The 57,671-nt window shown below is 45.7% G+C and carries 56 protein-coding genes and 1 pseudogene (1 of these 57 only partly in view); 25 read left to right on the top strand and 32 right to left on the bottom strand.

The features are described 5' to 3' along the window. The 7 genes from QUB33_RS00495 to QUB33_RS00465 all read right to left on the bottom strand — a co-directional run. Positions 1-781, bottom strand: partial view of a segregation/condensation protein A gene (locus QUB33_RS00495; RefSeq protein ID WP_333345863.1) — the 5' portion only. Its footprint begins 35 nt before the window's first position; 781 of the gene's 816 nt are visible here — the first part of the coding sequence; its start codon is at positions 779-781; its stop codon lies off the left edge, out of view. Positions 782-840: 59 nt separating this feature from the next. Beyond that, complete coding sequence (locus QUB33_RS00490) at positions 841-1,230, bottom strand: LapA family protein (protein ID WP_333345860.1); 390 nt, start codon at positions 1,228-1,230, stop codon at positions 841-843. Positions 1,231-1,431: 201 nt separating this feature from the next. Further along, a complete protein-coding gene (locus tag QUB33_RS00485) occupies positions 1,432-2,256 on the bottom strand; it encodes a DUF3153 domain-containing protein (RefSeq protein ID WP_333345857.1) in 825 nt (274 codons plus the stop codon). A gap of 241 nt (positions 2,257-2,497) precedes the next feature. After that, positions 2,498-3,802 (bottom strand): metallopeptidase TldD-related protein, encoded by a 1,305-nt coding sequence (locus QUB33_RS00480; RefSeq protein ID WP_333345853.1) that lies wholly within the window; start codon positions 3,800-3,802, stop codon positions 2,498-2,500. Positions 3,803-3,873: 71 nt separating this feature from the next. Continuing rightward, complete coding sequence (locus tag QUB33_RS00475; protein WP_333345851.1) at positions 3,874-4,545, bottom strand: hypothetical protein; 672 nt, start codon at positions 4,543-4,545, stop codon at positions 3,874-3,876. A 77-nt stretch (positions 4,546-4,622) separates the two neighbouring features. After that, on the bottom strand, positions 4,623-5,144 hold the full coding sequence (locus QUB33_RS00470) for a tetratricopeptide repeat protein (protein WP_333345848.1): 522 nt from the start codon (positions 5,142-5,144) through the stop codon (positions 4,623-4,625). A 47-nt stretch (positions 5,145-5,191) separates the two neighbouring features. Further along, positions 5,192-5,551 (bottom strand): single-stranded DNA-binding protein, encoded by a 360-nt coding sequence (locus QUB33_RS00465; RefSeq protein ID WP_190663675.1) that lies wholly within the window; start codon positions 5,549-5,551, stop codon positions 5,192-5,194. Positions 5,552-5,881: 330 nt separating this feature from the next. Between QUB33_RS00465 and QUB33_RS00460 the strand changes: the two genes are divergently transcribed. The 3 genes from QUB33_RS00460 (at position 5,882) to mreD (ending at position 8,346) form a co-directional block, all read left to right on the top strand. Next, positions 5,882-6,889, top strand: coding sequence for a rod shape-determining protein (locus QUB33_RS00460; protein ID WP_006632285.1), 1,008 nt, complete (start codon positions 5,882-5,884; stop codon positions 6,887-6,889). Positions 6,890-6,976: 87 nt separating this feature from the next. Continuing rightward, positions 6,977-7,783, top strand: a complete 807-nt coding sequence (gene mreC, locus QUB33_RS00455) for a rod shape-determining protein MreC (protein WP_333345846.1) — start codon at positions 6,977-6,979, stop codon at positions 7,781-7,783. Beyond that, positions 7,780-8,346: a rod shape-determining protein MreD gene (gene mreD / locus QUB33_RS00450; protein ID WP_333345844.1), complete on the top strand. Its 567-nt coding sequence runs from the start codon at positions 7,780-7,782 to the stop codon at positions 8,344-8,346. Before mreC ends, mreD begins: the two co-directional genes overlap by 4 nt. Positions 8,347-8,430: 84 nt before the next feature. Here mreD and QUB33_RS00445 read toward each other — a convergent pair whose 3' ends face one another. Beyond that, a complete protein-coding gene (locus QUB33_RS00445) occupies positions 8,431-9,222 on the bottom strand; it encodes an HAD family hydrolase (RefSeq protein ID WP_333345842.1) in 792 nt (263 codons plus the stop codon). Between the two features lie 246 nt (positions 9,223-9,468). Here QUB33_RS00445 and argB point away from each other — a divergent pair, with 246 nt between their 5' ends. Together argB and QUB33_RS00435 are read left to right on the top strand one after the other, a co-directional pair. Continuing rightward, the gene (gene argB, locus QUB33_RS00440; RefSeq protein WP_333345839.1) at positions 9,469-10,380 is read left to right on the top strand and encodes an acetylglutamate kinase; all 912 of its coding nucleotides are present in this window, start codon (positions 9,469-9,471) and stop codon (positions 10,378-10,380) included. Between the two features lie 184 nt (positions 10,381-10,564). Beyond that, positions 10,565-10,807, top strand: coding sequence for a DUF4926 domain-containing protein (locus tag QUB33_RS00435; RefSeq protein ID WP_333345836.1), 243 nt, complete (start codon positions 10,565-10,567; stop codon positions 10,805-10,807). A gap of 128 nt (positions 10,808-10,935) precedes the next feature. Here the strand turns inward: QUB33_RS00435 and QUB33_RS00430 are convergent, their stop codons facing one another. Both QUB33_RS00430 and QUB33_RS00425 read right to left on the bottom strand, forming a co-directional pair. Continuing rightward, complete coding sequence (locus QUB33_RS00430; RefSeq protein WP_333345833.1) at positions 10,936-11,304, bottom strand: DUF5615 family PIN-like protein; 369 nt, start codon at positions 11,302-11,304, stop codon at positions 10,936-10,938. Continuing rightward, the gene (locus tag QUB33_RS00425) at positions 11,304-11,528 is read right to left on the bottom strand and encodes a DUF433 domain-containing protein (protein ID WP_333345830.1); all 225 of its coding nucleotides are present in this window, start codon (positions 11,526-11,528) and stop codon (positions 11,304-11,306) included. Before QUB33_RS00425 ends, QUB33_RS00430 begins: the two co-directional genes overlap by 1 nt. A 67-nt stretch (positions 11,529-11,595) precedes the next feature. On the opposite strand from QUB33_RS00425, the gene QUB33_RS00420 reads away from it, so the two are divergent. Beyond that, on the top strand, positions 11,596-11,766 hold the full coding sequence (locus tag QUB33_RS00420) for a hypothetical protein (RefSeq protein WP_333345827.1): 171 nt from the start codon (positions 11,596-11,598) through the stop codon (positions 11,764-11,766). 177 nt (positions 11,767-11,943) lie between these two features. On the opposite strand, the gene QUB33_RS00415 is transcribed toward QUB33_RS00420, so the two are convergent. Further along, on the bottom strand, positions 11,944-13,815 hold the full coding sequence (locus tag QUB33_RS00415) for a C39 family peptidase (RefSeq protein ID WP_333345824.1): 1,872 nt from the start codon (positions 13,813-13,815) through the stop codon (positions 11,944-11,946). Between the two features lie 415 nt (positions 13,816-14,230). Between QUB33_RS00415 and QUB33_RS00410 the strand changes: the two genes are divergently transcribed. Beyond that, the gene (locus QUB33_RS00410) at positions 14,231-14,731 is read left to right on the top strand and encodes a DNA-binding response regulator (RefSeq protein ID WP_333345821.1); all 501 of its coding nucleotides are present in this window, start codon (positions 14,231-14,233) and stop codon (positions 14,729-14,731) included. On the opposite strand, the gene QUB33_RS00405 is transcribed toward QUB33_RS00410, so the two are convergent. Further along, a complete protein-coding gene (locus tag QUB33_RS00405; RefSeq protein WP_333345818.1) occupies positions 14,728-14,898 on the bottom strand; it encodes a hypothetical protein in 171 nt (56 codons plus the stop codon). The genes QUB33_RS00410 and QUB33_RS00405 overlap by 4 nt on opposite strands. Before the next feature lie 4 nt (positions 14,899-14,902). Here QUB33_RS00405 and QUB33_RS00400 point away from each other — a divergent pair, with 4 nt between their 5' ends. Beyond that, a complete protein-coding gene (locus QUB33_RS00400; protein ID WP_333345815.1) occupies positions 14,903-16,690 on the top strand; it encodes a cellulose-binding protein in 1,788 nt (595 codons plus the stop codon). A gap of 17 nt (positions 16,691-16,707) precedes the next feature. On the opposite strand, the gene QUB33_RS00395 is transcribed toward QUB33_RS00400, so the two are convergent. The 4 genes from QUB33_RS00395 to msrA all read right to left on the bottom strand — a co-directional run bounded on the left by QUB33_RS00395 (position 16,708) and on the right by msrA (position 18,925). Then, on the bottom strand, positions 16,708-17,289 hold the full coding sequence (locus QUB33_RS00395; RefSeq protein ID WP_333218567.1) for a DUF948 domain-containing protein: 582 nt from the start codon (positions 17,287-17,289) through the stop codon (positions 16,708-16,710). A 37-nt stretch (positions 17,290-17,326) separates the two neighbouring features. Next, positions 17,327-17,668, bottom strand: a complete 342-nt coding sequence (locus tag QUB33_RS00390; RefSeq protein WP_333345812.1) for a YtxH domain-containing protein — start codon at positions 17,666-17,668, stop codon at positions 17,327-17,329. 121 nt (positions 17,669-17,789) lie between these two features. Then, a complete protein-coding gene (locus QUB33_RS00385; protein WP_333345809.1) occupies positions 17,790-18,095 on the bottom strand; it encodes a hypothetical protein in 306 nt (101 codons plus the stop codon). Positions 18,096-18,271: 176 nt separating this feature from the next. Then, positions 18,272-18,925: a peptide-methionine (S)-S-oxide reductase MsrA gene (gene msrA, locus QUB33_RS00380; RefSeq protein WP_333059920.1), complete on the bottom strand. Its 654-nt coding sequence runs from the start codon at positions 18,923-18,925 to the stop codon at positions 18,272-18,274. Positions 18,926-19,242: 317 nt separating this feature from the next. Here msrA and QUB33_RS00375 point away from each other — a divergent pair, with 317 nt between their 5' ends. Continuing rightward, entirely contained in the window at positions 19,243-19,380 is a 138-nt protein-coding gene (locus tag QUB33_RS00375) for a hypothetical protein (protein WP_333345806.1), read from the top strand. Positions 19,381-19,503: 123 nt separating this feature from the next. On the opposite strand, the gene QUB33_RS29590 is transcribed toward QUB33_RS00375, so the two are convergent. Together QUB33_RS29590 and QUB33_RS00370 are read right to left on the bottom strand one after the other, a co-directional pair. After that, complete coding sequence (locus QUB33_RS29590) at positions 19,504-19,692, bottom strand: DUF6999 family protein (protein ID WP_445299491.1); 189 nt, start codon at positions 19,690-19,692, stop codon at positions 19,504-19,506. After that, positions 19,638-19,931: a hypothetical protein gene (locus QUB33_RS00370; protein WP_333345803.1), complete on the bottom strand. Its 294-nt coding sequence runs from the start codon at positions 19,929-19,931 to the stop codon at positions 19,638-19,640. Before QUB33_RS00370 ends, QUB33_RS29590 begins: the two co-directional genes overlap by 55 nt. A gap of 324 nt (positions 19,932-20,255) precedes the next feature. On the opposite strand from QUB33_RS00370, the gene QUB33_RS00365 reads away from it, so the two are divergent. After that, positions 20,256-21,272, top strand: coding sequence for a hypothetical protein (locus QUB33_RS00365; protein ID WP_333345800.1), 1,017 nt, complete (start codon positions 20,256-20,258; stop codon positions 21,270-21,272). 41 nt (positions 21,273-21,313) lie between these two features. On the opposite strand, the gene serS is transcribed toward QUB33_RS00365, so the two are convergent. From serS to QUB33_RS00340, 5 genes are all read right to left on the bottom strand, one after another. After that, a complete protein-coding gene (gene serS / locus QUB33_RS00360) occupies positions 21,314-22,594 on the bottom strand; it encodes a serine--tRNA ligase (protein WP_333345797.1) in 1,281 nt (426 codons plus the stop codon). A gap of 368 nt (positions 22,595-22,962) precedes the next feature. Beyond that, positions 22,963-24,597 (bottom strand): iron uptake porin, encoded by a 1,635-nt coding sequence (locus tag QUB33_RS00355; protein WP_333345793.1) that lies wholly within the window; start codon positions 24,595-24,597, stop codon positions 22,963-22,965. Between the two features lie 48 nt (positions 24,598-24,645). After that, positions 24,646-25,650 carry an ABC transporter permease subunit gene (locus QUB33_RS00350; RefSeq protein WP_333345790.1) on the bottom strand — a complete coding sequence of 335 codons (1,005 nt, stop codon included), beginning with the start codon at positions 25,648-25,650 and terminating at the stop codon, positions 24,646-24,648. Further along, the gene (locus tag QUB33_RS00345) at positions 25,647-27,191 is read right to left on the bottom strand and encodes a sugar ABC transporter ATP-binding protein (protein ID WP_333345787.1); all 1,545 of its coding nucleotides are present in this window, start codon (positions 27,189-27,191) and stop codon (positions 25,647-25,649) included. The genes QUB33_RS00350 and QUB33_RS00345 overlap by 4 nt, the downstream gene beginning before the upstream one ends. A 176-nt stretch (positions 27,192-27,367) precedes the next feature. Then, the gene (locus tag QUB33_RS00340; RefSeq protein WP_333345784.1) at positions 27,368-28,414 is read right to left on the bottom strand and encodes an ABC transporter substrate-binding protein; all 1,047 of its coding nucleotides are present in this window, start codon (positions 28,412-28,414) and stop codon (positions 27,368-27,370) included. A gap of 846 nt (positions 28,415-29,260) precedes the next feature. On the opposite strand from QUB33_RS00340, the gene QUB33_RS00335 reads away from it, so the two are divergent. Together QUB33_RS00335 and QUB33_RS00330 are read left to right on the top strand one after the other, a co-directional pair. Continuing rightward, positions 29,261-30,415, top strand: a complete 1,155-nt coding sequence (locus tag QUB33_RS00335) for a glycosyltransferase family 4 protein (RefSeq protein WP_333345781.1) — start codon at positions 29,261-29,263, stop codon at positions 30,413-30,415. A 118-nt stretch (positions 30,416-30,533) separates the two neighbouring features. After that, positions 30,534-30,914: a hypothetical protein gene (locus QUB33_RS00330; RefSeq protein WP_333345778.1), complete on the top strand. Its 381-nt coding sequence runs from the start codon at positions 30,534-30,536 to the stop codon at positions 30,912-30,914. A 138-nt stretch (positions 30,915-31,052) separates the two neighbouring features. On the opposite strand, the gene QUB33_RS00325 is transcribed toward QUB33_RS00330, so the two are convergent. Further along, complete coding sequence (locus QUB33_RS00325; protein ID WP_333345775.1) at positions 31,053-31,301, bottom strand: chlororespiratory reduction protein 7; 249 nt, start codon at positions 31,299-31,301, stop codon at positions 31,053-31,055. A gap of 297 nt (positions 31,302-31,598) precedes the next feature. On the opposite strand from QUB33_RS00325, the gene sir reads away from it, so the two are divergent. The 5 genes from sir to QUB33_RS00300 all read left to right on the top strand — a co-directional run bounded on the left by sir (position 31,599) and on the right by QUB33_RS00300 (position 37,432). After that, on the top strand, positions 31,599-33,590 hold the full coding sequence (gene sir, locus QUB33_RS00320; RefSeq protein WP_333345772.1) for a sulfite reductase, ferredoxin dependent: 1,992 nt from the start codon (positions 31,599-31,601) through the stop codon (positions 33,588-33,590). Between the two features lie 261 nt (positions 33,591-33,851). Beyond that, positions 33,852-34,628, top strand: a complete 777-nt coding sequence (locus QUB33_RS00315) for a 16S rRNA (uracil(1498)-N(3))-methyltransferase (protein ID WP_333345769.1) — start codon at positions 33,852-33,854, stop codon at positions 34,626-34,628. 47 nt (positions 34,629-34,675) lie between these two features. After that, the gene (locus QUB33_RS00310; protein ID WP_333345766.1) at positions 34,676-35,086 is read left to right on the top strand and encodes a lysozyme inhibitor LprI family protein; all 411 of its coding nucleotides are present in this window, start codon (positions 34,676-34,678) and stop codon (positions 35,084-35,086) included. A 241-nt stretch (positions 35,087-35,327) separates the two neighbouring features. Beyond that, a complete protein-coding gene (locus tag QUB33_RS00305) occupies positions 35,328-35,792 on the top strand; it encodes a hypothetical protein (protein ID WP_333345764.1) in 465 nt (154 codons plus the stop codon). A gap of 482 nt (positions 35,793-36,274) precedes the next feature. Beyond that, entirely contained in the window at positions 36,275-37,432 is a 1,158-nt protein-coding gene (locus tag QUB33_RS00300; protein WP_333345761.1) for a tetratricopeptide repeat protein, read from the top strand. Positions 37,433-37,536: 104 nt separating this feature from the next. Here the strand turns inward: QUB33_RS00300 and QUB33_RS00295 are convergent, their stop codons facing one another. Beyond that, positions 37,537-37,998, bottom strand: coding sequence for a hypothetical protein (locus QUB33_RS00295; RefSeq protein WP_333345758.1), 462 nt, complete (start codon positions 37,996-37,998; stop codon positions 37,537-37,539). Positions 37,999-38,316: 318 nt separating this feature from the next. Here QUB33_RS00295 and QUB33_RS00290 point away from each other — a divergent pair, with 318 nt between their 5' ends. Then, positions 38,317-38,934, top strand: coding sequence for a triacylglycerol lipase (locus tag QUB33_RS00290; protein ID WP_333345755.1), 618 nt, complete (start codon positions 38,317-38,319; stop codon positions 38,932-38,934). Between the two features lie 2 nt (positions 38,935-38,936). Further along, positions 38,937-39,548 (top strand): alpha/beta fold hydrolase, encoded by a 612-nt coding sequence (locus QUB33_RS00285; protein WP_333345752.1) that lies wholly within the window; start codon positions 38,937-38,939, stop codon positions 39,546-39,548. A 189-nt stretch (positions 39,549-39,737) separates the two neighbouring features. On the opposite strand, the gene QUB33_RS00280 is transcribed toward QUB33_RS00285, so the two are convergent. Then, positions 39,738-40,169: a VOC family protein gene (locus tag QUB33_RS00280; RefSeq protein ID WP_190738001.1), complete on the bottom strand. Its 432-nt coding sequence runs from the start codon at positions 40,167-40,169 to the stop codon at positions 39,738-39,740. Positions 40,170-40,180: 11 nt separating this feature from the next. Between QUB33_RS00280 and QUB33_RS00275 the strand changes: the two genes are divergently transcribed. Next, positions 40,181-40,993, top strand: a complete 813-nt coding sequence (locus QUB33_RS00275) for a TIGR00297 family protein (RefSeq protein ID WP_333345747.1) — start codon at positions 40,181-40,183, stop codon at positions 40,991-40,993. Positions 40,994-41,168: 175 nt separating this feature from the next. On the opposite strand, the gene hetR is transcribed toward QUB33_RS00275, so the two are convergent. The 4 genes from hetR to QUB33_RS00255 all read right to left on the bottom strand — a co-directional run bounded on the left by hetR (position 41,169) and on the right by QUB33_RS00255 (position 45,796). Then, positions 41,169-42,074, bottom strand: a complete 906-nt coding sequence (hetR, locus tag QUB33_RS00270; protein WP_333210583.1) for a heterocyst differentiation master regulator HetR — start codon at positions 42,072-42,074, stop codon at positions 41,169-41,171. A gap of 766 nt (positions 42,075-42,840) precedes the next feature. Beyond that, a complete protein-coding gene (locus QUB33_RS00265; protein WP_333345744.1) occupies positions 42,841-43,068 on the bottom strand; it encodes a hypothetical protein in 228 nt (75 codons plus the stop codon). 599 nt (positions 43,069-43,667) lie between these two features. Then, a complete protein-coding gene (gene patX, locus QUB33_RS00260; RefSeq protein ID WP_333345741.1) occupies positions 43,668-43,895 on the bottom strand; it encodes a heterocyst-inhibiting protein PatX in 228 nt (75 codons plus the stop codon). 98 nt (positions 43,896-43,993) lie between these two features. After that, on the bottom strand, positions 43,994-45,796 hold the full coding sequence (locus tag QUB33_RS00255) for an FAD-dependent oxidoreductase (protein ID WP_333345738.1): 1,803 nt from the start codon (positions 45,794-45,796) through the stop codon (positions 43,994-43,996). A gap of 306 nt (positions 45,797-46,102) precedes the next feature. Between QUB33_RS00255 and cysC the strand changes: the two genes are divergently transcribed. The 5 genes from cysC (at position 46,103) to QUB33_RS00230 (ending at position 54,437) form a co-directional block, all read left to right on the top strand. After that, on the top strand, positions 46,103-46,627 hold the full coding sequence (gene cysC / locus QUB33_RS00250) for an adenylyl-sulfate kinase (RefSeq protein ID WP_333345735.1): 525 nt from the start codon (positions 46,103-46,105) through the stop codon (positions 46,625-46,627). A 37-nt stretch (positions 46,628-46,664) separates the two neighbouring features. Next, positions 46,665-48,263 (top strand): SLBB domain-containing protein, encoded by a 1,599-nt coding sequence (locus QUB33_RS00245; RefSeq protein WP_333345732.1) that lies wholly within the window; start codon positions 46,665-46,667, stop codon positions 48,261-48,263. A gap of 143 nt (positions 48,264-48,406) precedes the next feature. Beyond that, positions 48,407-50,731: a polysaccharide biosynthesis tyrosine autokinase gene (locus QUB33_RS00240; protein ID WP_333345728.1), complete on the top strand. Its 2,325-nt coding sequence runs from the start codon at positions 48,407-48,409 to the stop codon at positions 50,729-50,731. A 557-nt stretch (positions 50,732-51,288) separates the two neighbouring features. Continuing rightward, positions 51,289-52,656 (top strand): NAD-dependent succinate-semialdehyde dehydrogenase, encoded by a 1,368-nt coding sequence (locus QUB33_RS00235; RefSeq protein WP_333345725.1) that lies wholly within the window; start codon positions 51,289-51,291, stop codon positions 52,654-52,656. Between the two features lie 143 nt (positions 52,657-52,799). After that, positions 52,800-54,437 carry an acetolactate synthase large subunit gene (locus QUB33_RS00230; protein ID WP_333345722.1) on the top strand — a complete coding sequence of 546 codons (1,638 nt, stop codon included), beginning with the start codon at positions 52,800-52,802 and terminating at the stop codon, positions 54,435-54,437. A 458-nt stretch (positions 54,438-54,895) separates the two neighbouring features. On the opposite strand, the gene QUB33_RS00225 is transcribed toward QUB33_RS00230, so the two are convergent. Both QUB33_RS00225 and QUB33_RS00220 read right to left on the bottom strand, forming a co-directional pair. Continuing rightward, positions 54,896-55,771, bottom strand: a complete 876-nt coding sequence (locus QUB33_RS00225) for a DMT family transporter (RefSeq protein WP_333345720.1) — start codon at positions 55,769-55,771, stop codon at positions 54,896-54,898. A gap of 253 nt (positions 55,772-56,024) precedes the next feature. Continuing rightward, positions 56,025-57,671 (bottom strand): annotated as a pseudogene (locus QUB33_RS00220) (hypothetical protein); the annotation flags it as partial.

The raw sequence follows: 57,671 nt of genomic DNA, 5'->3' as shown, positions 1-57,671 counted from the left end.
CCTCTTGAAGCAACTCTACTTTAGACTGAGCCGATAGCAGCAACAAGGCCCAAAAAATACCCACGCGGTCATGATTTGGCAAGTGAACTTCCTCAGTCGATACCGGGGATTCTGGGTTTACAGGAGAGTGCAAATCGTTATGGTGCCAGAGCTCTAGCAATTTGTCCAAGTCCAGCCAACCCTCGTCAATTTCCGAACCCCGCTGAGCCAGAAACCGTTCGAGTTCACTAGCAGTTTCTACGAGATTTTCTTGGTGAGCTAGCTCAAAGATAGCCTGGGCCGCTTGCGATCGCATTTTTGAGGTAGGGCGGCGCCGGGGGGTCACAGTCTGCTCCATTGCTGCTTTCATTAGCTGCAACTGCTCAATCAGTTCTGGGAGAGTCACCGGGCGTTTTTGCGGTAGTTGAGCTACACCGCGACGGCGCAATTGCCGCTCTAAATGCTGCGGCAAGTGTCGCCCGCCTGAGCGCTCTGCGTCTTCTAGCGTCGCCTCCTCGGCAGAGTCGGGATTAGGGGGGGGTTCGGAGAGGACGATACTTTCTGCTTTGAGCAACACCAGCATTGAAGCGTACAAAAACGCTTGGCCGGAGTGGGACAAATCGGAGAAATCCTTACTCTGATCTGCATCGGAGGCGTTCGTAAGCTTGCTCAGACATCGATCGAACACTTCAATTACCTTAACGTCCCAAGGATCAATTTCTCCCCGTTCCGCTAGGTCAATTAAAATTGCGATCCCCTCTGAAATCGTTTCTAAGCCATCTTGGTCTCGGGAAACGGCCATTCGATTTTAGATTTTAGATTTTAGATTTTGCCTCTGAGAAAACGAGAGAGCATATCAAATTAATTGGCGGTTATTTCAGCAGTTGTGTCCTCAATGGCTGCTATTTCTAAACTTATCGGTTCTGCACTTTCTAACAAAGGTTGTTTGACTTCTACTTCGGCTTTATAGCGTTCAAGATTTTGTTCTAATTCCTGAATCCGCTGCTCTTTTTCGCGAACTTGGCGGAGTTGTTGGCGCGACGCGAGGGTTCGCTGCAGTCTCGACCACAGACTGAACAGCCAAGCTAGTGTTGCCCCTAATCCGGTCGCTACAATTAGTTCTACGCACAGCGGAGCTTTAACTTGGACGCCTTCGATAACTTGAATCGCGACGGGCTGTGTATTTTCGATACTGAAAAATACTAGAGCCAAGCAAATCAGAAAGATGAAGAAGAAATTTAGCGCTCGCATTTTCTCTGTTCCTAATTCTCAATTCAGGTTAAGTAAATTCTTGACCCTTTGTCAACTGTTTTTTGACAGATGTTATCATTTTTTTTTGATAATCTCAAATCTGGTCAATTAACCATAATATCCGGGGATGGGCGGGTTTATTGGAACTGTGAGACTTGATTGAAGAGATTGGTTAACCCGCCACTGCAGGACATATCCTCTTTAGGTTTGACCGATGTTTTGGGGTTTCTTGCCGATTAAGAGTGCTGGCAATATTTGATATTTCAAAGCAATGCCCGCAGCTACAAATAAGGCAATAATCAGGGCCCCAATTCCTACGGGACTGGGAATCCAGAATATCGCCTCCAAATAGTTAACTTCTCCGGGTTTGAGCTTCCAAACTAACTGTTTTCCCTGCTGATAGCTTTCGGGAACCAGCGCACCGGCGACTGTTTCAATACTTTTTGCGCCCCAAGGCGTGTTCAAGCTAAAGTCTAGTTCCAAAAGTCCCCCCGGACTCAGCAGCAGACTGCCATTAGAAGAAAGCAGTGAAAGAGAGCGCAAATCCAATTCCAAACTCAACCGATTTCGCAGCACCAATAACAAATTATTCTGCTTGACATTCAGGTGAGATTCAAACTTAGGCAAATCGGTTTCTAGCGGACTTGCGACCCGAGATTTTGCGGTTTGTGCGATCGGATTGTAAAATTGGTTGAACTTGTCTTGCAACTCGGCTCCATTATTAAAAGGAATCCTCACTAGAACTTCTGTGGGGGAAACCCGTTTAGTTTTTCCGTCCAGCAACCTCACCCGGCGTTCTACGCTTTTCAACCATTCTGCAACAGTTTCGCCGCTGAAGCTCGTCAACCTTTCCCCCAGTTTAATGTGCTGCACAATTTCGCCGCGAGTTTGACTCTCAAAGTTAACCCCGACATCGTACTGAACGCATCCAGTCACTAGATTTAAAAGGCAAAAAACCAAAGGTAAAAGAAAGAAAAAGTGCTTTTTCTTCTTCCCAGTTCCATCCTTGACATTTGGCTCTTTCATTATAAATTTTTCCCTGTTTTTACCTATTTGCATGAATTAGCAAACCGTTGAATTGCCGACACGGTTTCTATGTTTGTTTTGCACGTCGAGACTTACGAACCGCTTACCAAAAACCCGGTTTCTGGGCGGTCGAAGGGCGATTTCATAGAGGATTTGTGGCAGAAACCGGGTTTTTTTGAGGTGAGTGCTAACATTTTGCGGGTAGCAGTGTCGGCCTTACCTGGAATTAACCGCACTGAACTTATTGCCTCGAAGCTACACCCAACTGTTGAAACAGCATACTCGGCAAATAGGCTGCACCGCCTACCCATTCGGCTTCGCTACTCAAATCTGCCAAATTTTTAAAGGCTTCAAAAATGCTGCCTGCCACCATTGTATTCTTGACGCGACCCACAATTTTGCCTTTTTCTACTTTATAGCCTAAGTCCAAATTGACAGAAAATTCGCCAGCTAACTGATTGGACTGACCGGCACCTAAAACCTGCTCTACTATTAGACCTTCGTCCATGCTAGCAATCAAGTCTTGAGTGGCGGTATTTCCTGGGGAAATGCAAAAGTTAGTCAAATCAGGGCCTGGGCGAGACAATCCGCCACGAAAACCGTTGCCGGTTGATTGTACACCAGCGCGAGCTGCCCACCTGCGATCCCAATAAAATCCGGTGACAGTACCTTTGTCTATCAAGATTTTGCGGGTGGTGGGTGTACCTTCGTCGTCAAAGGGACAAGCAGAAGGGCCTAAAGTGGGGTCTTCAAAAAAGGTAAAGCGTTCGTCAAATAAGGTTTCGCCGATTTTGTCGGCTAGGGGAGAGGCTTTTTGAACTACTGCTTGACCTGAAAGGATGGTATCAAAGAGGCCCCCGAGGGTGCTAGCAGCGGCATTGGGGGTAAATAATACTGGGTAGGAACCGCTGGTGATGGTGGCTGAATGTTCGGCGAGGCGGTATTTTTCGAGGAGTGATTCGAGGATGCTGTTGGTGTCGAGGGGACGATCGCGCGCTACGTCGTAACTGTATGCTTGCATAAAGTCTTCTCCCTGTACCAAATTTCCCGAGATCGAGCCGCTGATTATTTGGCTGCTTCTTTCGGCATACAGGTCTTGCGTAGTGGCAATTTTCACGCGGCCGCTGCGGACGTGAAAGCCGACATCTACCATAATATCGGGATTGTAGGCGTGAACTTGCTCGATCAGGTTTTTGCCGTTTTCGACTAATTCTTGAGTTGTGGGCGGAGTATAGGTGGTTTCCGGGCCTTTGAGGTGGAAGTTGGAGGCGAGTTCAAATTCTGCGGGGTCGCCGATTTCGGCTGTTTGAATCGCTGCATCTACTAAATCGTCTATCCGCGTTAAATCCGTGGAACTAGCAAAACCTATTTTGCCTTGGTAAATCAGCCGGAGTGCTACGCCTTGCAGTGCTTTGGTTTGCAGGGATTTGAGGCGATTGTTTTCAAATTCGATGGGCGTGTCTTGACTCGACAGGTAGTATACCTCAGCCGCATCGGCGCGCTGAGAGGCCAATTTCAAAATCTGGTCTACGGTTGAATCGCTCACAATAATCGCCTTTCTGGTTTGGTCTTTTTTTTATTTTAGCAATTATCGCTATTCAACATCTGACTCCTGCCTCATGCTCGATAATTAATCCGTGTATCCGTGTCTAAATCAGTGTCGTTCCCTACTTGTTCCTTCTCCTCTAATTGTAATTCACACTGTTTAAAAACATAGTTAACGGCTGCAAACAGTCGCTCTAAGTCCTGAATTGTATAGAAAAATTTATTTTGAGTAAACATTTCTAATTTGAGCTTGCCAAACTGCCACATTGCCCCATTAGAAACAATACCAAAGATAGTTTGTTCGGGTTCATTATTAAGTCGCTGCACGGCGATCATTTCTGCCAAACACTGGCCCCATCCTTCATCAAATGCGCTCTCTTTCTTGGCTTCCACTAATATGAAATAGGGCTTGTCAAAAACTACTGTGCCGAGGGGGGAGCGCTTCGCCAATATATAATCTGGAATTACGCACAGATTCTCATTATAGACTAAGGTTTGGTGACTCCAGAGGAGAAAATTACTTCGATAATTTTTCCAAACTTCTTTTAATACAGGATAAATGATATTTTCACAAATGGCGATTTCCGAGTTGTCAAATACTCCCTCATTGAAAATCAATTCTAATTCATTCCGAAAAACGTCGCTGACTGCAAATTCTGTTTCGACAATGAAATTATCCCGTAGGTAATTAATTTGGAATTCTTTGGCGACCGCGCTGATACTTTTATAATTGCTAAAAGGCATTGCTTAACTTCTCTCAGTAGGGGTAACGTGCGCCGAGGCGCACCCTAGAGATAGAGTTTGTGCGAATGAAAAAATGATTAATAACTAAGAAATAATCCGCCTAAAATTAGCCCGATCGCAATTAACGCCACCCAGATAAACCTATTATCTTTCGTATTAACCTGACTCAAATCTACAGGCTCTGGTACGACTGGCTTGGGTTTAGCGTACTTGATATCAGCGTTCGGATTGGCTTGAAAACTGATTGATTGATTTTCATCTAAAGCTGCCAAATCAGGGATTTTCACCATCCATTCAGGAGGGATAGTGAGTTTGGGAGCTTCGAGAATGAACAGCAAGCGCTTTGCTTGCTGGCGGGTTTCTTGGCGGGGATGGCGGGTGAGCTTGCGGCAAAGCTCGATCGCCTTTTCTGTATTGCCAGAGGCTTCGTAGGCTGTCACAAGCCACATCTGCACCTCACCGCCCAACCGGGAATTTCGATCGACTAAACCGGTAGCTGTTTCTAAACTCTGCACAGCTTGAGCATACCGGCCACTCTCAAAAGCTACTTGCCCAGCTTGGTACTCAGTTTGAACAATTTCTAACTTTTCTGAAGTCACGAGCACCCACCCAATTCACAAATATTAATTCCCAAATTCCCCAAACGCTAGAATTCGCTGTTGTGTTGCGACATACCCGACTCGTTGTCGCGTTTGGAACCCAGCAAGTCTAAATGGTCTACTTTAATTACCGGCTTCGAGCGATTTGAACCGGTATTGCGGTCTTGCCAGCGATCGAACTTCAAAGAGCCTGTTACGCCAATTAGAGAGCCTTTGCGAACGTAGTCAGCAGCAATCTGCGCTGTTTTGCCCCAGATTTCCAGATTGAACCAGTCTGGTTGATCGCTGTTCTTGGTTCTGCGATTCACTGCCAGCGTCAAACTACACTTAACTGTACCCGACTCAAAATACTTAACGTCCGGGTCGCCGCCGACGCGGCCTACTAAAGTCACAACATTAAGACTCATAAACTTTTTTGGGAATGTGGTCGATCGGTGATGTAGTTAAACAGTCCACACGCGCATTAGCCTCCAAACTGAACTTGGAACAACGCTTGTGAGGCTTCATCCTGATTGTACACCCAGTTAGCAGAACATATTGATAGTGGATGATTGGCGAGTCTGCGCTCAACCTGAGCTCGACAATGTACATTTCTGACTAGACTCAGGATGAAAAACGTAATAGAATCCACCTCGGTTACACTTTTGTAACAACATTATTGCACACAATAGTATTTTAGTTTTTGGGGGGGGTACGAATCAGTGGGTCTTCTCAATCGATTTTCGTTATCTAGAGATATGGGTATCGACCTCGGTACTGCTAACACGCTCGTTTATGTATCGGGCAAAGGTATTGTTCTGCAGGAACCTTCTGTAGTGGCGATCGACCAAGATTTAAAAATACCGCTGGCTGTTGGAGAAGAAGCTAAGAAAATGCTCGGGCGCACGCCAGGGAATGTCATAGCACTGCGCCCGCTTCGCGACGGGGTAATTGCAGACTTCGATACGGCGGAATTGATGCTCAAGACTTTTATCCGCAGAGTTCACGAAGGCCGAAGCTTAGTTTCGCCGCGGATAATTATTGGCATCCCCAGCGGTGTCACCGGAGTCGAGAGGCGTGCTGTCATTGAGGCGGCGACTCAGGCCGGTGCTAGAGAAGTACGGTTAATTGATGAACCCATCGCTGCGGCGATCGGGGCTGGACTGCCTGTTGCTGAGGCGACTGGCAATATGATTATAGATATAGGCGGAGGTACGACAGAAGTTGCGGTTTTGAGTTTGCAAGGTACGGTGATCAGTGAGTCTGTGCGGGTAGCCGGCGACGAACTCAATGAGGCGATCGTCCAATACATGAAAAAAGTTCACAATTTGGTTATCGGCGAACGCACTGCTGAAGAAATTAAGATTCAGGTTGGTTCTGCATATCCAACTCCAGAGGATGACGACGTAATGATGGAAGTGCGGGGCTTGCACTTACTGTCTGGTTTGCCGCGAACTGTTACTATCAAAGGCCCAGAAATTCGCGAAAGTATGTCGGAACCGCTTTCAGTAATTGTGGAAGCTGTCAAGCGTACTTTGGAACGCACCCCGCCGGAATTAGCAGCAGATATTATTGACAGGGGAATTATGCTGGCTGGTGGTGGCGCGCTGATGAAAGGTTTAGATACTCTGATCAGTCACGAAACAGGAATTGTCACTCACGTGGCAGCCGATCCACTGTGCTGCGTGGTTTTGGGAACTGGTAGAGTATTGGAAAACAAACAGTTGGAACGGGTTTTCAGCGGGCAGTCGTCGCGTAATATGTAGTTAAAAAATTTGGGATTGTGGATTTAGAAATACGGCTGCAATCTCAAATCTAAAATCCTGACTTAACAATTTTAGATTAGTGAAATTATGCTAAAAAATACATTCCGAAAGTGGTGGGATCTGCGGCTGCAAATTGCTCTTTTAGGTTTAGCTGTAACTGCCGCTTGGGGAGTTCGACAAACACAAGGTGCGGCAGTATTTGAAGTTTACAATTGGGTGACTCGTCCGTTTCACGCCAACGGCTCTGGCCAAGAGGAGCTCATCTCGGCGCGAACTCAAGAATTGCAAGCGCAGCTATTAGAATTAGAAAATCAAAATCAGAAGCTAAAAGAGCTTTTAGGTTACGTTTCGGCTAAGAAACCAGCAGGGATTGTAGCTCCTATTGTCGGTCGCAGCGCGGACCACTGGTGGCAGCAAGTAACCTTGGGGCGCGGCAGTAACGATGGCATCAAAACAGATTTTACTGTGATGGGTCCCGGCGGTTTAGTAGGCAGAGTTGTCAGCGTTACTCCTAATACTAGCTTGGTGCTGTTAGTCAGCGACGCTACGAGTCAATTGGGTGTGGGAATTACCCGCAGTCGCCACATGGGTTTTATGCGCGGGAAAGGCGGAAATAAGGCTGTGATGGAGTTTTTTGAGAATGTTCCCAATGTCAAGCCTGGGGATGTGGTTTCAACTTCTTCTTACAGTCAGTTGTTCCCTGCTGGTTTGCCAGTGGGAAAAGTGGTTTCGGTGGATATGAATAAAACTCCGGCTCCAGAAGCTGTTGTTGAGTTCTCTGCACCGATGAATTCTCTGGAGTGGGCGGTGGTTTACCCCCACTCTAAGCAGGCCGAACCAAAGGATTCGCAGAGTCAATCTTCAGCAGCATCTGAGGGAGCACAGCAACAATGAAAGCTTTATCTCGGATGTCTTCGCGATCGCGCCCATTTCTCAACTTCGCAGTTACATTTCTATCTGTGATGCTGTGCATACTGATATTGCCCACTCGGATGCCGGGAATGGAATTGCTGGGAATTGGACCGAACTGGCTGTTAATTTGGTTGGTAGCTTGGAGTATTAAGCGGAAACGTACAGTTTGGGGAGCTGCTAGCATGGGCTTGGTTTTGGGGTTTCTTCAAGATGCGATGACGGCTCCTCATCCCAGCCACGCTGTGAGTCTAGTTGTTGTAGGAGTCCTAACAGTTGTTTTGCAGAAAACCTGGTCGATTCCGGTAGATATTGTTGAGAGAGATCCGATTCCGATCGCGTTAATTGTGTTTGGGATGGCGGTGGTAGCGGAAACGGTGATGGGGCTGCAATTTTTTACTATGGGCGATCGGGCTTTACTGGAAATTTGGAGCTATCACCAGCGAGTGGCTTTGTGTTCTGCTATTCTCAGCAGTCTTTGGGCTCCGGTGATTTATTTTCCGCTCAATCGCTTGTGGGAAATGACCCGGAATGTAGAAAAGCCTTAGTCAGTGATTAGTGAGCAGTCATGAGTTCTTAGTCAACAGTTAACCGTCAACAGTTAACTGTTAACTAATGACTGTTAACTTTACTCATTCTACTATTACTTGGTGGCCGGAACCTAATAAATGATTAACGGCAATAATCAAGTTGCTGAGAATGAAATTAGGCTGGTGCTTTTGGAGTTGATAGCGGCTGCGAATTCCGCAGGTAACGGCAATTGTAGGTATTCCCAATGCTTTTCCTGCGAGGATGTCTGCTTCTGTATCTCCGATCATCCAAGCCGAACCCAGCGATGATTCAAATTCTTCTGCAACTTCAGCCAACAATTCAGTTTTTAAGGCTGTATAGTTGTGATAGGCGGCATCCGCCATCTGAGTTCCGCGAATGCTGGTAAACAGTCGGGCTAAACCGTAATTTTGTAACAGTTGAACCGCTTGATTTCTCGGCCGCAGGGTGACTAAAATCAGCCGCACGCCGCGGGAGTGCAGAAGTCCGATCGCCCATTGCACTCCCGGCTGGATGCGATCTAAGTGCAACAAGTCTGGCTGATTGACAATCTGACTGACGCATCCGAGAAAAACGTGAATTTCTTCTCCCGACAAGCCGGAACTTTTGGCTATTTCAGCATCGGGCACTCGGTTTTGTTTCATTTGCCAAAACTGCTGTTTGCTAAGGATTTGAAGGTTGAGGTTGATTCCCCTAGCAAGATAAGCTGCTTGAGTATCGGCTAATCCCTGTTGATAGGTGGCATAGTAGCGATCGGACACATCGACTATGGGCCCGTCTAAATCGCAAAATACCGTCATCCGGGGGGATGAGTCAGCCTGTGATGGTAGCTTGTACTGAAGGTTTTCGGAGTTTTGGGCGACAGCAGTTAACATAAAACGTTAAGTAAATAAAGGGAGTTATACATTTCTTGACTTTAGCAAAAAATGTATAAGGTATAATACATTATTTTAAATAAGGTTATTAAAAAAACCTATTAAATTTTTGAGGATTGGGCTCAATAAGGGCGATCGAGCCTGTGCGTCCATAACTTCAAGGGAAAAAGTGATTTTTGTGGCTGTTAATATGTGCTTTAGCCATTAAAGTTTAGAATTAAGTTTTTAGTCTTTTGTAATTTACCCATGCTCAAACAAAGCGATTTTGTTAGGAATTCGGACACTAATCGAGTAGAGGTGCTGTCCGAAGCACTGCCTTACATTCAACACTTTGCCGGTCGCACCATAGTCGTCAAATATGGCGGTGCGGCGATGAAAGATAGCAATCTCAAAGACAAGGTGGTTCGGGATATTGTGCTGCTAGCTTGCGTGGGGATGCGTCCGGTTGTGGTTCACGGCGGTGGCCCGGAAATTAATATTTGGCTGGAAAAATTGGGAATTGAGCCGCAATTCAAGGATGGTTTGCGGGTGACTGATGCGGCGACAATGGAAGTTGTAGAAATGGTTTTGGTGGGGAAGGTAAATAAAGAAATTGTTTCGTTAATCAACCAAGCTGGCGGCAAAGCAGTGGGATTGTGCGGCAAGGATGCCAATCTGATTCAAGCTCGTCCAGATGGCCGGGAAGGAATTGGATTTGTTGGTGAAGTCAGTGGCGTGAAAATCCAGATTTTGGAGTCTTTGGTGAACAGCGGTTATATTCCGGTGGTTTCGAGCGTGGCGGCGGATGAAAAAGGTCAATCTTACAACATTAATGCTGACACCGTGGCGGGGGAAATTGCTGCTGGTTTGGGAGCGGAAAAGTTGATTTTGATGACTGATACGGCGGGAATTTTGGAGGATTATCACAAGCCAGAGACTCTGATTGCTAAGTTAGATATTCAGGAAGCGAGACAGTTGGTTGAGTCGGGAGTTGTGTCTGGGGGGATGATTCCGAAAGTTAATTGTTGTGTGCGGAGTTTGGCTCAGGGTGTGAATGGTGCTCACATTATTGACGGTAGAATTCCTCATGCTTTGCTGCAAGAAATATTTACGGATGCGGGAATTGGGTCGATGATTGTGGCTTCTGAGTTTAGCAGCGCGAACTTAAGGCCTAAATAAGGGGTAAATCCTAGCGTGGGGAGGGCGGGTGCGTGAAAGGGGTAAACTCGCTGCGATCGTTTATATCCTAACTAAACCTGCCCCTATAAACCTAGAGAAGGTAGTTCTGGAAAATTACTTCAACTAATTCTAACCGTTGTTGGATTTCAGCTTTTGTTAAACTACGATCAAAAACTTTAGACTTTTGGATTCTGTTGCGATTCTCAAGCCGATTTCAAATACGCGATTAGTGCTAGTGGAACCAGAATACGCCTCTATTTCTAGTTTGCCAGTTGGACTTGTGGGAACTATTGTTGAAGTGTATGATACGGGAAAGGAATGTCAGTATTTAGTGGAATTTGCTGATAGTCAAGGGAGTGAATATGCTATGGCTATGTTAAAAGCCGATGAAATTTTAGTTCTGCAATATGAACTTGCAGGTGCTTAGTAATGTGAGAGGAATAGAAGTTAGATAAGGGCGATTCCCTACGGGATAGCTTCGCTTCACGCACTTTCGGACAATAAGGGTGATCGCTCTTTTTGTTGTTTGGGGAAAAGGGCGATCGCTATCAATTTTTATTCTCGAATGCGAATTCTGTAAACTTCTACCAGTAGTAATTTACCTCGATAATGCTCCTCACTATCGTGCAATGATAAGTATTCTGTTAGCCTTGCCATCAACTGAGGAATAATTTCAGGGTGATTTCTCAGTTGAAGAGAAATGATTCCTTGATATGAACTTGGCGGATAAGTCACAATATCTGCGAAGTCTCCATTCAGAGAAACAAGTATGGCATTTAATTCCTGAGCTTTGGCAATGACAATAGTATCTGGAGATTCAATTGGGATGTAATCTTCCAATACAAAAACTTCATGTTCGATATCACGAAGTATTTGAATAATAGACTTAGGAACGCACTGATCGATGAACAATCTTAAACTCATTAGGCAACTGTTTCAAAATCCGACAAATCGCGAGCATAATCAAGACAAGCAGCTATCTGTTCTTTGCTGATATCTGGAAACTCGTCGATGATTTGTTCTACAGTGTTATTTGATGCTAAATATCCTAAAATCAAGCCAACGGGAATTCTAGTCCCTTTGATTCTTGGTTTACCTCGCAGTACATCGGGGGTACTAACGATATGTTCTCTCCAGTTTACAGGCATAACTTGTCCTTTCTGAATCTGATAAGTTATATTATCTAATCTGACAAGTTATATTTTAACTTAAGGAATGGCGATCGCCCTTTGGGATTTGACATGGGAAGGGCGATCGTCCTTTCGGACAAAAAGGCCGATCGCACTTTCGGAAAAAAAGGGCGATCGCCCTCTGAGATTCGACATGGGAAAGGCGATCGCACTTTTTGTCGTAAGGGCGATCGCTCTTTTTAGCAACCGCAGATAAACGGAATGAACGCGGATAGATAAAAACGCGATTTATCTATATTATGACGTAAGCATAGGGCTCAGAAACCGGGTTTTTGCGAAAATACTTCGCCGAAGCCAACAGATTAGGTAAAAACCCGGTTTCTTTGTCGGAGCGCATAAGTCCTGCACTACTTATTCTAGGGCTATAGATGGTTTAACCCAGCCTTAAGTACCAAGTATCGCCAAAGACTTCCGCACAGTATGACCAAGACCAGAAGTTATCGTTTCCAATTCCATTTTCATTTTGACCCTGTTGAGTATTCACAGATCCACGACTTGTTGTATTTTGAGTTCCCGTGTAATTAAATCGTTTGTAATCGTTGAGACTGCTATTTTGTGCTTGTCCGTAAGGATCATCTACCACAATTCCACCACGATTCCAATCGATATCAATAACTTTGACAATATGTCCAGGTTGAGTGGTGTAAACACCAGCCATTATTGTCTTGCCTTGCTGGAGTGCCGATTCCCAGTTATTCCTTACAAAATTTTGGAAGAAAGTAGTATTAGTTGACGAAAACCCTTGCATATATTGCGTTCCAGAGGAAGTAACGCCAATATCTTGTGCAAGTTTAGAAAGATTATCCCAAATGTAGCGGGCATTGAAACCTCCAGAGCTGGGATATCTCGATGGATTGGCTCGTAATCTATCTTCTAGCACATCTTCAAATTGCTTACTTGGATTTGGATTTTTTATACCAAGAGCCGTTAAGCAGCTTGCGAGGCTAGTGACATTGCACATTACGTCACCAATTCTTTGACCACCTTCGATAGAAGCATTATCGCGTTGGTTGAAATAAGGAACTTTGTATTGCAAAGTACGATAAAAACCAGCACGCTCAGATTGGGGTCGTTGAGTAACAAGCCCTCTGTATTCTTGAATTTCATCAATCGTGAGAGATGATTTACTCCCTAGCTGATTGAGCCGATTTGGTGTTGGCGATGAATTAAGTGTAAATGTTCCGCTCCCAGTATTCGACCAGTTAACATAACCCCGCTCAAAATTTTGTCGCCATCCATTAGTAACTTGAAATTCTTCACTGGTAGGCAAACCTAGCTGACTATTTTGACCTCCTAAATTCAGGTAATAATTGCCCAGGCTACCGCGAACAGAGAAAGTACCATTGGCTGAGTGAAAGATTGCACCGTTTTGGAAGTTTTGTCGCCATTTACCAGGTGAAAATTGAAATTCATCACCCGTATCTCTACCCAAAGCCTGAGCTATAGTTGGGTGGCTGTTGTAAAAAGAACCAATGCTACCTGCTGGGTTTAACTGTTTCTCCACTAGATATTTGTGTCCGTCGATCACAACAGTCCCACTATCGTCCTCACTCTTCAACCCCTGAAGCTCACCCTCACTCAACTCCTTCCCCTGAACAACCGCCGCAAAAATCGCGCCCTCATCTCCCGGTGAATCCGTAACATTCAACCGCGAATCAACAGAGTGCCCTATCTCTTCGAGCAACACATCCGCAACCGCCGCCGGATTCGCCGTATTCTGAGTCAAAAATTCCTTCGATAAATAAATCGTATTCGTCGCCGCAGCAAAAGCCCCATTCGCCCCGCCAATCTCAGCAGACGAGACAACCTTCACCGGCGGGATATCACTAAAATCTCCCTGAAACCATCCTTCAGCTAAGGCTTTCGCACCCGCAGCATCCCAGTTTTCCCCAAAAGCGACATTCATCTTAGCCACGAAATCTGGCCCGGCCGCAAACTTACTCAGATCCCCATAAACCTCTGACATCGCCTGACCTGTTAGCAAATCGACAGAGCTATCCGGTAAACTGCTGTTGGAGTCGGCGCTCACTGCACTAGCCATCCGGGTTAGCAAATCGTCAGGCAAGATGATATTGTCATAGGCTTCTGGCGTTAAAGTCGGGATATTAACTTCCTCACCAACACCCCCCGTTAGCACACGGTTAGCATCTAGCTGCGGGATAATAGCCTTACTCGGTTCTAGGCTGGCATTCCAAGGGGCGATCGCACTTTCGTTATTAAATTCAGGCGTGAAAAAATTAGACACGTTATTTCCTCGTGTAGATTAGAGACAAGTACATAGACTTGCCCTGTGTTTGCTTGGATTAAATAAACTGTTTGTTGTAAAAGCCGATCGGCCGATCGCCCTAATGAACCCTTAGCCCCGATGAACCGCAACAGTAGCGGTACTTCTAAAGCTCTATTTATCTATCGGGCTGAGTCCGCAAGTTTTATGCAAAATACTGCTTTTTTGTTACAAAACTTTACTTAACGCCCTCTAACTTTTGCAAATACTAGCTTTGACGTTAGTTGAAGCGATCGCGCCTCCCCGTTGAGCTAAGTATTTACACTTATATCTTTAGTATTAGTATAATACTACACTAGCTACCGATACCAAGCAACTAACAAACGCTAGCAATTTCCGTTATGCTGTCGTTAGCCACATCTCAACACACCCGACAATGGCATCAAAAGAAGACTTATTTGCCGAAGCCGCGAAACACTGGGACTTAGAAAGGCTGTACCCAGCTTTTGCAGAAGCTAAACGGCAAATCTCTCCCCGATCGCGAAGGGGACTAACAGAAACAGAAAAACTCTACCTGCGAGGATTGCTTTCCGGTTGCAGTCCCGCCGAAATCGCCCGCCAACTGTTTCAGAGTTCCAAAAGTGCAGAGGTTTATCTGTGTAAAACTTTATACCAATATGTTAAAAAACTCGCAGATGTACCTAACGAACCTGTAGGAAATTGGCGCAATATTTGCGATCGGCTAGAAGAAGCCGGATATAAAAATCAGTCTTCTGCTGAATTTAAAGTAAATAATTCTGTACCTACAGAAGCATTAGTAAAAATAGTTAATATAGGCTTTAAAGAAAGTACAGTATCAATTGATATTAACATTCGACTAGAATTCCCCTCAACTTCAGAAACTCCTAAAACAGAAGATTTGGCTAAAAACGGTTAGATGGGCGATCGCACTTGGGGACAGAAAGGGATCTCGCCCCTCCACTGAGAGACAAAAATGTTAATAATCTTATAGCTGATAGTTTGAGAAGGAACTTTTTGATAAAATATCAAAATTAAAACTGCCTCAACCGCTTCGATTTTACCTAAAACAATCAAATTAATCAAATTTATGTCTCGATTAAGTATCAGATCGAACAAAAAAGCTCTGGGCTTTGTGCTGGGTTTATTAATTTTTGTCATTTTCATTCCCGGATGTTGGGCTTTAACAACTAATATTGCTCCCACAGCAGCACGGCAAGTAGATAATAAAGTAGCTGTGCGGGCCGATGTACAAAATACATCAAATTCTCGCTCTTCTTTAGGAGTTGGGCTTAATGGTATTGCTGACTACTCCACACAATTACCCTTTTTAGATGCTTTCAAATCTTCTAGACAATGGATAACTCAATGCCTCAGCGGACAACCAAACTGTAAAGGTGAATGGGATACAGAGGAGTATAATCTTTTAAATCTTGATGAAAATGGGTGGGTGAAGTCTCTCCCCTCGCCCGAAGATGCTCCTAAATATACTAGGGTAAGTACCCTATTACTTAGGGAAATCCCCAATCGCTATCCTTCAGGGCAATATATTGTTAGTTATGAGGGTGAAGGTGCGATCGAATATAGCTTTGATGCCAAAAAAGATGAGGCTGCGTCGAAACCCGGGAGGGATATCATTAATGTAGATGCCACACAAGGCGGAGGCATCATGATTATAATTACTGCTACCGATCCCAAGAAAACAGGGAACTATATCCGCAATATTAAAGTTGTTCGCTCCCAAGATGAACAGCTTTATCAAAGCGGTGAAATATTTAATCCGCTGTTTATAGACAAGATTAAAAAATTTAGAGTCTTGCGTTTTATGGACTGGATGGGGACAAATGGTTCAGAACAAAAAGACTGGTCAAACCGACCTAAACCAGAGAGTGCATCCTATTCTTACCGAGGAAATGTTCCCATAGAAGTTATGGTGAATTTATCTAACAAAGTCCAAGCAGATCCCTGGTTTAATATGCCACATCAGGCTACGGATGAATACATGACTAACTTTGCTAAAATGGTCAAAGATAGTTTAGATCCGAAGCTGAAAGTTAATGTAGAGTATTCTAATGAGGTGTGGAATTGGTCATTCCCACAATCTAATTATGCTTTGCAACAAGGTAAAGCGAGGTGGGGAGATAAAGGCGATGCTTTTATGCAATGGCACGGAATGCGTAGTGCTCAAATGTGCGATATCTGGAAAGGCGTCTTTGGGGATCAAAAGAATCGAGTTGTCTGCGTGTTAGGAACTCAAAGAGCCTGGAGAGAGTTAGAAACTTATTCTTTAGAGTGTTCCTATTGGGTGGCTGAGGGCAATAAACCTTGTTATCAACACGGTATTGATGCCCTAGCCATAGCTGGATATTTTAGTGGCAACTTGGGCGGGAAAGAAAGTGTCAGCACAGTAGAGTCTTGGTTGAATGACGCAGATGGCGGGTTTGGCAAAGCTTTTAAGCAATTAAGAGAGGGCGGGTTAATCCCGGAGTCCAATGATAGTTTGCCCGATGTGGAGAAGGACTTTAGGTATTACTTAGATGTAACTCAAAAAAAAGGTCTCAAGTTATTTGTTTACGAGGGCGGCCAACATATTGTAGGTATTGAAGGAGTGGAGAATAACGAAAAACTGACTAAGTTTTTTATGGAATTAAATAGGCGCCCAGAAATGTATGATATCTACATCCAATTACTCAATAGTTGGAAACAAGCTGGAGGCAGTCTTTTCATGCACTTTGTGGACGTGGGTGGATTTAGTAAGTGGGGAAGTTGGGGGGCTTTAGAGTATGTGGAACAAAAGGGTTCGCCTAAGTATGATGCTTTGATGGATTTTATTGATAAGAATCCTTGCTGGTGGGATGGCTGTGCTGTGGAGGGATGATGAGGAATTGGGTGCAATCAAGAATCGTTCGATCGCACTTCCTCAAACTCTTCCGCATCCCCCGGCAAACGCGAACCCTCGCTACTCCTCAACCGGGGCGATTCCCCATTACTCGCACCAGCACCGTAAACCCCAGAATACCTATCCTCCAAACCCGAATCCCTTAGCGAAAGCGCACTTCTTTGACTCGGCGACAATCTATCTGTTGACCGGCGATTTGTCCCAGAAATCGGTGGCTTCCGAGTTAAAGTTTTCCAAGCAGCCTTAATCCCAGTCACCACGCTGCGAGTAGTTACCTGCACGTTTTGCGCCTGCTTTTTGGCGCTACCAATACTTCGATCGACCTGTTTGACAACCTCGCCCGCACTTTGTACTCCCTCGCTGACATCATCGGTCAACTCGCTAATTTCCAGCCCCGTCAACCGAATCGCCTCCAAAGTGGGCGGAAATTCGCGAGAAAGCGTGTCAGCGAGCTTTTCCACGCTGCGGGCCGCCCGGGCGAGCGCTTGCACCGCAGGTATTAAAGTCACTAAAACAGCAGTCAGGCTAACTGCCACTAGCAAAATCGAAAGTCCTAGCCAAAATATGGGATCGCTCACTTGAATCTGGGATTGGGGGTTGAGAATTTCATACCATTTAGCGGATGGGAGGGCGCGACGGGGGACTCACTTCAGCTTCACCTTCCGACAGGGTTTGGCGTTCCCGCTGAGTCGCTTCCAAACCTGCCGCGATCGCCTCTTTGAGTCTAATCAAAGTTTCGTCCCAATTTCGGATTGCAGTTTCAGAAAGTCGATCGGCCTGCAACTGCACGCTAGTCGATAAATCTTCCGCCAACTCCGGCAAAGCATCGGCCGATTTTTTCAATATCTGCCGCGTCTCCTTGCCTGGTCGCGGTGCCATCAGCAAGCCAGTCACGGCCCCGATCGCAGAACCCACAAGCAAACCGCCAATAAATAATCCTGAACGTTTAGTTGACATTTTTATAGCTTCTCTCCATACACCAATTTTAGGCACGTTTGCCCGATCGCGGCCCTTTGCAAAGGTAGAAATATTGTTGACAATCCTACGGAGTCAGCAGAGGCGGCAGTTTTAGGATAGCTTACCTCAAACGTCGATCGCGCCTGGACCAAAGCATCCGTCCGAAACCCAGCAATCCCAAAAGTTGCTGAACCTGTTGCAGTTGCAATTCCAGTTGTTGATAGCGCCGTCGCAGTTGGCGGGCACCTTGCTGCCTTTTACCAAGGAAACCGGGCGACGTGCTGAGGACATTGCTGCTGCGGCGTTCCATTCCTGCGATCCGAATTTCCAAACGTGCGATCGTCCCCCTGATTTTCCACACTTTCGCAGCGATATAAAAACAGACCACAGATATTAGTAGATTGATAATTACAACAGCCTTCAGCATTTATTACTTATTTTCAAATACTACTAACATATTCCGCTTTTTGTGGTGGGCTAGGGGCAACGGCCTACCAGATATATTGTAGGGAGACAACATTGTTGTGTCCTGATGTCTGTTTTAAGGACACAACAATGTTGTCTCCTGAACTATGTGTCCCTCTCCCTAAGCTGGGTCCATTTTTAAGCCTGAGACATAGCAGGCAAACAAACCTTTGTACCGCCCAAACCGCAATAACCGTTCGGCTCTTTAGCAAGATACTGCTGATGATAGCTTTCTGCGTAATAAAACTCAGGAGCATCAATAATTTCAGTGGTAATCTTGCCGTAACCGGCCGCAGTCAAAGCCTGCTGGTAAGCATCGCGCGAAGCTTCAGCTAGCTGCTTTTGGCTGGCTGAATACGTGTAAATTCCCGATCGGTACTGAGTACCCGAATCATTACCCTGACGCATTCCTTGAGTAGGATTGTGACTTTCCCAAAAAACTTTGAGCAGCGTTTCGTAACTAATTACTTTGGGATCGAACACAACCAGAACTACTTCATTATGTCCCGTCATCCCGCTGCAAACTTCGTTGTAAGTAGGATTCGGAGTAATCCCGGCCGCGTAGCCAACAGCCGTCGAAAAAACTCCATTTTGTTGCCAAAATTTGCGTTCTGCTCCCCAAAAACAGCCCAAGCCAAACAAGGCAGTCTCCATGCCGTTTGGAAAGGGAGGTTTGAGCGGATTGCCGTTAACAAAGTGAGTTGCCGGTACCGACATCGACTCTGCCCGTCCCGGCAAGGCCTCTTGGGGAGAGGGCAGGCTCGACTTTTTGCCAAATCCAAATAGCACCATAAGTTTGTGAGGGGATCTCTGATAAACGTCTTTACCTTACTTAATAATATCAGATGTATACTGAAAATAGTGGCCCTCTTAAAGGTAGAAGGTAAAAACCAGAAGGCAGATTTTTTTTACGGAAGGTTTTTGGTGATACTGCTCACTGCCAACGCAGTTTTAAATCACATTAGGCAGTGTTTTATGTCACCAAAACCTACCTAAAATATCACTTATTGTTGAGGTATAAATCACGCGGATTTTAGGCAAAATAGCCGATTATTAAAGGTATGGTGTTGTAGTAGTTATTCAATACCATTTAGTGGGAGTATGTAGAAATGGGCGCTAAACCTTGCAGCCAACCTTTAAAATCTAATCCGTTTATTACTTACCGCGATCCAATTACAGGCAAGTGGATTGTGGTAAATCAGACTTTGCCCAAAACAGCAGAACAACCACAGCTAGCAGCAGCTTGAGTTCTCCTATTAATTCTTGACCTGAAAATTAACCATTCTTTCAAACTTCAGGACTTACGCAAAAAGTTATTGGACGCGCTACTTATATTCGTAAGGTGCTTACGTTGCACCTACCTAAGCACCTTACTTTGAAACATTTCTCATTTCTTTTTGCACTTCCAAATACCGATAGAGATATTCGGCAATTATTCCTTGCAAAAACAAGTCGCGTGCCGCATTAAGCGGGCTGTTGGGCGCTAGCGGATGGCGGTTGACAATTACATGATTCCAGTCGGAATTTCCGGTAATATCGCTGACGTAAGCCAAATCCATACTAACTCCCGCAACAAATAAGCTTGCGGAGAGTTGGGTTGTTCCGGTTTAAAGCTTTCGAGAGTCGAAGATTCGGGAACCTCAAGAAAGTTATAAACTTGAGAAATCATAGGTTTATTGGTATTTTCCACAGCCGTTAACATCATGTATGCCGTTGTAAAGCGACCGCTTTCCGGCACGAAACAAAAGATTTTCTGTCCAGGCTGCAACTTGCCAGAATTTAACAATTCCTCTAACATTCAATAAATCGAGGCGCAGCCTGTATTTCCCCGACTGTACAAGTTGGTAAACCTTTTTTCTTCAGGAATCATGGAGCCTGCTTGTTCCAGAAGTCCTACAATTTGTCCCCGGAAAAAGTGAGACGAATAGTGGCACAGCAGCCAGTCGATTTCCTGCGGACAAACTCTCCCTGCTTTAATCAAATGAGCAAGCAGCTATCTTGTAGAGTCGCCGGAAATCAGGCAAGTTGAGCAACAGCGGCAACAAGTAACCTGAAGCGGGGTGAAGTTTATTGTAATTGAGCCAATATGTAAGTAGAGTTCTTTCACGTCTTGGCAACTACAATGGATTTTGAAGAAATAAATGTTTGGTATGCTCAATCTCAACGACGAACGGCTGTCTCGCTGTTGATGAAACGAGTCGGCGTAACTCGCACTAGGGCTGAATGCTTTATCAGGCTGTGGATTTATTTATTGGTTAAACAGCTTCAGGAAAGCCAGCCCCGTCTCAAACCGCCGCTGGCGAAACTGGAATTGCCCGCAACAGAAGTGCAGTGCACTCACCGGGAAGCCGCCGAACTATTTTACTGCGATTCCGATCGCGGGAGCGATCGCGCTGCCGGAATGATGTTAGATAAATTAGCAGCCCTGGGATTAATTAAAAAACACTTTGACGGTAACACTACCGAAATTGAAATTCAACCTGTTCCAGAAATTTTAAATGTTGCCGAACCTCAAAACCCCGTACAACTCCAATTAGATAATTTTAACCCTCGGTGCGACGCGATTCCCGTTGCAAATTTATTAGCGACCAATTACAACTGGATGAACCGCAACACTAATGCCGTTCCCCACAAAATTGTTAAAATACTCCGGCTTTTGGCTCATCAATACTCAAAAGGAATGCGAGTTTTGCGCCGCTCAGATAATCTCAATCCCGTCGGGTTTTACTTACTTTACCCTACCGCTAGCGAATCAGAAGTAAACTTTTTTAACGCTCCTAGCAAAAGCCTTCATTTAAGTTCTATTTCTGATATCGATCCTTTCAATATGGCGCTACCAGGAGATCTAAATTGCCAGTCAGTATTTGTCCGCAGTTGGATGATCGATCCGCAGTATTTGTCAGAATACCGGATTACTTTTCTGGAAGACACACAGAAAGTTTTAGGCGAAATGCAAACAGATTTTCCGAATCTTTGCGACTTGTACACGCTGATGATTCACCCCATGTACGAAAAACAGTCCCTGGCTTTGGGATTTCAGAAGACTAGCAGTGATAGTCAGTTATCTGTTTATTGGATGTATTTAGCGTTGGATAGATTTTTGGGGCTCGATATCAAGGAAGCATTAGTTAAACTGTAAGATAACTCGGCGGTTTCAATCGCCGAGTGACGACAAACAGCTTACAAAGTCTCGCGACCCAAATAAGATTGCAGCACTTCCGGCACTTTTACTGTCCCGTCTGGCTGCTGGTAATTCTCCAAAATAGCCGCCATTGTGCGGCCTATAGCTAAACCGGAACCGTTCAGCGCGTGAACGAATTGAGTGCCTTTTTTACCCGCTTCTTTAAAGCGAATATTTGCCCGTCGCGCCTGAAAATCTGCGACGTTGGAACAACTGGAAATCTCGCGGTATTTGCCCGCAGATGGCAGCCACACCTCTAAATCGTAGGTTTTGGCGGCCGCGAAACCTAAGTCACCGGTACATAGTGCGATCGCCCGATAAGGCAATTTCAGCGCCTGTAAAACTCCCTCAGCATCCTGCACTAACTTTTCGTGCTCTGCCTCGGAGGTACTCGGATGCACCAGTTTTACCAATTCAACTTTATTAAATTGGTGCAATCGAATTAATCCCCTCGTATCTTTGCCGTAACTGCCAGCTTCGCGACGAAAACAAGGAGTATAAGAACAGTGATAAATTGGCAACTGTTCTGCTGTCAAAATTTCACCTCTGTACAAATTGACAACGGGAACTTCGGAAGTAGGAATCAGCCATAAATCGTCTTGGTCGCACTTGAAACTTTCTTCAGCAAATTTGGGCAGTTGACCAGTAGCAGTGAGGGATTCAGTGTTAACTAAAAGTGGGGGAATCACTTCTACATAACCAGCTTTTGTGTGGCGATCGAGCATAAATTGAATTATCGCTCTTTCGAGGGCTGCACCAGCTCCAATTAAGGTAACAAAGCGGGGCTGAGCGATTTTTACTGCCCGTTCAAAGTTGAGAATTCCTAATTTTTCGCCGATTTCCCAGTGTGGCAAAATATCGGGATTTTGGGGTATGTATTCGTCTCCCCAGCGCCGGATTTCGACGTTTTCATCTTCATTTTTGCCGATCGGCGTTGACGAACCCGGCAAGTTTGGCAGCGGCAGCAATAAAGCTTCTATTTGAGCTTTTAGGTCTTTTTCCTGTGCTTGCAGTTCATTCGACTCGGTGCCGACTGCGTTGCCTTCTGCCTGCAGTTCCTGAATTTCGGGAGATTCGAGGGGTAAACCCGATTTTCTTTTTTGACCGATGAGTTTGGCAATTTCGTTGCTGCGGGCTTGTAGTTGCGATCGCTTGCCTTCCAACTCCCGCTGCTGTTTGTCTAATTGCAAAATCGGCTCGATTTCATAGTTACCTCCGCGCAGGTTGAGGCTTTCTTGCACGGCTTGCGGGTTTTCTCGGATTAATTTGAGGTCTAGCACAGATTTATTCTAAATCTTAAATTTTAGAGCCGCTGGGACAGAACGAGATGATATAAAAGCTTTGTTAATCATTGGCATATTAAATCATAATTTATTCTGACCTAAATTCTTGGTTGGGTGTCACCCATGAAGGGTGACACCCCACAAATGTATGTTATAGTTGCAAATATTAGTAGATGCACCCTGATAATTTTCTACCCCAGCCAGCGATGGTAGGGGTTTTTTGTTGTTTGGCATGGAATTTAAGCCCTGGATGCACTATCAGTCTAAAAAACCCGGTTTCTCGCGATTATCGTCTCAAATGAGGCAATTACGTCAAGAAACTGGGTTTTTGCGTCCAAGACTAGGTTACTAAAATATCTTTCCGCTTAAAAGTTAAAGCCAGTGCGAAGCAACCAAACCCATTGAGTGTCGTTGCGGCTGTCATTCTCAGGATTAACAACGGCCCAAGCAGCAGGGGTGATAGAAATGTTGTCGTTGACCTGAAAGCGATAGAACGCTTCAATGTGATAGGAAGTATCTCGCTCGCGGCGCACATTACTGCTCGTCACGCGACCTGGCAAACCCACCAAAATCCCGGGTAGGTTGCCTTCACCTCCAACATCAGGGAAACTTATCCCGATCGCTGCATACACAATATCGGCGCGATCGCCGCCGTCAACATTTAGCAAAACCACGCCACCTCTACCATCAGAAACGCTGCTAACACCGGAATTTTCTGCATTGGCGCGAGTATAAACGCCCCAACCGTGAACTTGTAAGCGGGGAGCAAGGCGGTAGAATCCTTGTAGGCCAACAGAATCGCTGGATGTAGCAATATTGTTGCCAAACGGTCGCGCAGCCAGAAAACTGCCCGTACCGCCTGTGATATCGGCTTTACCGCTTGGTGCAAAGGTACGAGAATAGGCTACGCCAATGGCTCCGCGATCGCCCCGGTAGGCAAGCTGAACCAGAGCATTGTAGGAACCGTTGAATAAACCGTTACTTTGCTGCGAGAGATTGGGATTTCCGCCTACATAGCCCACAGTCAGGGTGAGGTTTTTGACGATCGTCCAGTTGACAGCAGCACCGCCACCTCCCCGGCGGTAGAGGGGATTGTATTGTCCGAACTTCGAGGGAATTCCCTGACTATCGCTGGCGATCGTTGGAGGAGTCAGCAAATCCGTAATATCGGGATAGCCAACACCTGTGGGGCCGACAGTCAGCGCCAGATTAGAGGTCAGCGGCGTTACATATAATACGTGAGGGACGGTGATTGTGTTATCGACATTGCCATCAAAGTTCAAGGCCGTCATATTTGTACCCGTCTCATCGGCAATCCTCCTGCCCAAGTTGCCGAATTCCAAACGGGTTCTCAGCATATCGCGACCGGTGAAGCTGGTTTCCAAATTTAATCTGCCCCGGTTGGCAACAATAGTGTTGGTGCGATCGCGCGAGTCCCCAACACTGTTACCCGAGGTATCTGTTACCACCACGATAATTTCCGCATTCAGCTTAGTTGTCGTGGAGAACTGATTCGCTTCTAGTTGTGCTGTGCGTGCATCGAGAGCATCGACTCGACCCCGCAACACCGATAATTCAGTTGCAAATTCTGCTTGCAGTTTTTGGACGATCGCTAAATCTTCCCGAGTAATCAGGTTGGTTGTTCCGGCGGCAATTAGTTCGCTGACTCGATCGAGACAGCTATTCAATCCTGCTGCAAATTCGTACCGGGTCATCGCACGGTTTCCTCTGTAGGTGCCGTCGGGATAACCGACTATACAGCCGTAGCGTTCTACTAGAGATTGCAGCGCCTGAAACGCCCAGTCAGTCGGTTTTACATCCGAGAGTTGAGAGACAGAATTCACCTGCGCTAAAGGTTTTTCTGCCAAGGTATTTAACGGTTCAGGAGCAACTAACCTATCAATTGGTGCCGCAAAAATTGGGGATGATGTTAGTAGAAATACACCCGGTGTTCCCAGTATAAAAGCAGTAATCAGGTGAGGAAAATGCTGGATGTGCATAGGACGAAGCTCCGCATAAGGAACCGATCGACCGAATTAGCAATACCTTTACGCTGCGCTTGACCCGGTGCGAACTTTGTCAATCGTCACTGCGATAATTATCACCAGACCTTTCACAACTAACTGCCAGAAGAAAGACACATTCATGAGAGTTAGTCCATTGTTGAGCAGGGCAATAATTAAAGCCCCGAGCAAAGTACCCCAAATAGTGCCAATTCCACCTGTGAAACTCGTTCCTCCCAAAATTACAGCAGCGATCGCATCTAATTCGTAGCCTTGCCCCAACATCCCCGTCGCACTGTAAAGGCGCGACGCGCTCATAATTCCACCTAAACCAGAAAGCAACCCACTAACGCCATAGACAAATAACAGCACCCGACTCACCTTAATACCTGTCAATCGTGCTGCCCGGATGTTGCCTCCCACGGCGTAAATATGCCTCCCGAGAACAGTCCGCCGCAAGACAAACCAACTCGCTAGAACAGCGAGGAAGGCGATAATAACCAACCAAGGAATTGGACCGACATAATTGTTACCTACCCAAGCAAAATTCAGATTTCTATTGATAACGGTAGTGCCGTTAGCGACTAAATAAGCAACTCCCCGCAAAGCTGTGTAAGAACCGAGGGTGACGATGAACGGAGGCAAACCTAAATAGGCAACTAGCGAGCCGTTAAGCAATCCCAAAAAGACTCCGGCTATTAACGCCGCCGGTACAGCAAACCAACCCAGACCTGGAACTAAAGAAACCAGCACCCCGACAACTGCCGTCACGCCCAAAATTGACCCGACAGAAAGGTCAATTCCGCCAGTCAAAATCACAAAAGTCATGCCCGTAGCTAGGACAATATTGATCGATGCTTGCCGAATGACATTGATAAAATTTCCTACGGAAAGAAAGTTGGGCGTTACCAGGGAAAAAATCACACAGATAGCCACCAAAATCGGCAGGATACCGGCAACTTGGACAAAATTTTTCCAAGCTACGACTTTGCTCGCTTTCTGCCGATCGCTCCCTGAACTTCTGCTGGTTTTTGTTTGCGTTTGACTCATGATTTTACTACCTCTTTTGCACCAGTGGCATAAGCCATAATGTTTTCTTGCGTAATCTTTTCCCCAGTCGAGCCGCCTACTTCACCGACGAGGCTTCCTGCTCGCATCACTAAGACGCGATCGCTCATTCCCACAATTTCCGGCAATTCGCTGGAAATCATCAAAATAGCTACACCTTTGGCTGCCAAATCGCTAATAATTCGATAAATTTCGCTTTTTGCGCCAATGTCCACACCCCGCGTCGGTTCATCTAGCAAAAGTACCTTTGGGTTGATAGCCAACCAACGCGCTAGCAGCAACTTCTGCTGATTTCCCCCAGAAAGATCCATTGCCCTGATGCTCGGACTTGCAAGGCGAATCTGCAAATTATTAATAGCCTCATTGACAACTTTCAACAGAAAATTTGAGTTAATAATCCCAGCTTTTGCTTCTCGATCGAGGACATTCATGGTAATATTTTCACCAGAACTTGCCTCCAAGAATAGTCCTAGAGCCTTGCGATCTTCTGGCACGTAAGCAATTCCGGCTGCCATTGCTTCATTGGGTGTCGAGACATTGAGAGGACGATTTTCGAGTTTGATTTCACCGCTTGTCTTTCGATCGGCACCAAAAATTAGGCGGGCAAGTTCTGTTCTGCCAGCGCCAACTAAACCCGCTAAACCCAGAATTTCGCCCGCATAAAGTTGAAAAGTGGCAGGCTTTACTTTGTGGCCGTCGCTTAAATTTGTTACCTCAAGAACAACCGCACCCGGTGTTATTTGATGCTTGTTTTCGTACAAATCCTGTAAAGAACGACCCACCATCATTTCCACCAGGCGTTCGGCCGAAATTTCGTGCTTTTCAAGAGAGCCAATATACCCGCCATCTCGGATGACGCTCACGCGATCGGCAAGGGCATAAATTTCTGCCATTCTGTGGCTGATATAAATAATAGCAATGCCCTCATTCCGCAAACGGCGAACCACTTCAAAAAGCTTATCTGTTTCGCGGTCTGAAAGCGCGGCCGTCGGCTCATCCATCACTAAAATTCGGCTGTTGTGTTTGAGCGCCCTAGCTATTTCCACTTGCTGCTGTTCGGCAATTGAAAGTGTCGAAACCAGGTCTCCAGCTTCAAAATTTGCATCGAGGTTTTTCAAGACCTCAGATGCCTTGCGCCGCATTTCATCTTGGTCTAAAAATGTACCTCCTTTCTTGAGTTCGCTGCCCATAAAAATGTTTTCAGCAACTGTCAGATTGGGGGCAAGATTGAGTTCTTGATAAATAATCGCTATCCCTAAATCTCTGGCTTGAGCGGGGTCTGTCATCTTAACGGCTTTGCCGTCAATTCTGATTTCGCCTGCATCGGCTATGTAGGCTCCCGCCAGAATTTTCATCAGCGTACTTTTGCCCGCGCCGTTTTCCCCCATGAGGGCGTGGACTTCGCCCGGGTAAACGGTGATATTTACATCGTGCAAGGCTACAAAACCGTTAAAGGTTTTTTTAATACCTTGCATTTCGAGGACGGGCTTAGTTTTAATTGAATCTTGAGTGCTATTTACCATCGCAAATACCGTAATTTTATGCGAATTACAAGTCGAGGTTTGCTCCATCAATGTGTGGAATTAATGGCAGATTTATCTGTAGGGTGCGCCGAACCGCACCTTACCCCTAGCAATAGCGGCAGGACTACTAAAACGAAGTATTTTCGCAAACAACTCGATTTCCCGCCAGTTCTGATTTATTCGCTGGTCCAGCCTTTATGTTGATGGACGTTTTCGCGATCAATCAGCGCGACTGGAATCAGAATGTTTGGATTGGCTGGCTTGTTTCCTTTCCGAATTTCGTTCCCGACTTCAACTGCTTTGGCTGCCATGCGAAATGGATCTTGAGCTGCTGTAGCCACAAAGAGACTGTTGTTCTGCTTGAGGGCATCTAAAGCTTCAGGTGCACCATCGACTCCCACAATAAAGAACTCGCTTCTTTGTGCCTGTTTGGCGGCTAATTCTGCACCAATGGCACAGGGGTCATTAATTGCAAAAACAGCATCAATTTTTGGGAAGGAAGTAAGGACATCACTCATCACTCTCAATCCGCCATCGCGGCTGCCTTCTGCGTTCTGATCTTTGGAAAGAACTTTAATATCGGGATATTTGGAGAAGACACTCTGGCACCCCTGAACTCGCTCGACGACTGAAGCGACGGGAGGCCCGTTGATAATTACAACGCTGCCTTTTCCTTTCAAGCGATCGGCTATATATTGACAGCTTACTTCGCCAGCTTGCACGTTATTTGAAGTAACTGTGGCATCAACGCCTCCCTCGGCGGCGGTATCAACTGCAATTATCGGAATTCCGGCTTGCTTGGCTTTTTCGACAGCGGGTGCAATGCCTTTGGTGTCAGCAGCATTGAGTACAATCATGCCGACATTAGAGGCAATAAAGTTTTCGATTTGATTAAATTGTTGATTTAAATCGTCGCCGCTGGAAACGAGAGTTGTCCTCACGTTTGCACCGCCGATTTTCTTGGCTTCGGCCTCAGCACCTTTGCCAACTTGTACGAAAAATGGATTGCCGAGGTCGCGGACTGCTACAGCAACTGATGAGAGTTCGGAGTTGCTTGGTTGTGTGCTGTTTTGAGCGTTCTGGGAAGCTGCGGTGCAACTGGCCAAAGTGCTGCTGAGTAGACTAAAAAGACTGAGTGCGATCGTTACTCGTTTCACCTCAAACTCCAATGAAGGCTGGTTTGGAGAGAGTCGCGCGTAAATATGACGTTGCCAACCTAACATTAGCTTTGTTAGGTTTAAGCTCGAACACCTAATGTTTTAGGTGATCCGCTTTTCTTTGTACATGATTGTACGAGATCGTGTTGATTTTCTGCTCGTAAAACTTTCTCACTCGGCTCGCCCGACTACTTTTTTTAACGAAAAGATATGAATATTTAAACTATCTCCTCGATGCCAAAATAATCAACAATATTGATTTTTTTTAATGCTTTATGAGCATTAATTTTTTTCAATGTGTGAAAAAGTTTTATGAGAATATTTTCGACAAAATCTTTCAGAAATTGCTTTTAAAACCTGGTCGAGTCATATTAAATTTAACTCTCTATGTTGCTGATGATAACAGTTACATACTGGCTCTATATCTATCTTTGGATAGACCATACTTTCACCAAAAACTAAAAATGCGATCACGTCGATCGGCAGCCATCTGCTAATCCTCAGTCTGCTCGGACGAGCCGCGCCAACTCAATAAATCTTAAATTTTACTTGGGGTAGGATATTGTAAAAAATCATGAAGTTTACAGTTAATAACGGTAGATCCTAGTAAACTAAAAGCAAAGCCTCGCGCTCACCCATGCAGCTAGTTAAAAAGCAGAGTGTCGCTCAAAACCAACGGTGAGATTAGGCGAGTCAAATATTTGCCTGTCAAACCTGCCACTACAGCGATCGTGACATGGTTTAAAAGCTCTGGATAATGGCCGCCCGGATTGGCAAAATCACTATAGCAATCCTTGCAGGAGTCGTAAATTTTTTACCCCACCCCAACCCTCCCCTTAGTAAGGGGAGGGAGTAAGAAATTCACAGATGATTTAGGATTGCTATATACTGCAATAATTGTCTGCGGTGTCAATGGGTAAATCTGAGATGCGATCGGCAAATCACCTATTCTGCTTCCTAGAAATATTTGCCAGCGAAGGCGGCATTCAATCCTACGTTAAAGACATTTTCAAAGCTTACCTGTCCATAACCGTAGGGACAAACTCACCGCCACAAGCTGAAGTATTGCTGTTGCGAGATTCGGAAGACTGCAACAATCCTTACGAGTCAAAAAATCTGAAATTTTATTACCTCAAAAGCGAGAATCCCGGGTTTGACCGTCTTAAGTTTGCTACACTATTATTAACTCGCTTGCTGCAAAAACGAACACAGCGGGTTTTTTGCGGTCACATCAAACTGGCACCGCTAATTCAAACTTTATGCCAGCCGCTGGGAATTCCCTACACGATTTTAACTTACGGTAAGGAAGTTTGGGAACCGCTTGCTCCCAAATATCAAACAGCAATGAGGAAAGCTGACAGTATTTGGACTATTAGCAGGTACACGCGCGATCGCACTTGCGAAATTAACCAATTAAATCCCGAAAAATTTCACATAGTGCCTTGTACGGTAGATGAAAATATATTTACGAATGGGCCCAAGCCACAGGATTTATTAGAGCAGTACAATTTGGTTGGTGCTAAAATATTGATGACTGTAGCCAGATTGCGATCGAGCGATATTTACAAAGGCGTCGATGTCACAATTCAAGCTTTGGCACAAATAGCCAAAACTTTTCCGAATGTGAAATACTTAGTTATTGGACGCGGAGACGATCGATCTAGATTAGCCAAACTCGCTGATGATTTGGGAGTGGCCGAAAGAGTAATATTTGCGGGTTTTGTACCGACAGAAAATTTAGCAGCACATTACCAGTTGGCCGATGCTTATGTAATGCCCTCCCAGGAAGGGTTCGGTATAGTTTATTTGGAAGCGCTGGCTTGCGGAGTACCCGTACTCGCGGGGGACACGGACGGGTCTGCCGATCCGCTGCAAGATGGTAAACTGGGATGGCGAGTTCCTCACCGAGATTCAGAAGCAGTAGCGGTTGCTTGTGTGGAAATGCTGCGAGGGGAAGATAAAAGGTGCGATCGCCGCTGGTTGAGGGAACAAACCCTCGCAAGATTTAGTTTTGAATGCCTTTGTCAATCGTTACAAGGAATTTTTCCACCCTCTGACTCTGATTAACTTATAACGTAGAGAGCGGTTTCTCCGTGTACAATAGGAAAATTAACTCGATCGACCGCCTGAATTTCTGAGTAGGATAGAGTTATGCCTACCTGCAAAGACACCCAAGGAGACTACCGTGAACCAAGGCACCCCCAAAATATCTTTCAAGCTACCCCGTATTAGCAATTGGCTGATACTGCTGGGCATCGCGTGTTTGTTGGTGTCAATTGGTTTGGGTTGGATAGTTAAATCAGCGTTGATTTTAGTAGCTTTTTTGTTGCTGACGCCTGTGGTCGCATTTTTTGCGCTTCAGTGGTGGCTGAAACGCAATTTAATTGAGGACAATTGTCCAGTTTGTCAATACGAATTTACAGCTTTAAATCAAACTCAGTTTCAGTGTGTCAACTGCGGCGAACCTCTGCAAATAGAGGAAGGTCATTTTAGTCGCTTGACACCGCCCGGTACGATCGATGTTACCGCCGTTGAAGTATCCTCGGTTCAACAGTTGGAAGATTAACCATTGGGAATTGGGAATTGGGCATAGGGCATAGGGCATGAGTTAGTTGTTGATTATTATTTGTTTGTTGTTATTTGCTATTTGTTACTTGTTGGTTCTAATAACCAATTCTCCATGCCCGATGCCCGATGCCGAAAATTACTTTTCTAGACGCACTGCGTACCACTGCAAAAATTTTCCCGGCCCGACATCTAATTCACAATAAGTATCAATTAAATACTTGGCTTGAGCTTCCACGCCAGATATTTTATGCACGTCCTGCGGCAAATCTTCGTGTTCCTCGGCTAACACGGCTTTCAGCTTTTCTAACAGTTCCGCCACAGTCAAAAACTGCTCTGGCTGGTTTGTTTCTAAGACCACAAACGTGTCTTCGTCATACAGTGACATAGTTTCAAAGGTTGAGGTTAATTATTTCTAAAGTTTCGTACACTTAAGCGAGCGAAAGTATAAACTCTTAATTACAATTTTCCAGCCCCGGCTCGATCGTGTTACAATTAGCACCATCAGAATTCCTAGCGGATTACCGTTATTAACTTACTTGTTAACTGACTTGTTAACCGAGTTGTCAACAGATCCGACACAGCATTTCTGAGGAGATTTGTCAAGTGCAAATTTGTCAAGTGTCAAATTGTCAAGAAATCTTCGATCGGCTGTATCTAATTATAACTGGCACTATACATTCCTATGATCACATCTTCCACTTCAACCCCTGTTGCGCGCAAGCCCTCTAAATCAGAAGGTCTGAAAGAACGCAGCAACTATTTACGAGAACCCGTTGCGACTGAACTGTTACAAGAAACTACCCACTTCACCGAAGACGGGATTCAGATTCTCAAATTTCACGGCTCGTACCAGCAAGACAACCGCGACAATCGAGTTAAAGGACAAGAAAAAGACTATCAGTTCATGCTCCGCACCCGCAATCCCGGCGGGTTCACTCCGCCGCAATTATACTTAGCCTTAGACCAGCTATCTGAAGAATACGGCAACCAGACGATCCGCGTCACAACGCGCCAAGGTTTCCAACTGCACGGCGTGTTGAAAAAAAATCTTAAAGCAGTGTTTTCCTCAATTATTAAAAATATGGGGTCAACCTTGGGAGCTTGCGGCGACTTGAACCGCAACATCATGGCACCGCCAGCACCGTACAAAAATCGTCCAGAATACAAGTATGCGCTGCAATACGCCAGCAATGTCGCCGATTTGCTAACGCCGCAAACCGGTGCTTATTACGAAATTTGGTTGGATGGCGAAAAAGCTGTGTCGGCCGAGGAAGACCCCGCAGTGAAGGCGGCGAGACAGAAAAACGGCAACGGCACAATCTTTAGCGACGACAAAGAAGAACCGATTTACGGCAGCCATTATATGCCGCGCAAGTTCAAGTGCTCCGTTACCGTGCCGGGAGACAATTCAATTGACTTGTACTCTCAGGATTTGAGCTTGGTGGTAATTACCAATGAAGCTGGCGAGTTGCAAGGTTTTGACGTGTTTGCAGGCGGCGGTTTGGGCCGTACTCACAATAAAGAAGAGACTTTTGCGCGGGTTGCTGATGAGATTTGCTATGTTGCCAAGGATGATGTTTACGATTTGGTCAAGGCAATTGTAGCAACCCAAAGAGATTTTGGCGATCGCACAGACAGACGGCACGCGCGGCTGAAGTACCTGATTAACGACAAAGGCGTACAGTGGTTCCGCGAAAAAGTAGCAGAATATTTTGGCAAGCCGCTAGAAGCCTTTAAACCGCTGCCTGAGTGGAAGTATTTTGATTTCTTGGGCTGGCACGAACAAGGAGACGGCAAGCTGTTTGTCGGCATTTCTGTGGATAATGGCCGGATTAAGGATGAAGGTTCATTTCAGCTAAAAACTGCTTTGCGGGAAATTGTGCAGAAGTACAACTTGCCGGTACTGGCGACGCCACACCAAAACGTGCTGATTTACGATATTTCGCCGGATATTAAAGAAGAAATTCAGGGAATACTCGATCGATGTGGCATTCAGCGGGAAACTGCGATCGACCCATTGGTGCGCTATGGGATGGCGTGTCCGGCAATGCCGACTTGCGGGTTAGCGATTACCGAATCTGAGCGCGTGATGCCGAGCATTTTAGAACGGATTCGGGCGCTTTTAACCAAAGTGGGCTTGGAAGACGAGCATTTGGTGGTGCGGATGACTGGTTGCCCAAATGGATGCGCCCGCCCTTATATGGCAGAATTGGGGTTTGTCGGGAGTTCGCCGGAATCCTACCAGATTTGGCTGGGCGGTTCTCCCGAGCAAACGCGGCTGGCAAAACCAATTGAGGAAAAGCTGCACGTCAAGGATTTTGAAGCTTTTCTGGAGCCGATTTTTGTTTATTTCAAGCAAAAACGGCAACTGAGCGAGAGTTTTGGCAATTTTTGCGATCGCGTCGGGTTAGAATCTATCCGTCAATTTGTAACCAACTACCAATCTGCTGACTCGATGACAACTGAGATAAATGAATTAGAAGTTACGTCTAGTAACGATGACGGGAACGACGCTGCCACTGCTACCGGTGGCAAAGTCCGCCGTCGAATTAGCGTCCGCGATGAAATCTACAACGAGCTCAAGGAAGAAGCAGCCCGTCAGGGCAAGCCGATTACACAACTAGCTACAGAGGCGATTTCCACTTATTTAAAGAAGATTAAGGAGGAAGCATAAGCCGATTTTAAATTTGCGCTTTGTGATTTTCGATTGTATTCAATAGACTTCGGGCAACAATAATATAAAGGCAGAGCATTTGCAGAAAAAAACTTGAATTTGTAAGATAATTCCAGTTGTAGATGCTCTGCCTTTATTGTTTTTTTAACTGTTGAAACCCCGCCTGCCTATCTCCTCTCATTCTCTCTTCCTCTGCGTTCTCTGCGTTCTCTGCGGTTAAATAAAAAAATATCTAATAGAAAACGAACAATCCCAAATTCAATGCCTCAATTACAAAGATTAGCAGTTACTGCCGCTCAAATTTGCGATCGCAAAATCGACTTAACTAGAGAACAGCAGCATTATTTAAATAGAGTGCTACGTTTGCAAGCGGGCGATCGATTTATTGCGATGGACGGCCGAGGACATTGGTGGTTAGCAGTCCTAGAAGCCCAGGAAACAGGGTTAATTGCCTCCATAACCGAGGAAATTGCTGTTAACAGGGAGCTACCCGTTGAGGTGACTTTGATGGCGGCATTGCCCAAGGGAAACGGCTTTGACGAGGTTGTGAGGCAGGCGACGGAGTTGGGTGTGGCAAGTATTGTGCCGGTAACGAGCGATCGAACTTTGCTCAAACCAAGCGATCAAAAAGTCGATCGGTGGAGAAGAATTGCTGCAGAGGCAGCGGAACAGTCCGAACGGCAAATTGTGCCGACCATTTTAGAGCCTGTTTCGTTTGAGCTTGCTGTCAAAGATTGCGGTCAAAAATATCGATTTATTTGTGTGGCTCGCGGTGACAATCGGCATTTGTCGGATTGTTTGATTGGTAGTTTCGCTCCCCCCTTTGTAGGGGCGGTGCCCCCGTGCCCGCCCCCGGCTGGGGGAGAATTATCGATTGTGATTGCTGTTGGCCCGGAGGGTGGGTGGACTGAGGGTGAGGTGAAAAGGGCGATCGAATTTGGTTTTGAAGCTGTTTCTTTGGGGAGTAGAATTTTAAGAGCGGTGACAGCTCCGATTGTGGCTTTATCTTTAGTTGGCGCGGCATTTGAGAAGTGCTAATATCAACAAATAACAAACAATTCATCAGATAGGTGGGTTGACGGGGAATGAAAATAGAGTTGAGGAAAGGTCGATCGCTCTTTTGGCCGATCGCGCTTTTGGCAATTTTCGGTACAACATCAGTTTCTGCACAATCTCCGAGCTTTCCCATTGCTCAACAGATTAATTGCGATCGCCCGCAAGGAGATGTGCAAGTCAGAGCTTGTATTCGGTTGAGGTACGAAGCCTCGGACAAACGACTGAACGAGGTTTACAAACAACTGATTTCCCAATTGAGCGGCGAAGAGCGGGGGCTACTTTCCGAAGCACAATTAGGGTGGATTCAGTTAAGAGATAAAACCTGTGAATTTGAAGTTTATAAAAGTCGTGGCGGTACGGGTTATGGAGGTTTCCTCAATGAATGTTTGGATCGCATGACGAAACAGCGCACTGCGGAACTAGAACAGTATTTAAAATAGAGATAAAATCAATACTCCGGACAGTTTTTGGAACGATACTACAAGCTTACGCGGGGCAAGGAGCATAAAAAAGTCGAATTAAATGTAAGTCAGGGGTGGAGGTGACATTGATTTAATTATCCACAGTGGGTCAAAGTCAAGCGAGCATAAGCCATTGGGCCATATAAAAACTGTCCGGACTATTGTAAAATAGGAAGTACAGCGTACAAGACCTGACAACAAGAAATAGAAACAAGTATTTATGAAAAGCAGATCGCCCTTCACCCTCACCCTCACCCTCATCTCAGCAATTGTAACCACAACCGTACCAGCAGTTTTCGCCCAGCGACAGCCATCAGCCAACGAAATCTACATCGATAAAAATTGCCAGCGCAATCAGCAACTACCGCAACTTGAAAGATTCACTATCTTTAGCAGAAACGAGTTTACAGCTAACGGTCAAAACTACTGGTTCTACGCCGCCCGCTATCTAGACGGAGCCGTGCTTTTCTGTACCTCAAAACCCAACTTCAACCAACCTAAACCTCTAACAGCAAAACAAATACAATCCCAATTTATTGACAAAATAGTCCGAGACCCCAACAACAAAACAGCCTTTATCATCGCAGTCAGAAACGGAAATGGCCCTGGTGCAACAACCACAAATTACCGCTTAGATTTGAGCAATGTCGAGCGCCCAAAAGTCACCTCTCTCTCTCCCTCCTAGAGCGCCGAGACACCTTAAAAGAAGGCGAATCCCGCGAACACGCCTTCCAAGGACGGGCTGGTCAACCTATTACGATCGACCTCAAAAGCAGAGCATTCGACCACAACATAGCACTGTTAGACACCAGCGGCAAAAATATTGCCCAAACAACAGGCAACTCCCAGAATCGCCGAGAGTCTCAACTCACCATAAAATTGCCTAGTAACGGTACTTATAAAATAGTTGTTAAAGGAGGCGATCGCACAAGCAAAGGTTCCTACAGCTTAAGCATTAATTCCAATCAACTTTAACTTATATTTTTTTTACATCCACTCAACATCCATCTATACACATCCGCGTTCATCTGCGGTTAAAAAATCCAAATCTTAATTTTTCTCAACAGCCCAAAATCCCAAACTAAAATAAAAGCAAAAGTTGTTAACCAGTGGCGGAACCAACCAAACATCAGCCAAGATAGAAACAACGCCATTCCCGCAACAGCCATGACAGACATCAACCAAATAGCAGCCGCCTTAGAGGGTAAAGACTACAAACAAGCTGCCCAACTCATCAAACAACTACAAAAAGAATCCCCCGAAAATCCGTGGGTGCAATACTACATCGCCCGCTACTACGAACTCACCAACAACCTCGAAAAAGCCCAAACAACCTACAAACAAATACTCCGCGACATCACCAACCCCAAAATCGTCTCCCAGACCCGCCAAGCTATTCAACGGATGGAAACCGCACAACAAAACCTCCGCCAACAAGCCATACAAACCGCCAAAAACGACCCCAGCAACCTCGAACCGGGACTCCTCATTCTCGAACCAGTTAGCCCTGAAAAAAAACCCGCAGCCATTCAAAATATTAGCAGAATCTTTAAAATCGACGCCTACACAACCCGGATGCAAATCCAAAGCCGCGGCTGGAGACTCTACAAAACAGGCCCCATTGCCGAACTCCGAATTTACGGTAAAGAACTCCTCAACGCAGGCATTCCCGTATTTTGGGCAACCCTAAGCGATATTCAAAAAATCCAAATCTTCCGAGTGCAGCACTTCCAGTCTCTCTCTTCCCCAGCCGTTGTTTGCAAAGATAAACTCGATCGACTCGGTGCGATCGAATTTAACTGGTCAGAAGTTACCCAAAGAGTAGAAGGCTTGTTGCCGATGTTCATCGAAGTCATGGACTACTCCCCCAACCGAAGAAAGGAGCAATTTCGCCACAGAGAAATCAGGCAAGATTACGCTCAAATCTGTGACTTACACATTCCCAGCAGAAACTGCATTCTGCGAATTTGCGACCAAAGTTACGAATTTCAACAAGGAGTTGACTTCACCAAAGCTTCTGCTGATATCCCCACTTCAGCGAACCCGAAAAACAAAACATCTAGAGTCAAAAACTCTCAACAGATTCCTCAAAATACTACCCGAATTAACTGGAATAACTTACTGGAAATATTCGATCGCCAGCTTGACGTTACAGTTTGGTCAGAATTTACGCCCTTTGCCGAGACAGTGCTCGATTACACTAATATGTTAAGCAAGATCGAATCTCATATAGAAGTCGAGCGCAAATCCGAAACTCCTTGGGACTCAGCTTTTCAGCTATACAGCGGATTAGCCTTCCTCAGAAACCCAGAAAATAGGGAATAGAACAAAGAGTTAAAATTAAAAATGAGGAATCCCATTTTTAATTTGTTAACGCCAGCATTGGGAATTATCCCATGCCCAATTCCCTATTATAAATTCCCAATTTCCTATTTCGTTTTCACCTGACGGGCCATTTCCCGGAAATTGTTCATGCTGGGGCCAGGGGTGCGACGACTTCCATTTGGTGTCGGCATTAAATTATTAGGAGCAAAAGTCCGATTTGGTTCAGCTTGACTCGGCACTTTCCCGTTAGTTGCTGCCGCTGCAGGTACCTTCGCAGGTTCGGGAGTATTAGCAGGAACGCTAGCGACTGGTTCTTTGTCTTTCTGAGACTTTTTCTCTACCTTAGCCTTCTTAGCCGGTTCAGACTTCTCAGACTTCTCAGACTTAACAGGCTCAACTTTTGCCGGTGCGATCGCAACAGGCTCAGCCTTCGCAGGCGAAACTTTTGCTGGTTCCTTAGCTCCCGATTCGCCCAAATCAAGGAAATATTCAGACTTTTTCAAGCCCAACAGTCTGCCGAAAAAGCCGAAAATACCGCCGAAGAAATTTTTGATAAAACCAAACATTAGACTTACTCCTTTTGTTCTTTTAGAGAAATTTGTACAAGCTTGTCAACAAAGTTAGATTACGAGCTAGGGCAACCTTTGTCTACATTTATTCATCAAAATTTACATTTGCCTATATCTAAGCTACCTCATCAAAGCAAATTTTAGGTATAAATACTCACAGTGCTTTGCACTTATTTACAAAGTATCTCAGAATTTGTTAGGGATTCCCACTCATTGCCGATCGTACCTCGATCCGATTCGCTAGCTGTCCTACTAGGGGTAAAACTCCCTAGGGGAGTGATTTATGCTGTAATTAGCAAGCAATTTTCTTTCCAAATGAACAGTTCGCTCGATCGCAATCCCGTCATCCTCATACACGGCATCTGGGACACAAAGATTATTTTCAACACAATGTCCGCCCGCCTCACCCAACTCGGATGGTCAGTCCACAGCCTCAACCTCACCCCCAACGATGGCAGCCTCGGCCTTGACTTACTCGCCAAGCAACTCGCAGACTACATCTCTGAAACCTTCGCTCCCGAACAGCCTTTAGACATAGTAGGCTACAGCATGGGCGGCATCGTCAGTCGCTACTACGTCCAGCGACTCGGAGGAATCAACCGCGTACAGCGTTTCATCACCCTATCTTCCCCCCACCACGGCACCCTCACCGCTTATTCCCTACGCCTACCAGGATACCTGGATATGCGCCCCGATAGTGGCTTGCTGCGCGATTTGAATCAAGATGTGACAATGCTCAAACGCATAAACTTTACATCAATGTGGACGCCATTTGACATAATGATTGTACCGGCGAACAGCTCCCAAATGCCAGTAGGTAAAGAAGTTAAAGTCAACGTTTTGCTGCACCGCCAAATGGTGACAGAACCCCTAAGTATTAACGCAATAGTTGAAGAACTCAAAGCACCTATTGAAAATAAAATTCCCACTTAAAAATGAATAGCAATTTCAGCCGCAACCCAGTCTTGCTCATTCACGGAATCTTCCGAAAATCGGGAATTTTTTACAAAATGTCGGCCTACCTCACCCAACTGGGATGGTCAGTCTATACCCTCAATCTCTCGCCCCATTGGGGCAACGCCAGCATAGACGAATTAGCCCAACAAATAGCAGATTATATAGACAAAACCTTTGCGCCAGAACAGCATCTAGATATAGTAGGATTGAGCATGGGCGGTTTAGTAACTCGCTACTACCTGCAAAGGTTAGGTGGCATTAACCGAGTGCAGCGCTTTATTGCCATATCTTCTCCTCACAGTGGTACTTGGATGGCTTACACTCTATGGGGAAAAGGCTGCGTTCAAATGCGTCCTGGCAGTGCTTTTCTGGAAGATTTAAATCGAGATGCTGCCTTGTTGGAAAAGCTTAATTTTACTTCGATTTGGACAGATTGGGATTTCATCATCGTACCTGCTTCTAGTTCCCAAATATCTGCTGCCAAAGAAGTAAAATTGTCTGTTTTCGCCCATGCCATGATGGCGAGGCATTCCCGCAGTTTAAAAGCTGTGGCTGAAGCACTGTCAGAACCATTGAAAATTAATAATTAACTTGTAGTGTACGTCAGCAGATACTTTTTATTAAAATAAGCTGTCCCGTATCTAAATTGTATTTTTGGGGCGGGCGGGACGCCCAACCCCTACTCCCCACAAGAATTTCATCACAGTGGAGCCAATTCTTCAATCTAAAATTTAAAATCTAAAATCTAAAATCGACTGACGCACCGTGAGAGGCTACTACTAAACAGTATCGCCAACTTCAGCGTATTCGCTGCGACCAAAAATTGCTTCAGCTTCACAATAATACTTGAACTCAAGTATATTGTGGAAAGGGTCTTCTAAGAAGAAAGTACGGTGTTCTGTAGGCAAACCGACAAATCGCCGTCTCGGTTCTTGATAGAAATTTAAGTTGTTTTGCTGGGCTTTCTCTAACAACGCTTCCCAGTCAGCTTCGGAAGTAAAAATTAACCCAAAATGCCGGGGATAGATGCCTCGCTGAGGCGTCAAAGGTTCGCGGCTGACGTGGGCGACAATTTGATGGCCGCACAAACCCATAATCGCAGAATTTGGTGATTCGCGGCCTAGTTGGCAGCCGAGCCCGTCTACGTAAAACGCTTTGGTTTGGGCAATATCGGTCACGGGGAAGGCAAGATGAAATAAGACTTGGTTCATGGAGGTACTAAATGCAGAATTCAGAATTGTTCTTTAATTATTTATCTTGGTCTAATCCTTGGTTGGTGGCGATCGCCCTAAATACAGTTTTACTCGCGATCGCCACCATTGCTCCTAAAAAATTGCTCACTCCCGCTGGCCAATTTCACGGCTGGGTATTGGGCGTCCTCATCTGGGGCTGTTTGGGATGGCAAGGCTATGCTGTGGTGATGTTTTACTTTCTTGTCGGATCGGGAGTTACCCGCATCGGCAAAGCCCAAAAAGAAGCAGAAGGCATAGCCGAAAAGCGTTCAGGCGCCCGAGGCCCAGAAAATGTCTGGGGTTCGGCTTTAACCGCGACTCTTTGCGCTTTGGGAGTTTTGGCCTTATCTATTTTAGGAGATACAGGCAAAATGTCTGTGCCACAAGATGCTATTTCGCTGTTATTGCTGGGTTACGCGGCGAGTTTTTGCACCAAACTTTCCGATACCTGCGCCAGCGAAATCGGCAAAGCTTACGGAAAGCGCACTTTTTTGATTACCAGCTTGCAGCCTGTACCTAGGGGTACGGAAGGGGCAGTTAGTTTGGAAGGAACGATCGCAGGTATTGTCGGCTCGATTCTGATTGCGCTTTTGAGTTGGGCCGTCGGTTTAATTGACTTGACAGGAATAGTTTTTTGTGTTATTGCAGCTTTTATTGCCACGAACATCGAGAGCGTTATTGGAGCGACGGTGCAATCAAAGTTTGAGTGGCTGACGAACGAGTTGGTAAATTTTTTTAATACACTCATAGGAGCGATCGCAGCGATTATTTTAGCGGCGACCTGGAGAGCTTTTTTAGCTTAGTTAATCTTGGACGCACTAGCGACCCAAGAAACCGGGTTTGTTACGATAATTCAAGGCCTTAACGCAGTATTTTTCCAGAGAAACCCGGTTTCTGCCTCGCCAGCTATTAGCTATTAATCATTAGTCATTAGTCTCAAGCAATCAACTCATGACTAATGATTAATAGTTAATCAAACTAAGCGTCGTCTTGCGGCCCAAAAACCATTTGTAAAATCATCGTCGGTTCGCCCCGCTTGTGATAGCGATCGGCCCAATTGCGAATAATTTCATCTAATTCTTCAAGGGCTTGGTCGAGCCGTTCCGGCGGAATATCCAAAGTCTCCATAATTCGCATCACCTTCGGTTGTTTTTCCGCCCAATCCTTCATCAGCCGGAAATATCTAGCCGTATCCTCCACCATAGTAAATGTTCGCTCTTCCTGCTCTGCGGGAGAGTAAGTAGCGCGGGTGAGGGCATAAAACGGCATTCCCCAAGGAGAATCAATGCGAGTTACTGTCCCAGAATAGATCAAGCGCCGCTTAATGTGTTCTGCTAGAGCTTCGCTCAAAGGCATTCGCCTTTCTGGAGACATATCCTCTTGCGATCGCCTGTGCAGAAACTCGATCAACTCCATAAACTGAAAAGAATTGATCAGTTGAGCGTCAGGCGGATTAGGAGGGATCTTGCTTTCGAGATATTTTTTTTCATCTACAGTCAAATTGTTTCCCGGAATGCGAGGGCGTCCCGGCATCCAACCATACTGTTCCAACCAGACATAAGGAAACTGAATCAAATATCTAGGTTCTTGGGAACCCAACATTTTCAGCAATTTTCCCTGAGTCAGAGCTTCCCGGACTTCCTCAACAATCACCTTCACCCGTTTAGGCTCAATGTGATGCAAGTGTCCGGTCATCCGCAGGTTGTTGTCCTGCTCCATATAAGTCATATAAATGGCACACTTAGCCGCCGTTGCGGCAGCGTCTAGAAACGCCCCGTGCCTGTGCCCACTGGTTCTCATGGCGCTAAACGCCAGATATAGCATGATCTGATCCATTGCACTAGGGCTGAGGCTTTTGACCAGATCCAAAGAGTCATTTTTCATCACTATCCCCGAAATAGCCAAATTAGGAGGCATTTTGTCATCCTCCATTAAATTATTGCGAGAGCGCCGAATCAAGCATAGCCGACTGTCGCCGGAAAGCTTGCCAGCTACCCTAATATTCAGGTTAGTTAATTTCCCTGAGGTAACAGGGGCATGGGCTTAAAGGCTATCCACACCGCATAAGTGGTTCTTATTGGTGGCCAATTTAAGTAGATTGCTGCACCCTCTGCGCTGACAGTTTACCTATATATAAGTTAGTTATCGCAAGTTAATTATAGTGCAGGGGTTGAAAATTAAACCGTACTTTGGGCGGGGAGAAGGTAAATAACTGTTGCGCTCCCAGGAATCTGAGGAACTGTTGCGCTCCCAGGAATCTGAGGCGAGTCTGAGGTGATAATTTTTGAATAGTCATGGATGCCGAAACGCGGTTTGATCAACTACAATAAGGGGTTGAGGGCGACGGATATCGGTTGAAAAACCCGGATGATCCCATGCCGATGGGTAATTCTTGTTTAATTGGAGAGTTTTCAAGACAAAACCGCCACATACTAGAATCTATCTCTAGGTAGATGGCGATTCCAGGTTTATATGCTACCATTTTTTACACAAAAAACAATCTCCTAATAACTGTCAACGAAAATTGCAGTCAACAAAAAGTGCAGTTGTCGCTTAACCTGAATAACTAGAATCCCATAAAATCCGATCGAGCGATCGAATGAACGGCCCGAAGCCACTCAGTTGTGGTCATCACTTGCGTCCAGTGTCATTAGAAATCTTGTAGCGGATGAGTGTAAACAGTAGGCTCAGTAAAATTTCTGCGTATGCGGTCCCTCTTAGCAGGGCGATTGCCCCTTTGTTGAGTTTGGACTGACAACATATATTGGGCGGTGGCAGTTTCGACAATGGGGAGTGGAGATTCCAAAGCTTGAGCGGCGCTGGCACTCAAGGTAATGCCCAACAGGCTCAGTAAAGCAATTGCAGTGTAGGTTTTCATGGGTAGTATTCGTCGTGTCAGTATCTATTTAGAGATACGACATTTACCCAGGTCGATCAGGATGAATTTCCCTGAAATTATCAAACTATAGAATCAGGAATCAGAAGGAAGAAGAAGAAGGAAAAAGGAAGAAGGAATCAGGCTTAAGTTAAGCTATCTCGCATTTAAATTGTCTCCTAAAATCCTTGTATAAAAAGCGGAAAATTATCTTTCCCTCTCCCTTTCTCACCCTCTACCCCTCCCGAAGCAACAGACACTTTAGATGCGTAGCATCTGATCTATGAGAGCAGTCAGAAGTCGATGTAAAAGGGAATAAATAAAATCTCTGGCTTCACTAATAAAAAAATTCCTAATTGCACTACCCAGAAGGTTGCCAGAATATACAAAACCGCCAAATACGAGATTCAATCTCTCGATAGATGGCGGTTTAAGGTTTATATGCTATCATTACTCACATAAAAGAAGAGCCTAATGACTGTAAACAAGAAATGCTGTGCCTTGGGAACCTGAGAAACTAGCCCCCCAGAAAATCAAATTGAGCGTTCGACACGGGCGGCAGAAACTAACTCAATAACGGAAATCGCTTTCGTCCCATGTCATTAAAATGCTTGTAGTTGATGAGTGTAAAGATTAGGTTCACTGAACTCTCGGCGTCCGCTGCCTCTTTCAGGAGAACGATCGCCCTTTTGTTCGGTATGGGCGGATAAAATGTATGAAGCGGTGGCAACTTCGAGCAGTCCGACGAGGGATTCAAAGGCTCGAACGACAGTGGCGCTCAAAGTAACGCCCAAAAGACTGTGTAAAGCAATTGGTGTGTAAGTTTGCATGGGGTTAGTATCCGTGTCATTGTCTATTAACTGATACGGACTCTCCCCGATCGATCAGGATAAATTTCTGTGAAATTTTCGGATCTCTGCAAAAAACCTTACCTCTTCAATTCTACGGATTCCGCCAGCAGCCAAGCACCTGCCGAATTCAGCGTGCCCCATACTGTCAGAGGCTTTTCGGTTTCGCAATTGTGTAAAAATCTGTCGGTTTCCGAATCCAAAGTCACGAGTTGCCAAGTTTGACCGGCTACAGATGCGGGACTTGTCAGCGTTAGTGTCCAGTCTTGTTCGCCGAGGCGACGGAAAATGCCCGAAAACTCGCTGTGGGTATTTGCTGTTTGACTGCTTGGTTTCTCTACTGACTCCTGACATTCGCCGCTGGCGGGATATGCTTCAGGTCGATCGAGATAATAGCGTTGCCAATCCAGCCAGTCCGATCGATCCCGTGTCAAATTAAATAAGGGAATAACTGCCGCACTCGCCTCGGAATCTTGCAGCAAAGCTTCCTGCAAAACCCTCACCGGCAACTCCCGCGGCTGACATCCAGATTCCGCGCACAAAGCCGCCGCCATCCCCGCCGCCTGTCCAATATTCATTACCGTCGGTTGCAAGCGAGTTGCACCGTTGGCGATGTGAGAGACGGAAATATTTTTTTCGCAGACTAGCAAACCGTCTGTACTCGCAGGAATTAGGGCGCTGTAAGGAATGGTAAACGGAGTTCCCGTCCAGCGGCCGCCCCAGCGAATGGATTTGGGCTGCAACGGAATGTCGCCACTGGGGTAGTGGTGGTCATTGGCATAGTTGCCGAGCGCAATTGTTTCACAAATGCCCTCAGAATTTATCGGCAACTTCGCGACTCTTGCGCCAGCAATAGGCAAAATATCTTGTTCTCTGATTGTTTGTACTCCCCGCAAGCGGCGGCTTTCTCGGTAGTAAGGATGTAAGGCAAAAGAACGAAGAAGGGGAGAAGTTTGTGGATTTTCGATCGTGGAAATCGGGAAAATATTCTGTGCTAAGCCGTAGCGGGGGCCGAGTTGCGTTTGAATGAAGCGGGCGAAACTTTGAGTATGCCAGAGACTTTCTTGCAGGAATTCTTGTCGAGATGCTTCAGATTTAATGAGTCGATCGACCCCTTCACCATAATCATTACCTCGAATCGGCCAATTAATCATCAACAATCCGCCCGGAAGCCTGCCGTAATTGAGAAATTGTTCGGGAGTGTAACCATTCCAAGCACCTATAAATCGATCGGGATTTTCAACAGGCGGCGCGGGAATTTCTGGCCCGGCGGCACCTTTACCAAAATCCTGCATGATGGCCACCCAAGTCGGAGCTTGCACCGAATAGCTCTCTGTGAGAGCATTAGAGGCAGCCGGCGCGCTGGGTTCTCCCCACTCGGCTTGGAATTCCCAACCCCAGCGGTGCCCAACCTCCGCTAAAGCCAGCAAATCTCCCAATTCCGTTGCATCTAAAGTGATTTTGGCCGAAACCGTAAAATCTGCAAACTGAACGCCAGAAATGCGATCGCCTTCATACAGCACATCGTGAGCTTTTTGTCCAGAAATCCAGTGCAAGTTCGGCAAACATTTAACCCAATCAGCGAAAATTTCAGCACCAGTGCGGGGATCGTAAGTAAAAAAACTTACCCAGCCCCAATCCAAACCTCCCGGCTGTCGCTGCTGGAGTTCCCGCAAAAATGCGCCCCACAAACCGGTTTGAAAAGCTGCTAATTCATTGCCATCGGGGGCCGAAACGCCTGCTGCAGTCAGCATTCCTCCCAGCCAGGGGAATTCGCTTACTAAAATAGTTTTGGCACCTCGGCGGGCTGCTTGCACGGCTGCAGCGGTGCCGCCGGTGCCGCCACCGACTACCAAAACATCTGCTTTTAAGACCGAAGACATGGGCAATACCATTTTAGATTTTAGATTAAGGCGATCGGGGCGCTACGGATAGATGTTCGGCGTTGGCGATCGCGAAGTGAATTTTACTGTGTAAAGACTTGACAAATAATAAATCGGGAATTATGGAGCGATCGCACAATTTTGTTACTAAATGACTGCAGGAGCGATCGCAACTTTTGATTTCTCATTTTTGGCGCGCGAATATTGGCAATATGACACCGCGAATAACGATAATAGAAAAAAGGGAACTGCATCTATAAAGTTTTACGTCTTAATAATTTCCCAGTTACTAATTAACGGCTGAAAATGGAAAAAGGTTTTATTTTGTGGTTCACCGGGCTGAGCGGTTCCGGCAAGACAACTATCACCAAAGCTCTCGAACCCGAATTGAAGGCAAGAGGTTGCAAAGTTGAAATATTGGATGGAGATGTCGTTCGCACCAACTTGTCAAAAGGTTTGGGATTTAGCCAAGAAGACCGAGATACTAATATTCGGCGGATTGGATTTGTCGCTCACCTGCTGAGCCGCAATGGAGTAGCCGTAATGACCGCCGCTATTAGCCCCTACAGATCAATTCGCGACGAAATTAGAGCGATGGAGCCAAATTTTGTTGAAGTATATATCACAGCGCCGTTAGAAGTGTGCGAAGGTCGCGATGTCAAGGGACTATACGCTAAGGCCAGAGCAGGAGAAATTAAGGGTTTTACGGGAATTGACGATCCTTATGAAGAACCGCTCAATCCTGAGATTATTTGTTACACAGAGCGAGAAAGTGTGGAAGAGAGTGTTAAAAAAGTTCTAAGCAAGTTAGAAGAGTTGGGTTACATTTGATGGTGGCGGGGTAGGAAGCGGATAGGGGCAAAAGGCGATGGTGAGTAAAAACTATTCAAAATTCAATACTGTCAAAGGTTTCACGGTCAAATTTTTAACAGTGTCAGCGCTGGCTGCGGGTTCATCTCCGGGGATGGCCCAGTTTTTGCCTCCTCCTCCTGCTTTTTCCCCTCCTCCTCCTCCTCCTGGTTCTGCTGTTCCCGTACCCGCGCCTCCTGTTCAGGGATTTCCGGCGATTCCGGCAAGTGCACCTTCAAGTGTACGATCGGAAGTTTACACTTTAGGGGCGGGCGATCGTATTCAAATGGACATCTTCAACGTCCCGGAATACAGCGGCCCCAACGGTCAACACCAAGTACAGGCAGACGGTTCCCTGAGTTTGCCGTTAATTGGCAGCGTTTCGGTGTACGGCATGACCCTAGAACAAGCTTCTAATGCTGTTAAAGACAAATACGGCAAATACCTCAAACGTCCTTGGATTACCCTCAAACTGCTGGCGCCGCGTCCTTTGCAAATTGCGATCGCGGGCGAAATCAACCGCCCCGGAGCCTATACAATATCCTCAGCAGCAGGCCCCGGAGGCACAGCAGAGCAAATGGGAACTCAAATGCCGACAATATCGCGGGCTCTGCGAATGGCCGGTGGAATTACCCAGTCAGCAGACGTGCGGCAAATCAAAATCCGCCGCCCCCAACGTAACGCACCGGAACAAATTATTAGTGTGGATTTGTGGGAATTATTGCAAAACGGCGATTTGCGGGCGGATATGACTTTGCGCGACGGCGATACTATATTTATTCCCACTGTAACTAGCCTCAACCGCCAAGAAGCACCGACTTTAGCAGTAGCTAACATTACCGGACAAAGCACTCAACCAATTAATATTGCTGTGGTGGGCGAAGTCACTCGCCCCGGTACTTATACTTTGGCAAAAGAGACTCAAAGTAGGGTACAAGAGAATGAAATGGGTGAAAATTCTGGTTTGTTTGCTGCCAGCGAAACCAACAGCGGGGAAACTGTTTTGCAGCAAACTGTAACGAGGGCAATTAAAATGGCGGGCGGCATTACGCCGGTAGCTGATATCAGACAAATACAAGTCCGCCGCCTGACACGGGCGGGTACAGAACAAATTATTAATGTGAATTTGTGGCAACTTTTGGAAGGGGCAGATGTATCCCAAGATTTAGCGCTGCAACAGGGAGATACGGTAATCGTTCCCAAAGCCGAAAATCTCGATGCAGTCCAAGACGAACAAGTTGCTAATTCTAATTTTTCACCGGATACGATTAAGGTGAACATTGTGGGAGAAGTAGTTAAACCGGGAGCGATTGCGGTGGTTCCCAACACTACTTTAAATCAAGCGCTGGTAGCAGCGGGAGGTTTTAATAAAGCGCGCGCTCAAATGGATTCGGTGGATTTAATTCGCCTCAATCCTAACGGCACAGTTTCCCAGCTAACTGTTAAGGTTAATTTTTCTGCAACAGCCAATGAAGAATCTAATCCCAAACTGCAAAATAATGATGTAATTATGGTAAGGCGATCGGGTCGCGCTACGTTCTCGGATAATGTAGGCGGGACTCTCGCTCCTCTCAGCCCGCTGTTAGGAATATTTCGGTTGTTCGATATTTTTCGCTGATTTGAATAGACTGGCACTAACACCTAAGAAACCCGCTTTCTAGAAAAAATTGCGGTTTGGGAATGAAATATCTAGGAATCAACCGGTTTTCTGGAACTCCGCCACCTAGACAGACGTTTAAACTAATAAGTTGTAGAAATCAAATGAAACCAGGGAAACAATCTCAAGTAGCACTGTTTAATCATAAAAAAGCCGCTGACCTGCAAACAATGTCTTCTGGGCTTTATGAAGAAGATCAATTTTTAGGCAGAAACAAAACCGACGCAGAAAAGTTAAGTTTTTGGGAAGTTTGCCGCACTCGCTCCATCTTAGTCATCGGCGTAGCAGCGGCAGTGACAACCGGAGTTTTTGCCTGGACACTGAATCAAAAAAGCGAGTACGAAGGACGCTTTCAATTATTAGTAGAACCAGCAGTTACGCAAAATACTTTAGCCAAAATCTACTCCGGTGAGCTGAAACTGCAACCAGCCGCCCCCGCGACCCAAGAAAAGGGCGGTTTTGACTACGAATCCCAAATTCAAGTTTTGCAAAGCCCGCAAGTAATGTCGCCGATTATTAAACAGTTGCAGGCTAAGTATCCCGAAATAAATTACAACTACCTCTTGAACCAAAAAGCAGATAATTTGCCGTTTTCTCAGGAAAATAGGTTGTCAATTAATCGCTTCAAAAACACCAAGATTATAGAAGTTAGATATCGGGATTACGATCCGAAAAAAATTCAGTTTGTTTTGGAAAAAGTTGCGCTAGGCTACCGCAACTACAGCGTGCAAGATACCACAACTCAAATTAGTCAGACTCTGGATTTTGTGAAATCGCAAATTCCCAACCAGCGAAAGCGCCAACAAGCTCTGCAAACAGAAATTCAAAAATTGCGGCAGCAGTACAATTTCATCGATCCGCAAATTCAAACCCAACAGCTTTCGCAGCAAATCAGCCAACTGCAAGCGCAAAGATTAGACGCGCAAACGCAGTTAAACCAGCAGAGATTGCTCTATTCCAACCTGCAAAATCAGCTCGGACTGAACCAGCAGCAAGCGCTGATGGCGTCGGCTCTCAGTCAAGCTCCCCGCTATCAAGCGATGCTGACTCAATTGCAACAATTAGAAGGGCAAATTGCGATTAACTCGGCTACGTTTACAGACGAAACTCCGCAAATGCAATTGTTGCGAGAACAGCGCAAGAACCTGATTCCTTTGTTGAAGAAAGAAGCGCAACAAGTTCTGGGAACGGATTTAGCTAAGGTAAGTTCACAAGTGCTGGCTTTTCAAGATCCGGTGCGGATTAAGTTAATCGAGCAGTTTGTCGGTACTGCTAATTTAATTCAGGTGCTGGGTGTGCGGAATCAAGTTTTGGAACAAGCTGCTAAGCAGTTGAATCAATACTCTCAAAAATTCCCGGTGATTTTGCGACGCTATTCCGATTTGCAGCGCGAGTTGGATTTGACTAACAATACGCTGAATAGTTTGGTGGCCAAACAGCAAGCTTTGCAGCTTGAATCTGTGGGTAAAAAAGAGGTGGCTTGGGAAGTTATTGCTAAGCCGGAAATTCCGCGCTACAAAAATGGCGAGTTGATGGCTGTTGCTCCGATTATGCCTTTGAATTTGGCTTTGGGGGGATTGGCTGGTTTGCTGTTTGGTATGCTGGCGGCGCAGTTGGCGGAACGGTTTAACAATAAAACGGTGTTCCAAACTCCAGAGGATGTCAAACAGTCGATTCGCCTGCCTTTGTTGGGGGTAATTCCTGCTAGCGATAAAATTTTGAGACTTCCTCCTGCTGAGACAAGCCCGGTGGATGTGGGAATTTCGCCGATGCCGACGGATGCTTTTCAAGAAGCTTTTCGATCGCTCAATGCGAATATTCGCTTACTAAACGTTGAAACTCCGATCAATTCTTGTGTAATTACTTCTTGTCAAGTAGGTGACGGCAAGTCTACGGTAGCAGTAAATCTGGCGCGGGCGGCGGCTGCAATGGGCCAGCAAGTGCTGTTGGTGGATGGGGATTTACGGCGCCCGCAGGTACACGAAATGCTGGGTTTACCGAATTGGCAAGGCCTGCACAATGTGATTGCTGATGATGTGGATGTGCAACAGGTGATTGTGCGATCGCCCCGCGATGAAAATTTGTTTGTGTTAACTTCCGGCCCGGTTCCTCTCGATCCCACAAAGGTGCTTTCTTCCCGAAAAATGCAGCATTTAATGGCAGCTTTGTCAAGTCATTTTGACTTAGTTATTTACGATACTGCGCCGCTTTTAGGTTTGGCGGATGCGAATTTGTTGGCGGCTCACACTAACGGATTGATGCTGGTAGTAGGGCTGCATCAAACTCAGCGGGAGGCGCTGGTGTTGGCTTTTGAAGATTTGAAAATGGCGGGGATTCCGCTGTTGGGAATGGTGGCGAATAACGATAAAGGCAGCAGGTATTACTATCAGTCTTACGTGCAGGATTACGTCCAGGAAAAGTCTGTGTGAGGGAGAGGAATTGAGAAATGTGTAATGGAACAGGCCGTCGGGTCTGTTCTTGAGAATGCAAGGCGGGCGGGGCACCCGACAAGATATTTCATCCATCTTGCACCATTAGTTGTGAATAAAGCTGTCATATCAATTCCGGTTGCACCGGAATTATTGTTGACTGTTGACTGTTGACTGTTGACGGGCGGGTCGAAAAACTGAATGGTTGAGTGTTAACGGTTGACTCGATTTTATTATTCCGATGCAACCGGAAACGATATCAGGGGCGGGCGGGACGCCCCACAAGAACATTTAACTTTTGTGGAACAGGCCGTCTAGCCTGTTCTTGAGATTTGTGCGTGATTTCAGAAAGACAAATTTTCTTAAGATTTGCGATCGAGACTCTGAACTATAATTAAAAGTAGAGAAATTTAAACAAATCGCGGCACTTGCAACTTGGCAAGACCTGAAAGAAAACGTGGCCGGTAAATTCCTATTTTGTAATACCTTGATACAACTCCCTGCCGAGGCTGAAAACTAGCAGGGAGTTTTGTGTTTTTCACACAGGAGATGAAACCATGGCTATTGCTACTATCAACCCGGCAACGGGAGAAACGCTGAAAACTTTCGAGCCGATCGCGGATGAGGTAATAGAAGCAAAGCTGGAATTAGCACAGCAAGCTTTTAAAAAATACCGCCAACTGCCGTTTGAGCAGAGAGCCCTGTGGATGCAGAAAGCTGCAGACATCTTGGAGCGCGATCGCGAAATTTACGCTGAAATGATGACCCTGGAAATGGGCAAAACGCTCAAATCTGCGATCGGCGAAGTGGAAAAATGCGCCTTAGTTTGTCGGTATTACGCCAAAAATGCGGCTCAATTTATGGCAGACGTACCGGCAACCACCGACGCTAGCAGCAGCTTTGTCCGCTACCAACCGCTGGGCCCTGTTTTAGCCGTCATGCCGTGGAATTTCCCATTTTGGCAAGTTTTTCGGTTTGCGGCGCCAGCACTGATGGCGGGCAATGTCGGCTTGCTCAAACACGCTTCCAACGTGCCGCAGTGCGCTTTGAAAATCGAAGAAATTTTTACGCTTGCTGGCTTTCCCGAAGGAGTTTTTCAAACTTTGTTAGTCGGCGCCGACAAAGTAGCTGATATCGTTGCGGACGATCGTATCAAAGCAGCAACTCTCACCGGTAGCGAAGCAGCGGGCGAAAGTTTGGCAGCAAATGCGGGCAAAAATTTGAAAAAAGTAGTGCTGGAATTGGGAGGAAGCGACCCATTTATTGTGATGTCCAGCGCCGATTTAGCAGCAGCTTTATCAACGGCTGTGACATCCCGGATGCTCAATAACGGTCAATCTTGCATCGCCGCCAAACGCTTTATTTTAGCAGAAGAGATTGCTGACGAATTCATCACAGGATTTGTCGAAAAATTAGAGCAATTAAAAGTAGGCGATCCGATGTTGCCAGAAACCGATATCGGCCCTTTAGCTACTCCTGCAATCCTCAAAGACTTGGACAATCAAGTGCAAACTTGCATCCAATCGGGAGCAAAACTTCTGACAGGTGGCCGCCCATTGTCAGAGAAGGCCGGCAATTTCTACTTGCCAACTATTCTGGCAGATATTCCGCCGAAAGCCTCTGCCCGTCAAGAAGAATTTTTCGGGCCTGTAGCTTTAGTATTCCGAGTTGCAGGCATTGATGAGGCGATCGCCCTGGCAAATAGCACATCTTTTGGCTTGGGTGCGTCAGCTTGGACTACAGTAAACTCAGAGAGCGATCGCTTTATTTCCGAACTAGAGGCCGGCGCGGTATTCATCAACGGTTTAGTAAAATCCGACCCGAGATTGCCCTTCGGCGGCATCAAACGCTCCGGTTACGGACGCGAATTGAGCATCCAAGGAATGCACGAATTTGTTAACATAAAAACAGTGTGGGTGAAATAAGCTCTCACTCTATCAACCGATCGCACAAATCTACATAAGTCTGCGTTTATCTGCGTTTACCTGCGGTTAAAAATTCCCATTTAGTATTTTTGCGATCGGTTGAAACAGACAAAAAAAACCATTAACCGAGGAGAGAAACGGAAATGAACACAGCTCAACTATTGGTAAAATGTTTAGAAAATGAAGGCGTCGAATACGTCTTCGGACTTCCTGGAGAAGAAAATTTAGAAATTCTAGAAGCCCTGAGAAACTCTTCAATTAAATTTATTACTACTCGCCACGAACAAGGCGCGGCTTTCATGGCCGACGTTTACGGTCGTCTCACCGGCAAAGCCGGCGTTTGCTTGTCCACCTTGGGCCCAGGCGCCACTAACTTAATGACAGGAGTTGCTGACGCTAACTTAGACGGCGCTCCTTTAATAGCAATTACCGGACAAGTCGGCACAGACAGGATGCACATAGAATCGCACCAATATTTAGATTTGGTTGCCATGTTTGAGCCAGTTACTAAGTGGAATGCTCAAATTGTTCGCCCCAGCACCACGGCAGAAATTGTCCGCAAAGCCTTTAAAGTAGCTCAAAGTGAAAAGCCGGGATCTGTTCACATTGACTTACCTGAAAACATTGCAGCAATGCCTGCTGAAGGAAATCCGCTCACCAAAGACAACCGCGAAAAAACTTTTGGCGCTTACCAAAGCTTGAATAAAGCCGCTGTGGCAATTTCCAAGGCTAAAAGTCCTCTGCTTTTAGTAGGAAACGGCGCGATCCGCGCTAACGCCAGCGATGCTTTGACACAATTTGCTACTCGATTGAATATTCCTGTAGCTAATACTTTCATGGGCAAAGGTGTAATTCCTTACACTCATCCTTTGGCACTGTGGACGACGGGATTGCAAAAACGGGATTATATTAGCTGTGCTTTTGAAGAAACGGATTTAGTGATTGCTGTTGGCTACGATTTGATTGAATATTCCCCGAAAAAGTGGAATCCCGAAGGAAAAATTCCGATTATTCACATTGGATCTTTGCCAGCAGAAATTGACAGCAGTTATATTCCTCTTATAGAAGTTGTGGGAGATATTTCTGATTCCCTCAATGAAATTTTGCAGCGTGCCGATCGCATGGAGAAAGTAGACCCTTTTGCTAAGCAATTGCGGGCGGATATTCGCGCTGGGTACGAACAGTATGCAGCCGACGACGGTTTCCCGATCAAGCCACAAAAACTCATTTACGATTTGCGGCAAGTCCTGGGCCCGGAAGATATTCTGATATCTGATGTGGGAGCTCACAAAATGTGGATCGCGCGGCACTATCATTGCGATCGCCCGAATACCTGTTTGATTTCCAACGGCTTTGCGGCGATGGGAATTGCGATTCCGGGTGCGGTGGCTGCAAAACTCATTTATCCCGATCGCAAAGTAATAGCAGCCACCGGCGACGGTGGTTTTATGATGAATTGCCAAGAGTTAGAAACTGCTTTGCGAGTCGGTACTAATTTTGTGACGCTGATCTTTAATGACGGCGGTTACGGGTTAATTGAATGGAAGCAGCAAGATTATTTTGGTCATTCCGATTTCGTCAAATTTGGCAATCCCGATTTTGTGAAATTTGCGGAAAGTATGGGTTTAAAAGGCTATCGAGTGGAAGCTGCAACTGATTTAATTCCGATTCTGAAAGAAGCCCTTGCTCAAGATGTCCCTTGCGTGATTGACTGTCCGGTAGACTATCGGGAAAATGCGCGTTTCAGTCAATTATCTGGGGATATGAGTTGCAATTTGTAAGACTAGCTAGATCCCCGACTTCTTTAAGAAGTTGGGGATCTAATAATGGACATTCTTCGAGATAGAGTTTTGTAGCTTGTTTAAGATTGGCGATCGCTTCTTCTATGGTTTCGCCTTGGTCAACTGTGGGGACTTCTGGACATTCGGCAATGTACTTCTGCCAATTATTTTACCCAAGTATGAGAAGCATAAATCACTTCCTCTTCCTTCTGGCGAGCGGTTGCAATTTGCTTCTCAATCTCTCCGTAGAGTTTTGTTTCCACTTGTCGGAGTTGTGATATCAAATCCGGTAGCATCGGAATTAATATTACCCACTACCAGGACACGGCGCCGTGCCTAATCGAGTCAACCGTTAACACTCAACCATTCAGTTTTTCGACCCGCCCGTCAACAGTCAACAGTCAACAGTCAACAGTCAAAAATCATTCCGGTGCCACCGGAATTGATATCAAATCTAATCACTTCAAACCCAATAATAAGGCGATTCCGCCGATCGCACCAACTACCCCTAAAACAGCCCGAATGCTCACTTTTTCGCCCGCCAGCACCGCTAAAGGCAGTATAAATAGGGGACTGGTAGAACTGAGTGTTTGAGCGATTGCTGCGGGTGCATATTTCAGTGAAGTCTGTTGCAGGGAAATCCCGAGATAGGTTCCTAAAAAAGCTGCCAGAATTATTGCACCTAATATTTTTGAGGATTTTAATTGTTTGAAACTGTCAAGGTTTGTTGGCTTCAAAAAGCATAGCATGACTGCCAAACCGCCGCTCAAACGCAATGCCGCCGTCCACAGAGGATCGATATCTATTTGAGTGAAGGCGGCGCGGGATAAAATTGCTCCAACGGCGTGGGTTGTTTGTCCTAATAAACTAATACCTAATCCCTGCCAAAGATGTTTTGATGATAAGGTTGTTTCGGCTGTTCGTTCTGCAATTACCCACGCTACGCCGCAGATTGTTAAAAGAATGCCTGTACAAGCAATGGGCGATAACTTTTCTTGCAAAAATATTAAGCCCAATAAAGCTGTTAAAGGGGGAGATAGGGTTTCTAAAAGCAGCGTTCGCCTCGCGCCTAAATATTTTAATACGATAAAGAAAGCGGTGTCTCCGATGCCAATTCCTAGACCGCCGCTAATCAGCAGCATTGCTAAAATATTAGGGTTGATTGCGGGTAAGGGTTTGCCTAAAATTAGTACAGTGGCAAGGAGCATGAAAAGGGCGATCGCGCCTTTGAGCAAGTTGAGCACCACTGCCGGGATTTGCTGTCCCACTCGCTGCCAGATGGTGGAAGATAGAGCCCAGACAAATGCAGCGCCTAAAGCGGCGATTTCACCCATAAAATTTGTTGACTGTTGACTGTTGACTGTTGACTGTTGTTACCAATCCCCCATGCCCGATTCCCCATGCCATATAAATTAGGGTTCCCGGTGGCCTACCTGGAACCCTAGATTTATTAAGCTTTTTTAGCAGTGGGCGGTGAACATAAATCAATACCATCATGTCCGAATAGAGAAACGAAGCAATTCGCTTGCGGTTTGGGATGGCTTCGTTCCTTTCTTCGGACACCCAAGATATATGTGTACCTACTGATTAACCTTGTGGTAATCCCGGAGATTGCGTAGGTTGAAATTGTGACCGCATATCTGTTCTTACCCAAGAACTAAAACGATCGGGACGAACGCATTCAGCACTCTCTAATTCGTCTTTGAGTTTATTGGCGAAAGATTCAAAGAGATCCACTAAAGCCTGACGATCTGTTAAGCAACCTTGGAGAGCAATAAGTTGTTCCAGCGTCCAGTTATACAGTTGAGTGTCCCCTTGTTCAATGCGTAAATAGAACTGATTCTCAAACTGTGCAAGATTAGAGTAGAAGTTCTCAACTTCTGACTTTATCAGGTTCATATCCAGGTAGAATTGTTGCTGTTTCAATTCTGCAAAAATCGTATTTTTGATGTTCTGCGTGAAGTTTTGGTTCAGCTCATTTTTGACGATAGCAGAGACATCATTACGGAAGTTGAGAATCTTGTTATCCAAGCTAACATTAATGCGATTGTCAAGATCGTTGACAATATTATTAGTCACTAACTGCACGTTGCTAGTGCTAGATTGATTAACAGCCGTATTGATGCGAGCATCAATGTTAGATTCAATCTGCTGAATGACCAGATTTTTAATGTTTTGGCTTTGGTCAGCAATTTTGAGATTAACTACCGCATTAATCCGCTGATCCATGTCGTGTTGAATTTGCTGAACAATTTGAGTGTTAATATCTTGAGATAGATTAGACACTTTCAGGTTCACGACATTATCGATGCGTTGATCGATGTAAGTTTGCATTTGCTGAATCACCAGATTCTTCACATTCTGGGTTTGATCGGAAATCTTGATGCTCACCACATTCTCAACACGCTGATCGATAGTATGTTGGAGTTGCTGAATTACCTGATTAGTGATCTCTTGAGATTGATTGGCGATTTGGACATTAACCGAGTTACTAATGCGCTCATCAATATCAGCCGACATTTGATTAATTACCTGGGTATTAATCTCTGTAGACTGATTGGCAACTTTGATGTTAACTACATTCTCAATCCGTTGCTCCAGTTCAGTTTGCATTTGCTGAACTACGAGGTTCTTAACTTCTTGAGTCTGATTAGCCACCTTGAGATTAACCACGGACTCAACACGCTCATTGAGTTCGGTTTGCATTTGTTGCAGCACTAAGTTTTTAATCTCTTGGGTTTGTTCAGAGATTCTTAAATTCACCTGCTCGCTAACAATGCGGGGGATTCGGGAAATAAATAAGTCGTTGAGATTTTTGTTGAAGTGCCCCGACCAATTGTGGAAATTCTGATTAAAACTAACTTCCATTTGTTGGGTAAGAGTCTTAAGCATAAACTCCAGCCGTGCTACCTTCATCCCTAAGTCTTTAGCTTGAGTTTGATAGCCTTTAAGCAGCCATTTTTCCAAATTGTCCCAATAAGCTTCTTTTTTATCGTTCGGGTCACCTGTTACTGTGATGGAACTATTGATTTGGGCTGCCATTTGCTGCCACATTTGTTCCATCTGATCTTGGTCAAAAGTGAACCCAAATCCACTGCCAATATTGATATTTTCAGAACCAGAGCTAGTTGTACCACCAGAGCTAATTGTACCACCCGAGCTAATTGTACCACCCGAGCTAATTGTACCACCCGAGCTAATTGTACCACCCGAGCTAATTGTACCACCCGAGCT

Origin of the sequence: Microcoleus sp. B3-A4, from assembly GCF_036705385.1 — a bacterium.
Classification (GTDB): Bacteria; Cyanobacteriota; Cyanobacteriia; order Cyanobacteriales; family Microcoleaceae; genus Microcoleus.
This window is presented reverse-complemented; position numbering and strand designations above follow the sequence as displayed.

Coding starts and splice junctions, on each gene's coding strand:
- QUB33_RS00490 (WP_333345860.1), bottom strand. CDS start 1,230: ATGCGAGCGCTAAATTTCTTCTTCATCTTTCTGATTTGCTTGGCTCTA.
- QUB33_RS00485 (WP_333345857.1), bottom strand. CDS start 2,256: ATGAAAGAGCCAAATGTCAAGGATGGAACTGGGAAGAAGAAAAAGCAC.
- QUB33_RS00475 (WP_333345851.1), bottom strand. CDS start 4,545: ATGCCTTTTAGCAATTATAAAAGTATCAGCGCGGTCGCCAAAGAATTC.
- QUB33_RS00465 (WP_190663675.1), bottom strand. CDS start 5,551: ATGAGTCTTAATGTTGTGACTTTAGTAGGCCGCGTCGGCGGCGACCCG.
- QUB33_RS00460 (WP_006632285.1), top strand. CDS start 5,882: ATGGGTATCGACCTCGGTACTGCTAACACGCTCGTTTATGTATCGGGC.
- mreC (WP_333345846.1), top strand. CDS start 6,977: ATGCTAAAAAATACATTCCGAAAGTGGTGGGATCTGCGGCTGCAAATT.
- mreD (WP_333345844.1), top strand. CDS start 7,780: ATGAAAGCTTTATCTCGGATGTCTTCGCGATCGCGCCCATTTCTCAAC.
- QUB33_RS00445 (WP_333345842.1), bottom strand. CDS start 9,222: ATGTTAACTGCTGTCGCCCAAAACTCCGAAAACCTTCAGTACAAGCTA.
- argB (WP_333345839.1), top strand. CDS start 9,469: ATGCTCAAACAAAGCGATTTTGTTAGGAATTCGGACACTAATCGAGTA.
- QUB33_RS00430 (WP_333345833.1), bottom strand. CDS start 11,304: ATGAGTTTAAGATTGTTCATCGATCAGTGCGTTCCTAAGTCTATTATT.
- QUB33_RS00425 (WP_333345830.1), bottom strand. CDS start 11,528: ATGCCTGTAAACTGGAGAGAACATATCGTTAGTACCCCCGATGTACTG.
- QUB33_RS00420 (WP_333345827.1), top strand. CDS start 11,596: ATGGCGATCGCCCTTTGGGATTTGACATGGGAAGGGCGATCGTCCTTT.
- QUB33_RS00410 (WP_333345821.1), top strand. CDS start 14,231: ATGGCATCAAAAGAAGACTTATTTGCCGAAGCCGCGAAACACTGGGAC.
- QUB33_RS00400 (WP_333345815.1), top strand. CDS start 14,903: ATGTCTCGATTAAGTATCAGATCGAACAAAAAAGCTCTGGGCTTTGTG.
- QUB33_RS00390 (WP_333345812.1), bottom strand. CDS start 17,668: ATGTCAACTAAACGTTCAGGATTATTTATTGGCGGTTTGCTTGTGGGT.
- QUB33_RS00385 (WP_333345809.1), bottom strand. CDS start 18,095: ATGCTGAAGGCTGTTGTAATTATCAATCTACTAATATCTGTGGTCTGT.
- msrA (WP_333059920.1), bottom strand. CDS start 18,925: ATGGTGCTATTTGGATTTGGCAAAAAGTCGAGCCTGCCCTCTCCCCAA.
- QUB33_RS00375 (WP_333345806.1), top strand. CDS start 19,243: ATGGGCGCTAAACCTTGCAGCCAACCTTTAAAATCTAATCCGTTTATT.
- QUB33_RS29590 (WP_445299491.1), bottom strand. CDS start 19,692: ATGGATTTGGCTTACGTCAGCGATATTACCGGAAATTCCGACTGGAAT.
- QUB33_RS00370 (WP_333345803.1), bottom strand. CDS start 19,931: ATGTTAGAGGAATTGTTAAATTCTGGCAAGTTGCAGCCTGGACAGAAA.
- QUB33_RS00365 (WP_333345800.1), top strand. CDS start 20,256: ATGGATTTTGAAGAAATAAATGTTTGGTATGCTCAATCTCAACGACGA.
- QUB33_RS00355 (WP_333345793.1), bottom strand. CDS start 24,597: ATGCACATCCAGCATTTTCCTCACCTGATTACTGCTTTTATACTGGGA.
- QUB33_RS00350 (WP_333345790.1), bottom strand. CDS start 25,650: ATGAGTCAAACGCAAACAAAAACCAGCAGAAGTTCAGGGAGCGATCGG.
- QUB33_RS00345 (WP_333345787.1), bottom strand. CDS start 27,191: ATGGTAAATAGCACTCAAGATTCAATTAAAACTAAGCCCGTCCTCGAA.
- QUB33_RS00340 (WP_333345784.1), bottom strand. CDS start 28,414: ATGTTAGGTTGGCAACGTCATATTTACGCGCGACTCTCTCCAAACCAG.
- QUB33_RS00335 (WP_333345781.1), top strand. CDS start 29,261: ATGGGTAAATCTGAGATGCGATCGGCAAATCACCTATTCTGCTTCCTA.
- QUB33_RS00325 (WP_333345775.1), bottom strand. CDS start 31,301: ATGTCACTGTATGACGAAGACACGTTTGTGGTCTTAGAAACAAACCAG.
- sir (WP_333345772.1), top strand. CDS start 31,599: ATGATCACATCTTCCACTTCAACCCCTGTTGCGCGCAAGCCCTCTAAA.
- QUB33_RS00315 (WP_333345769.1), top strand. CDS start 33,852: ATGCCTCAATTACAAAGATTAGCAGTTACTGCCGCTCAAATTTGCGAT.
- QUB33_RS00310 (WP_333345766.1), top strand. CDS start 34,676: ATGAAAATAGAGTTGAGGAAAGGTCGATCGCTCTTTTGGCCGATCGCG.
- QUB33_RS00305 (WP_333345764.1), top strand. CDS start 35,328: ATGAAAAGCAGATCGCCCTTCACCCTCACCCTCACCCTCATCTCAGCA.
- QUB33_RS00300 (WP_333345761.1), top strand. CDS start 36,275: ATGACAGACATCAACCAAATAGCAGCCGCCTTAGAGGGTAAAGACTAC.
- QUB33_RS00295 (WP_333345758.1), bottom strand. CDS start 37,998: ATGTTTGGTTTTATCAAAAATTTCTTCGGCGGTATTTTCGGCTTTTTC.
- QUB33_RS00290 (WP_333345755.1), top strand. CDS start 38,317: ATGAACAGTTCGCTCGATCGCAATCCCGTCATCCTCATACACGGCATC.
- QUB33_RS00285 (WP_333345752.1), top strand. CDS start 38,937: ATGAATAGCAATTTCAGCCGCAACCCAGTCTTGCTCATTCACGGAATC.
- QUB33_RS00280 (WP_190738001.1), bottom strand. CDS start 40,169: ATGAACCAAGTCTTATTTCATCTTGCCTTCCCCGTGACCGATATTGCC.
- QUB33_RS00275 (WP_333345747.1), top strand. CDS start 40,181: ATGCAGAATTCAGAATTGTTCTTTAATTATTTATCTTGGTCTAATCCT.
- hetR (WP_333210583.1), bottom strand. CDS start 42,074: ATGAAAAATGACTCTTTGGATCTGGTCAAAAGCCTCAGCCCTAGTGCA.
- QUB33_RS00265 (WP_333345744.1), bottom strand. CDS start 43,068: ATGAAAACCTACACTGCAATTGCTTTACTGAGCCTGTTGGGCATTACC.
- patX (WP_333345741.1), bottom strand. CDS start 43,895: ATGCAAACTTACACACCAATTGCTTTACACAGTCTTTTGGGCGTTACT.
- QUB33_RS00255 (WP_333345738.1), bottom strand. CDS start 45,796: ATGTCTTCGGTCTTAAAAGCAGATGTTTTGGTAGTCGGTGGCGGCACC.
- cysC (WP_333345735.1), top strand. CDS start 46,103: ATGGAAAAAGGTTTTATTTTGTGGTTCACCGGGCTGAGCGGTTCCGGC.
- QUB33_RS00245 (WP_333345732.1), top strand. CDS start 46,665: ATGGTGAGTAAAAACTATTCAAAATTCAATACTGTCAAAGGTTTCACG.
- QUB33_RS00240 (WP_333345728.1), top strand. CDS start 48,407: ATGAAACCAGGGAAACAATCTCAAGTAGCACTGTTTAATCATAAAAAA.
- QUB33_RS00235 (WP_333345725.1), top strand. CDS start 51,289: ATGGCTATTGCTACTATCAACCCGGCAACGGGAGAAACGCTGAAAACT.
- QUB33_RS00230 (WP_333345722.1), top strand. CDS start 52,800: ATGAACACAGCTCAACTATTGGTAAAATGTTTAGAAAATGAAGGCGTC.
- QUB33_RS00225 (WP_333345720.1), bottom strand. CDS start 55,771: ATGGGTGAAATCGCCGCTTTAGGCGCTGCATTTGTCTGGGCTCTATCT.